Raw genomic sequence first — 57417 nt, forward strand, 5'->3', positions numbered from 1 at the left:
GCGAGCCCATGAGGGTGCCGGGGTTCGGGTTGTCGGGCCAGAAGGTGTGGGCCACGAACAGGTTGGTGGAGTTGACGATCATGAAGTCATAACCGTCGAAGATCATTGCGAATGCGAGGATCACGAAGATGACCCACGTATGAGAGCTGATACCGATAGAGTCAATGACCTCAGAAACGGTAAACTCTTTTTTGTCCATTAATACCCCCTATACGAAAAATAGGTACTTTGCCGCTTATGACTGAGCTAAGGGAATGCGGGCAAAGCGAGTAAAGAAGATCTCATCCCCAACGCAGTAGCAAGACAAAGCTGCGGCATGTCATCAGGAATCGCAAAGAAGCTCGGTTTATAGGGATGGCCGAGCTCCTTTGCGACTACGATTCGCCGTTCCCCAACGGCGGATCGCACCCTGCGCAGGACTGCACAGCAGCGAGAAGAAACGACTGCGCGCACCCTCCTTCCACGATTCTCTCATCGGGACTGTGTTTTGAGGCAGGAGCGCGTCAGAAGTCACCTGTGCGCCCGTACGTCAGAAACATCCAACGCGCAGGGTATGGTATGAGGTTTTTGTGGTCAATGATTCTGGGGGTTGTTTTGCGGGTCAAGCATCAACCCTGAGGGTCGATTTTCCTAATCCTCACTTGCAAAACCCCAGGTCAGAACTTTTCCGCGTTTTCGCGCGCCCCTCGGGCGAAGCAAGGGCCCCAGTCTGATGACTCAGACTGGGGCCCGGGGTGACATGCGCCGTCAGAAGCCTTCTCGCATGCGCTCAGGAAGGCTCAAATCAGCATGCTGAGGTGATGCTAGGCGGCCTTCGGAAGCGCGTTCTCGGTGAGCTCGGCCACCTCTTCGTCGCTCAGGTCGTAGCCGTAGAAGGTGTGGTAGTAGCTCTTCGCCACGTCCTCGATGGAGGTGTCGAACTTGTCGGGGTAGAGCAGGCGCGGCAGCCACTGCATGCCCATGACCTGGTTCACGGTCGGCGGGTTGTTGAGCCAGCAGTAGGGGCTGCCCGGCACCTCGTAGTAGTTGCCGCTGTCGATGGCGGCGATGCCGTCCCACGCGGGGTTATCGCCCACAGTGTCGTAGATGCTGCCCTTCTGGAACACGATGAGCTCGGGGTTCCACAGGGCGATCTGCTCGAGGCTGACCTCCTGGCCCCCGCCGCTGCCCGTGGCCTTCTCGGGCTTGAACAGGTTGTTGGCGCACAGGTCGATGACGCCGCCCTGGTAGGAGTTCGCGGCGATGGCGTTCAGGCCCGCGTCGCCGAGCAGGTAGGCGATGTTGGCGCGCTCGGACTCGGGGATGGTGGCCATGACGGAGGTCGTCTCGTCATAGGCGGCCCTGCAGTAGTCGGACAGCTCGCGCCCGCGCTCCTCCATGCCGAGCAGCTCGCCGAGGTCCTCGTAGGCGGCGCCGTAGTCCTCGAGCTTGGTCTCGATGAACACGCAGGGAATGCCGAGCTGCTCCTGCAGGGTGTCGAGGTCCTCCTTCAGGCCGTCCTTGTACTCGCCGGTGTCGATGATGACCTGCGGGTCGGCAGCGGCCACGGCCTCCTTGTTGATGTCGCCCTTCGCGCCGAACGCCGCGCCGAACACGGGCATGTTGGCCGGGTCGATGTTGAAGTACTTCGCCTGCTCGGGGGTGAGGTCCTGGGAGAGGCCCACCATCTTCTCGGGCGCCATGGTGAGCAGCACCTGGTTGGCGGTGTGGCCCGACGGCGCGATGCGCTCGATGGTCGCCGGCAGCTCGACGGTGCGGCCCGCCGAGTCGGTGAACGTGCGGGTCTGCGCCTCGGCGGCGGCCGAGCCGGCAGCCGAGCTGGCGGATGACGCGGGTGCGGCGCTCGACGCGCATCCGGCGAGGACGAGCGCCAAGCTCGCGGCGAGCGCCGCGGCGGCGCAGGTCGCTATGAGCCTCGTCCTCTTCTTGGTTGTGGTGGTCACGGTTCTTCCTTCCTTTCGTCGGTTTGACGACGGGGGACTTAGCGCCGCCCCCGGCAGGCCGTCCTGCCCGGGTCGGGCTGCCCTCACCGCGCGATCTCCTTCACAGGCACGCAGACGCGCACCTTATCGCCGTAGAGTGAGTTGACTTCGACGTCGACGCCGTACAGCGCGCTCACCAGCTCGCGCGTGATGACGTCACGCGGGTCGCCGTAGGCGCGCACGGTGCCGGCGTCGATGACGAGCGTCTTGTCGGAGTAGAGGAACGCCTGGTCAGGCTGATGCGTTGACTGGACGATGGAGAGCCCCTCGCGCGCGAGCTGGCGCACGCACGAGAGCACGCGCACGGTGTTGCCGTAGTCGAGCGCGCTCGTGGGCTCGTCCATGATGATGGTGCGGGCCTCCTGCGCGATGGCGCGCGCGATGAGCACGAGCTGCTGCTCGCCGCCGGAGATCTGCGTGTAGGTGCGGTGCGCCAGGTGCGCGATCCCGACGCGCTCGAGCGCCGCGTAGGCGCGCTCCACGTGGCGCGGGCCGGGGGAGCGCATCATGCCCAGGTCGGCGCCGGTGCTCATGAGCACCACGTCGAGCACCTCGTAGTCGTAGACCGGCGCGTGGCTCTGGGGGATGTAGGAGATCTCGCGGGCGCGCTGCTTCACGGACAGCGTGCGCATGTCCTTCCCGTTGACGCGTATGACGCCCTCGTAGCGCGCGTTCAGCCCCAGGATGCAGCGGAACAGCGTCGACTTGCCCACGCCGTTGGGCCCGAGCACGTTCACGAGCGTACCGTCGGGGATGCTGACGTTCACGTCGCGCAGCACCTCGCGCTGCCCGTAGGAGAACGACAAGCTGGTGATCTCGATGCTCATGCGCTACACCTTCTTCTTGCGCGTGATGAGGTACAGGAAGAAAGGCGCTCCCACGAACGCCGTGAGGATGCCGATGGGGATCTCGGAGGTGGCCGTGAGGCGCGCGATGTTGTCCACCACGAGCAGGAAGCTCGCGCCGAACAGCATGCTCGCGGGGATGAGGCGGCGGTAGTCGCTGCCCACCATCATGCGGCACAGGTGCGGCACTACGAGTCCCACCCAGCCGATCATGCCCGAGATGGCCACGCTGGAGGCGGTGGCCATGGTGGCGGCCAGGATGATGGCGAGGCGCAGCCGGCGGGCGTCGATGCCCATGGTGGACGCCTCGTCGTCGCCCATGGTGAGGATGTTGATGCGCCAGCGCAGGGCGAACAGCACCGCCATGCCGACCGTCATGGGGATGGCAGCGACGGCGATGTCGGACATCTTCGCGCCGGTGAGGCTTCCCATGAGCCAGTAGGTGATGGCGGGCAGGTCGTCGGTGGGGTCGGCCACGAGCTTGGTGAACGACACGCCCGCCGAGAACAGCGAGCTGATCATGGTGCCGGCGAGCACGGTGACGAGGATGCGGTTGCCCTTCGCGCGGCTTGACACGAGGAGCACGAGCATCACGGTGAGGATGGAGAAGCCGAAGGCCGACACCGACACGCCGAAGGCCGCCTGGCCGGCGAGGATGGCGATGGCGGCGCCGAAGGCGGCACCCTGGGAGGCGCCGAGGATGTCGGGCGAGACGAGCGGGTTCTGGAAGGTGCCCTGGAAGGCTGCGCCCGCGGTGGCCAGGCAGCAGCCCACCATGAGCGCGAGCATGATGCGCGGCAAGCGCACGTTGAAGAACAGCGTCGCCTGCTGCGAGGTCCAGGTGGGCTCGAGCGTGACGCCGGGGATCTGGTTCGCGAGCATGGCGAGCGCCTGGGCGGGCTCGATGGGATAGCGCCCGAGCATGAGCGACACGCCCGCGGCGAGCACCATGAACACGGCGAGCCCCGCGATGATGAGGTGGGCGCGCCGCGCCGAGACGCTGGGCGCCGGGCGCGCGGCGGCGCTTGAGGGGGGCGGGGTGCTTGCTTCGGGCGAGGCGAGCGTGCGAGGTTCGCCGGGGCGGCTCATATAATCTCTCCCTAGAATATTTTCATAAGGGGCTAATATACTGAGCGAGATTATATTCCTATTTGGAGATAAAATAAAGCACGAAAAAGGGGAAGCGCCTGGCGGGCGGGCGCTTCCCCTGTTCGCGTTTCGGTCCGCGTGCTTCGGCGCGTTCTGCCGGGCAGCCAGCGGGCGGTTTGCTTGCGCAGGGCGGCCTGCGCGGGCGGTTTGCTTGCGGCGGGCGGCCTGCGGCGGGCCGCCCGCAGGCCGCGCGGGCGCCTACAGCTTGGCGAGCAGGTCCCTCAGGCGGGCGCTGGCCTTCTCCATCTCCGCCCAGTCGTCGTCCCTCATCTTCTCGGGCTTCTTCAGAAGCAGGCGCCCGAGGGCGGCGTGGGCGGACTTGAGCTCCTTCTTCTCGTCCTTGCCCAGCTCGCGGCCGCGGTCCTTGAGCACCTGCTCCGCCTGGCCGTAGAGCTGCTGGGCCTGCTCGCGCTGCGCGAAGGAGTCGCGGCGGGCCTGGTCCTCGGCGGCGTAGAGCTCGGCGTCGCGGATGGCGGCCTGGATCTCCTCGTCGGACATGCGCTCGGAGTCGGTGATGGTGATCGACTGCTCGTTGCCGGTGCCGAGGTCGCGGGCCGACACGGTGAGGATGCCGTTGGCGTCGATGTCGAAGCTTACGTTGATCTGCGGTACGCCCGCCGGCGCGCGCTTGATGCCCTTGAGCTGGAACTTCCCGATGGTCTTGTTGTCGCGCGCCATGGGGCGCTCGCCCTGTAGCACGTGCACCTCTACCTTCGTCTGGAAGGACGCGGCGGTGGTGAACACCTGCTCGTAGTGGATGGGCAGGGTGGTGTTGCGGTCGATGACGCGCGTGGCCACGCCGCCGACCGTCTCGATGGCGAACGACATGGGCACCACGTCGAGCAGCAGCAGCTCGCCGCCGCGGGGCACGAGGCCGCTCTGCGCGTTCGCGAGCGTGGCGCCTTGGACGGCGGCGCCCTGCGCCACGCACTCGTCGGGGTTCACGCTGCTCGACGGGCGCTTGCCGGTGAGGCGCTGCACGTGCTCCTGCACGGCGGGGATGCGCGTGGAGCCGCCCACCAGAAGCACGCTGCCCAGCTCGCTCGCGGCGATGCCCGCGTCGGCGAGCGCCTGGGTCACAGGCCCTGCGGTGGCCTCCACCAGATCGCGCGTGAGCTGGTCGAACGCGGCGCGCGTGATCGTCTGCTCCAGGTGCAGCGGCCCGGCGGGCCCCTGCGCGAGGAAGGGCAGGCTCACCGTGGTGGACTCCAAAGACGACAGCTCGCGCTTGGCGCTCTGCGCGGCCTCGCGCACGCGCTGGGCGGCCATCGGGTCGCGGCGCACGTCGAAGCCGGTTTGGCGCCGGAAGGCGTCCATCAGGTGCTCGGCGAGGCGCGCGTCGAAGTCGTCGCCGCCGAGGTGGTTGTTGCCGGCGGTGGCGAGCACCTCGATCACGTTGTCACCGATCTCGATGATGGACACGTCGAACGTGCCGCCGCCGAGGTCGTACACCATGACCATCTGCGGGTCGCCGTGGTCGAGCCCGTAGGCGAGCGCGGCGGCCGTGGGCTCGTTGATGATGCGCAGCACGTTGAGGCCCGCGATGGTGCCGGCGTCCTTGGTGGCCTGGCGCTGCATGTCGTTGAAGTAGGCGGGCACGGTGATCACGGCGTCGGTGACGGGCTGCCCCAGGTAGCTTTCGGCGTCCTTGCGCAGCTTGCGCAGGATCATGGCGGAGAGCTCCTGCGGGGAGAACGCCCTGCCGTCGACGTCCGCGCGCCAGTCAGTGCCCATGCGTCGCTTGACCGAGGTGATGGTGCGGTGGGGGTTCATGGCCGCCTGGCGCTGCGCGACCGTGCCCACGAGGCGCTCGCCGTCCTTGGAGAAGGCGATGACGGAGGGCGTGGTGCGCTCGCCTTCGGCGTTCGCGATGACTTCGGGCTGGCCGCCCTGCACCGCCGCGACGCAGCTGTTAGTGGTTCCAAGATCGATTCCGATGACGGCCATGGACGTACTCGCTTTCTCGAAGGTTCGGGTTGGGCTTCAGGGGCAGGCTCAGAGGCAGAACAGGAAGGGTTGGCAGAGGGTGGGGCCGAAGCAGAGGCAGCAGCACAGCATGCTGGGGTCGATGAAGCCCGTGGAGAAGCCGCGCGTGGTGCTCTCCTGCTCGTAGACCTGGGCGCGGCGCGTGAACGTCTGCTCGGCGCGCGCGTAGTCGGCGTTGCCCGGGTCCAGGTTGCGCGCGCGGCGGATGTTCTCGAGCGCGGCCACGGTGTTGCCCGCGCCGTTGTTCGCGAGCGCGCTCAGGTAGTGCCAGCGCGCGTTGCGGTTCGCCGAGGTGATGTTGTTGAGGATGCCGAGCGCCGCGGCGAAGCTGCCCGCGTTGATGTAGCTGACGGCCTGGCGTACCTCGGCGGTGTCGGCGGCGGACGCCTCGGGGTGGATGGTGCCGCCCGCACCCGCCTGCGCCCAGGGGTTCGCGCCGCCGAAGAGGTCCTCCCAGCTGACCTCCACCCAGTCGTAGCCGCCGGCGCCCGGGCCCGCGCCCTGGCCTGCGCCGCCGTAGGGGCCGCCGGAGCCGCCCGCGCCGGTGCCCGCGCCGCCGAAGGGGCTGCCGTAGCCGTAGCCCGGCGCGTAGGGCGCCCCGCCTGAGGCGGCGCGCCGGCGGGCGTCCTCCTTGGCGTACTTCTCGGGGTTGGTGATGCGGTCGTACGCCTCGTTGACCTTGTTCATGCGCGCGGCCGCGTCGGGGTCGCCGGGGTTGAGGTCGGGGTGGTTCTCGCGCGCCTTCTTGCGGTACGCCCTCTTCACCTCGTCCATCGAAGCGTCGCGGGAAACTCCCAGTATGTCGTAGGGGTTCTCAGTCATGGTGCTCTTTCTCGGCTGCGTCCTCATGCGCGCGCATGCCTGCGCTGGCGGCTGCGCTTGCGGCTGTGCTTGCGGCTGCGGCTGCGCTTGCGCCCTCGGTTGTGTCCGCGCCCTCGCTTGTGCCCTCGCCGCCGTAGGTCTCGTTGAACTTCTGCCAGACGCCCGCGTACATGACGCTGCGCATGAGGTGTATGTCCTGCACTAAGGGTAACTTCTCGAAGGTGGCGGCGGCGTTGCCGATGAGCACGGAGAGCAAAGTCTTCATATTTTCCGGCGGCATCCCCAGAAGCACGAGCGGGTTGTACGAGCCGGTGCGCGCGTCGTCGGCGTAGTCGACGGCGGCGTCCATGAGGTAGATGAAGCGGCCGAGCTCGTCGCCGAGCGTGCGCATGGGGTCGGCCCAGGTGCCCTGACCGTGCGCGAAGAGCTCGCCGAGCAGGGCGCCGAACGCAGCGGCGGCCGCGTCGGGCGCGAAGGCGGGAGCGAGGCCCGGCGCGGAGTCCGGCGCGGAGTCCGGCGCGGGGCCCGACGCGAAGGCGGGTGCGAGGCTCGGCGCGGAGTCCGGCATGGCGGCGGCTGCGTCGGGCGAGCTGCCCGCCGCGCCTGCGGCCTCGATGCGCGCGATCTCGGCCATCGAGCGCTCGATGGCCGCGCATTGCGCGGGGATGCGCGCACGCGCCTTCGCGTAGGCGCCCGAGAGCAGCGCGGCGGCGGCGCGGGCGCGGGGCGCGCCCTCGTCGCGCACATCGTCGAGGCACTTGTGGTAGGCGAGGGCCACGGCGAGGTCGGCGGCGTAGTCGGTCCAGGTCGAGCGCGCGTAGGGCATCTTCCTCACGGGGTGCGTGACGCAGTGCTCCTCGCCGCGCTCCTCGGGCGGCTCGTGGAGCGAGTTCGCCAGCAGGATGTAGAAGGTGAGGTCGTAGGTGAGCACGGCGCGGCTTGCCTGCCCGTAGCGCTCCTTGAGCGCGCGGCACAGCCCGCAGTACACCGCGTGGTAGCGGGCCTTCTCCTCCTCGCTCACCTTCGAGAGGTGCGCCGTCACGATGCCGAACATGCGCGGGCCCTACGACGTGGCGGCGGCCTGCGCGAGCGCATCCAGGCCGTCGCGGTCCGGCAGGGGCGCAAGGCGCTTGCGGGCGAGGTTGTCGAGGGGGCTTCCCATGTCGCCGATCCAGCGGCGGGTGGCCTCCACGAACGCGCGCGTGGCGAACGACGCCTTCGCGTAGGCGCGGACGGCGAGCGCTATCGTGCGCGGCGAGGGGAACTCGGGCTCCAGAAGCGCGAGGTCAAAGGGGTTATCCTTCAGGATGAGCTGGGGAAACACGCCGTAGCCGAGGCCTTTCGCCACCATGCCCATCACGGCGAAGTCGTTGTCCATCTCAAGGCGCGTGCGCGGGGTCACGCCGTGGCGCTCGAACAGGGCGTCGATCTCGGTGTAGGAGTCGTTGCGCACCTTGACGTAGGGCTCGCGCGCGAGCGCCTCGGAGGGGAAGCGCCGCTCGCGCGCGAGCGGGTGGCTCGGCGGCACCACGACGTAGAGCGGGTCGAGCATGAGCGGTATCGTGAAGAAGCCGCGCCGCGAGGGCTCGATCAGAAAGCAGCAGTCGTACTCCCCGGCGCGCACGCGGCCCTCCATGTCCTCCTGGTCCTCGAAGCACGCGACCTCCAGCTTGATGCGCGGGTAGCGGGCCATGAACTGCTCGAAGATCCCGGGCAGCCAGTGGATGGACACGCTGGCCGAGGCGGCGATGCGCACGGTTCCCGTCTCGAGGTCGCGCATCTCCCCGAGCTTCGACCGCAGGGCGAGCTCGCTGTTGTAGACGTCCTGGATCCAGGGGAGGAGCGTCTGGCCGTCGACGGTGAGGCGCGCGCCGGCGTGGTCGCGCAGGAACAGGGTCGTCCCCATCTCCTTCTCGAGGGACGAGATCAGGTAGCTGATGCCTGCCTGGGTGTACCCGAGGAGGTCGGCGGCGCCCTTGAAGCTCCCCGTCTCGGCGGCCTTCATGAACGCCTCGTACTTCTGGTCCATCGCGCATCGCCTCGCTTCGCTTCGTCTTGGCTTGCCGTGGCTCGTTGTGGTTCGCGCCGTCGTGCCGCGCGGCACGTCGTGCCGTCGCGTTGCGCGGTGCCGCGCCACGCGGCACGTCGCGCCGTGGTTCGCCGCGCCGTGGCTCGCCGTCGTTCGCGTTGTTGCACCATGCTGTCACAAGATATAGGAAATTCTTGTACATCTATAAAATACTCAAGATTTTATTTTGTTCGAAAGTTTCCTATCATGTGGGGGCCTTGTTGGGAAACTGAAACCGTGCGGAAGGAAAAGGAGGCTGCTCAGGTGCTTGGAGGAAACGGGCGCTACATCGCCCTCGTGGTCGCGGAGGCCGCGATCTACGGGGCGGGGAACGTGGTGATGAAGGTCGCGTACGAGGGGATAACGCCGCTGTGGTGCATGGCGCTTCGGTTCGGCATCGCCCTCGCGGTGCTCATGATCGTGGCCGGGCCGCGCGTCCTGAGGTCGCTGCGCCAGGCGCGCGTCTCGGCGTGGCTCCCGTCGGGCTTGGCCATGGCGGGCACGTACCTCGCCTGCAGCCTCGCGGTCGACCTCACGACCGCGACGAGCGCGGGCTTCTTCGTGTCGCTGCCCATGCTGTTCGCGCCGCTCTTCGCGCTCGTGCTCGCAGGCGAGCGCTACGAGAGGTCGACGGTGCTCCTCCAGGTGGTCGCCGTGGCGGGGCTCTACCTGCTGTGCTGCGGCGGGGGTGGCGCGCGGTTCGGCGCGGGGGAGGTGCTCGGGCTGGTGAGCTCGGCGTCGTTCGCCCTGATGCTGGTGTTCACTCGAAACGGCGCGCGCGAGGTCGACCCCTTGGCGCTGGCGGCTGCGCAGATGGCCGTCACGTTCGCGGCCTCGCTGGCGGCTGCCGCGGCAGCCGAGCCGCTCCCCGCGCTCGCGGAGATGCCCGCGCGCAGCACCGCGGCGATCCTGCTCCTCGCCTGCGTCGGCACCTGCCTTCCCATGGCCCTGCAGAACGTGGCGCTCACGCGCGTGCCGCCGACGATCGTCTCGGCCATCCTGTGCTCCGAGCCGGTGTTCACCGCGGCCGTCTCCGCCGCGGTGCTCGGCGAGACGCTCGGCGGCACGGGCATGCTCGGCGCGGCCGTCGTGGTGGCGGCCACCGTGGCGGCGTCTCTGCAGGGGAGCGAGGGCACCGCGCGCATGCGTCGCCGTGCGGGCAGAAGCGCCCTGCGCATGCGCCGGCGCGTGGCCACCTCGCTCAGGGCGCTGGTGTAGGTCTCAGATCGTTCGCGGGGCTTTAGCTACTCGGCGTTGTACTCGTGCACGAGCGAGCCGCCGCAGCTGCTGCCGAAGCCGGCCGAGCAGCTGTAGCACACGGGGTGCGTGCGCAGCGAGCGCTCGGGCAGCCCGCCTGCCGCCAGGTCCTCCACGCGTGCGTCGCGCGTCGCGCCGTCGGGTGCGCCCGCATCGACGGGCAGCTGGATGGGCAGCCCGAGCACGTGGTTCACCTCGCAGTCGTACAGGCGGCCGTCCACGTCGACGTTCACCTGGCTGCGGCACATCATGCGCTGCACCGCGAGCGCGTTGAAGTTCTCCACCAGGAGCTTGAGGTAGGCGTCGAACAGGTTGGCGTCGAGCAGGTCGTGCGCGAAGCGGCCGAGCGGGTAGTTGTTGAACGCGAACAGGTCGTTGAACGCGATGTCCTCGCGGCGCGCGAGCTCCTCGCGGTACAGGTCGGCCAGCATGTCCTGCGGGGGCGGCAGGAAGGGGCCGCTCACGTTGTACACCAGGTCGAGCGGCAGCCCGCCTTCGGCGGAGCCGTAGCCGCGCTCGTTGAGCTGACGGATCACGCGCATGGCGCGCTCGAACACGCCGCGGCCGCGCTGGGCGTCGGCCGTCTCGGGGCTGTAGTAGGGGATGGAGGCCGTCACGTGCGCGCCCGCGGCGGCGTACTCGTCGATGAAGTGCGCGTATTCGGCCTGGTCGAGCAGCGTGAGGTTCGAGCGCACGATGACGTGCCCGCCCGCGGCCTGCGCGCGCCGGGCCGACTCGGCCAGAAACCAGCTGAAGTCGGGGTGCAGCTCGGGCGAGCCGCCGGTGATGTCCATGATTTGGAAGCCGCCGGCGTCAAACGCGTCGAGGCACGCCTGCAGCGTCTCGCGGCTCATGGCCTCGTCGTTCTTCGGCGAGCATTCCAGGTAGCAGTGGCGGCACGCCAGGTTGCAGGCGTACGTGATGTTGACCTGCATGGTGGTGAGCGCGGGCGCGGCGGGCGCGGTGAGCACCTGCGGGGAGTTGACGCGCTCCTCGAAACTCGGCTCGCCGATGCGCGCGAGCGCCTCGTCCACGTACGCGAGGTCGACGGCCTTCTTGCCGCGCCGCGCGGCCACGGCGTCCTGGGCGCGCTGGAAGTCGAACGCGCCGCGGTGCGCCCCGCGCGGGCGGATGTCGAAGTGCGCCCCGTAGCGCGACTGGGCGATCATCTCGGCCATGTTCCCGCTGATGGCCACGTCGCGCCCCTTGATGAGGCGGATCTCGTCGGTGAGGTCGAAGTAGCGCGGCATCTCGGGGATGGTGCCCTTGTAGCGCGCGGTCTGCCCGTAGCTCTCGTGGGCGTCCTCGAGGCCGGTGGCCTTGATGGCGCGCACGGTGCGCGAGGTGAAGCCCATGAAGCCGAGCTTCGTCTCGAGGGCCAGGTCGCTCACGTGGATGTCGTCGATCACGGTGTAGAGGTAGCTCGCCCAGCCCTGGCGTGCCATCATGCGGCGGAAGTCGTCGAGGTAGATGGCGCCGCCCAGGCACTCGCCGCGCAGGACGGGGTCGTCGCGCAGCTCGGGCGGCATGCGGCGGTCGCAGAACACGTCGGAGAAGTACAGCTCGCCGCCGGGCTTGAGCACGCGGTAGATCTCGGAGAACACCTGCTCCTTGAACGGCGTGAGGTTGATGACGCAGTTGGACACCACCAGGTCGACCGTGCCGTCCTCGATGCCGAGCTCGGCGAGGTCCTCGATGTAGCCGCACTTGAACTCCACGTTGGAGCGCGTGAAGCCGAAGCGCGCGGCCTGCTCGTCTTGGTAGGCGCGCGCCACGTCGAGCTGGGCGGGCGTCATGTCCACGCCGATCACGCGACCCGTCTCGCCCACGAGCTTCGACAGGATGTACACGTCGCGGCCCACGCCGCAGCCCAGGTCGACCACCGTGCAGCCCTCGAGCGCGGGCGGGATGGGGCTGCCGCAGCCGTAGAAGCGCTCCATGATCTCGTCGGCGATCTCGGGCATCACGTCGAGCACGTACTTCGGCGGCGCGTCGGTGGTGCAGCAGCACGCGTTGGTCTTGAGGTCGTCGGAGCCGGCCAGGATGCGCCCGTAGTACTCGCGCACCTGGTCGTGGATGGAGAGCTCCGCGTCGGGGATCTGGGAGGCGTCGAGCGAGGGCACGAGCGACGCATGCGCCACGTCGCGCCCGGCGCCCTGCGCGCCTTCTGCAGCTCGCGCGGTGCCCGTGCCCTGTGCCTCCTCGGCGGGCGACTCTTCGGCGCCCTGCGCGCCTCCTGCGTTCGGTTCTTCGGTCATAGTCAGCTCCAGCTCGTCTCTTACGCCCCGCCGTCGCCCGAGCTGGCGCCAGGCACCTGGGCGGCGGCGGGGATGCTTGCCCTTAACTTCGCGCCCTAGCGCCCCTCGTCGGCCATGCCGAAGCACTCGGTGAAGAACACCTGGCAGTCGAGGTCGTAGCGGTCGCAGATCTCGTCTACGGCGTCGTCGACGATGCGCGCCATCGGGCGCGACTCGCACACGGCGCGCGCGTTGATGATCATGCGCATGTTCTTGTGGTCGCGCAGAAACTCCTGCTCGTACTCGGTGTCGTAGTCCACGCCGATGAGCGACGCCTTGTTGAAGTCGCCGTTGCCCGAGGTGGCGAACGTCTTGAGGTGCGGCACGTTGCGCTTGCGCTCGATGAGCCCCATGCGGATCTCCTCGATGAGGTCGTCCACCACGGCGTTCATGTCGATCTTCCCGCCGGAGTTCGTCTTGAAGAACACGCGGCGGTTGTACCAGGTGAGCTTCGCCTCGGCCTGCTCGAACTCGTGGTTGTTGCGCACGGAGAAGTTCTTGAGCTCGGTGGCGTGCGTGGTGATGTAGCTCGCCAGCTCCTCGATGCCCGTCTTCTCGCGCGCGGAGATGGTGAGCACGGGGATGTCGGGCACGGCGGTTGTGAGGAAGTCCACGTAGCGCGCGATGTCCTCGTCGGTGAGCAGGTCACACTTGTTGAGCACCACGAGGTCGGCTTCCTCCAGCTGGAGCTTCAGCAGGTAGACGAGCTCCTCGGGCAGGTTGATGTCGGCCTTCTCGGGCATGATCATGCGCAGGCGCTCGGGGTCGACGATCACCGTGAACGGCGACAGCACGAACTCGTCGGCATGCGCGTCGGCGAGCGTGTGGTACACGTGGTCGAGCGCGCCCACGCCGCAGCCGGGGATGTCACTCATCACGAACACGGCGCCGTCTTTGTCGCGCAGGCGCCTGATCTGGTCGATGGTGTTGTCCATCTGGTAGCAGATGCAGCCTGACGCGATCTCGGCCACGGTGCAGCCGCTCGTCTGCGTGAGGTTGGTGTCGACCAGGTTCGCGCCCAGGTCGTTGGCGATGATGGCCGTCTCGCCGTAGGTGCGGTTCATGTGCTCGGCCAGGGCGATCATCGTGGTGGTCTTGCCAGCGCCCAGAAATCCGCTGACGACCATGAATCTGATGGGTTCCATTGAGAGTTCAGTCTCCTCGTCGTAAGTTGCTTGGAGCATTATAGCGTTCGAGGCGCCCGCCTGCTCTGGCGGGCGCCTCGAACGCCGGGGGAGGGGCGGGGTGTCGGCTGCTCCTGAGCGCCCTCTTCCGGCGCCCTCTTCCAGGCCCCCCTTCGGCCCTTCCCTTCGGCGCCTTCGCTAGCAGCAGCTGGCCTGGATGGGCTGGTCGTCCTCGTCCACCACGCCGTCGAAGTCGGGCGCGCACTTGATGATGTGGTCGCCGTGGATGTCGCCGTAGTGCACGTCGCGCGAGCCGGTGACGCTGATGACCTTCGCGTAGCGCGTGGCGAGCGGCAGCACCGACACGTTGTCGCACACGTGGCATGCCTTCCCGGCGGGGAACTTGATGTCCTTGTCGTACAGGAAGAACTCAGGATAGCCGGGCAGCGAGCCGTCGTAGGTGATCTCCTCGCCGTAGTCCTCGCAGTGGTCGGACGTGAGCTCGGAGTTGACGAGGCGGCTCGTGATGGTGGCGAACGCGATGCCGGGGTAGACGGCGGCCTCGTCGGGCGAGACGGGCGTCTGCCACGTCATGAGGTAGCGCGGGTCGTGGAAGCCGGCGGCTTGCGCCATGCGGCGGAAGTCCTCGATGAACAGGGCGCCGCCCAGGCGCATGGCGACGTTCTCCACCTGGTCGGACGTCGCCTGCGGGATGCGGCGGTCGCAGAACACGTCGGTGAAGTACCACTCGCCGCCGTCCTTCAGCACGCGCTTGACCTCGGCGATGTAGCGCTCCTTGTCCGGCGACAGGTTGAACGTGCAGTTGGAGATGACCACGTCGACCGACTCGTCGGCGACGAACGACAGGTCCTCGGGAGCGGCGTTGACCAGCTCGACGTTGCACTCGTCGTAGCCGAACTGCTTGATCTCCTGCGCGAGGTACTTCTGCGCGACGGCGAGGCGCGCGGCCACCGGCTCGACGCCGATGACCTTGCCCTGCGGGCCTGCCAGCTGGGCGGCCAGGTAGGTGTCGCGGCCGCTGCCGCAGCACAGGTCGAGCACGGTGCAGCCCTCCAGCAGCGGCGGCAGGGGGGCGCCGTGCTCGTGGAACGTGTTCTTGATCTCGGCGGACACGTTGTAGAGCAGCGGGCGGGCCTCCTCGGGGATGGTGCCGTTCGCGTCGCGCGTGCGGGCGGTCGCCTGCGGGTCGCGCCCCTGGGCCTGGGCGATGGCGGCGTAGTAGGCGGGGTAGTCCCCCTCGGCTTTGCGGTAGTAGGCGGCGTAGTCCATAAGGCTGTCCTTAGTCTCCGATTGGCTTGCTTCAAATAACTAATGGACTAAGTCTAGCATAAACTAGTGGACTGAGTCTAGCATGGAAAGGGTCAGGAAGAGCCGCCCTGCGCCCCGCCTTGCGCCCCCGCCCTGCGCCCTGTTGAGACGCCTCGTGCGGGATTTCTTGTGGCAGGATGTCCTGCGCGACGACGCGTCAGAACTCGACGAGGGAGTAGGCGTCCAGGTCTTGGCGCTGGTGGAGGATGCGGTACACCGTGAGCGTGGATTCGTCGAAGCGATAGAAGACGGTGTAGGGGTTCGCCAGCGCGGTGCGGTACTCGTGCTCGAGGTTGTCGTGGTGGAAGTGCCCGCCTGCGTCGGGGAAGCGGCGCGCCATGTCAAGCGCGGCGTCGATGCTTTGCATGGCGGCGAGGGCGGCCTGCGGCGAGCTGCGCTCGACGGCCAGGAAGATGGCGATGGACTCGCGGTCGAGGTGGGCGCGCGGGCGCCAGGCAAGGTCAAGCATAGTCGATGCCCCACAGCGCGAAGATCTCGCGCATCTTGGCGTCCGACTCCTCCTTGGACATGGTCTGCGGGCGGTAGCGCTCCTCGATCTCCGCTTCGCGCAGGGCGAGGTAGCGGCGGTTGTTGCGCTCGGCGGCCTCGTACGCGGCGCTGTCCATCAGGACGTAGGAGGGCACGCCGTTCTTGGTGAGCACCACGGGCTTCCATGTCTCGGTTGCCTGCTCGCACACGCTGTTGAGCTGCGTGCGCAGGTCGGTGATGGGTCGGATGACGGGCAGCTCGGCAAGGGCAGGGTTCATGGCGCCTCGTTTCCCCAGAGGGTTCGTTTGCAACGAATTATATACGGAATTCCATAGGGAATAAAGCACTAAAGATAAGTTAGCGTGAACTCGCGAATCAATGCGCTCATTCGCGTGAAGGGGCGCACGCAGGCCAGACGTGGGCAGGTGGGTGGCTGCGTGAGGCGCGCGGCGTGTTCGCGAAGGGGGGCGCGCACGCAGACCGGGTGGTTGCGCGAGACGCCCAACCTTCATGCTCAGCGTAGCATTAACCGCAACTTTGCAAGCGGGCGTGGCAGTTGCGCGAGCTGTGCGACACGCGCGTGAAGGAGGGCGCATGCGCATGCACGCGCGGCGCGGCCGTTTTCGCCCTATGACGCAGGAGAGCGGCCGGCAACTGGGGGGTTGCTGCCGACCGCTCTCCTACGTGTTTCAGACCTTCTTCAATATAAGACATAATCTATTAGCGGTCAACCACCGATTTCGTGCGAATGGTTGATCGGTATTCGCGAGACTTTCCGGATTCCTTTGCTCAGCTCAAACTATACAGTCATTTTACAAACAAACGTTTGCTTTTCGTACAAAAGTACGTTATAGTGTACCCACGTTAATGTGAGGGCAGTAACGAGGGGCAGGAGGACCGGATGGAGACGAGGAATCTGACGTTCGCAGACGCGCCCATGTTCGATCGCGTCATGTCCGACGAAGCCGTGTGCCGGGAGGTGGTGGAAGTCGTGCTCGGCGTTGAGGTGGGCAGGGTTGTGTACCACAACGTCGAGCAGGTCATCGAGCCCACGATCGACGGGCGCGGGGTGCGGCTCGACGCCTACCTCGTTGGCGAGGAGGCGGTCTACGACGTCGAGATGCAAGCTTATGGCCGCATGTGCATTGACAAGCGCTTTCGCTACTACCAGTCCGTCATCGACGTGGGGCTTTTGCGCAAGGGGGAGGACTACGACCTCCTGCCTGACAGCTTCATCATATTCATCTGCACCGACGACCCCTACGGAGACGGTCTGCCGCGTTATGACTTCGAGCGCGCGTGCGTGGAACGTCCGTCGCTTCTTTCGGAGTGTGGGTCGCACTGGGTCGTGCTGAACGCGGCGGCCTACCAAGACGTTGAGGACAGCCGCCTGCGGAGCCTGCTAAAATACGTGAGAGAGGGAGCTGTCGGCGCTGATCCTCTGGTTAGGATGATCGACGGCAAGGTAAGCGAGGCCAATCGAGACCGAAGGTGGGTGGAACAGGTGTTCTCAGTCATGACTGTCGAAAAAGACGCCGCCATGCAGGTCCGCATGGCAAAGCGCGTGTACCGCAAAGAGGGTCTGGAGGAGGGTCGCAAGGAGGGCCTTGCGATAGGCATCGAGGAAGGCCTTGCCGAGGGCCGTGCCGAAGGCCGTGCGCTGGGTCTGGAAGAGGGGCGCGCTGAAGGACGTGCCGAAGGACGTGCCGAGGGGCGCACCGAAACGGAGAGGCGCTATGGCGAGATGGTTTCGCGGCTGCTTGCCGACGGTCGCCTGGATGACCTCAAGCGCGTTGCGGAAGACCCTTCCCTGCTTGAAGGACTCTACGAAGAGCTGGGAATCTAGCAAACGGACAGGCGGTGCGACGCAGCTGCGCCGCACCGCCTGCGGGAGATCAGGAACGCCTGCGCGCTTGGCGCGCTTGCCGGCGTTTGGCATGAGGCTCGCCGCAAGTGGCGAGCCTCATGCCAGTGGAGGCGCGAAGGATCGCGCTCGCGCGGCTAGCAGATCTCGACGATCCAGCCTTCGGGGCCCTCGATGGCACCGCTCTGGATGTCGGTCAGGGTGCGGCGCAGCTTGCTCATGACGAGACCGGCGTTCTCGGCGCCGTCGACGAACGTGACGTCGACGCCCTCGGCCTCGATGTGGCCCACCGGCGAGATGACGGCCGCGGTGCCGCACAGGCCGCACTCCACGAAGTCCCCGTTGGTGACCTCCTCGAACCTCACGGGGCGCTCGACGACGTCCATGCCCAAGATGTCCTTGGCGACCGTGACGAGCGAGCGGCGCGTGATGGAGGGCAGGATGGAGTTCGTGTGCGACTGCGGCACCACGAGGCTGCCCTGCTTGTCAACGAAGAGCACGTTCGCGCCGCCGGTCTCCTCCACGTAGGTGCGCGTGGCGGAGTCGAGGTAGAGGTTCTCGGAGTAGCCGCGCTTGTGCGCCTCCTCGTAGGGGTGCAGGCTCATGGCGTAGTTGAGGCCCGCCTTGATGTCGCCGGTGCCGTGCGGCGCGGCGCGGTCGTAGTCGGCCACGGTGATGGTGATGGCCTCCTTGCCGCCCTTGAAGTAGGGGCCCACCGGGGTGACCAGGATGCGGAACTGGTACTCGTCAGCCGGCTTCACGCCGATGACCACGCCGGTCGCGAACATGTAGGGGCGCACGTACAGCGTGGCGCCCGAGCCGAAGGGCGGGACCCACTCCTTGTTCGCCTCGACGACCATCTTCACGGCCTCGACGAACTTGTCCTGCGGGAACTCGGGCATGACCAGGCGCTTGGCGGAGTCGGCCATGCGCGCAGCGTTCAGGTCGGGTCGGAAGCACACGATGCGCCCTTCTTCGGTGGTGTACGCTTTCAAGCCCTCGAAGACCTCCTGGCAGTAGTGCAAGATGCCGGCGCACTCGCTCATGGTGACGCTGTGGTCGGCGGTCAGGCCGCCTTCCTCCCACGCGCCGTCCTTGTAGTTGCACACGTAGCTGTAGCTCGTCTCCAGGTAGCCGAAGCCGAGGTTGCCCCAGTCGATGTCCTTCTTTTCCACGGTTGATCATCTCCCGTACTCATCGGTCAACTCTTTGTAACGGAGTATTCTAACGCGCGCGCGGGCGCATGGCAGGTGCAGGTCGGCCGCGTGTAACAAAAGCTTAACAGGCGGCAGGGGGACGGTGCCCTTCCGCCCCTTGCGAAGCAGGGCGGCACATGGCGAAAATCTGATGATGCTTGACAGAGATTTCCTGCGCTATAGAATTCCTTCTTAGCACTCGAAGGCTGTGACTGCTAAAACGCCTCAGCCACCCGCAAGCGAAAGAAGGACAAAGCCCATGCGCAAGTTCAAAACCGAGAGCAAGAAGCTGCTCGACCTCATGATCAACTCCATCTACACCAACCGCGAGATCTTCCTGCGCGAGCTCATCTCGAACGCGTCCGACGCGGTCGACAAGCTCTACTTCAAGAGCCTCACGGATTCGAGCGTCGAGATCAACCGCGCCGACCTCGCCATCCGCGTGGCGTTCGACGCCGACGCGCGCACCGTCACCGTGTCCGACAACGGCATCGGCATGAGCAAGGACGACCTCGACAAGAACCTCGGCACCATCGCGCACTCCGACTCGCTCGAGTTCAAGGCCGCCAACGCCGAGGAGCCCACGGCCGACGTCGACATCATCGGGCAGTTCGGCGTGGGCTTCTACTCCGCCTTCATGGTGGGCTCGAAGGTGCGCGTCGTCTCGCGCGCCTACGGCAGCGACGAGGCCTGGGCCTGGGAGTCTGACGGCATCGAGGGCTACACCATCGAGGCCGCCGAGCGCGCCGAGCACGGCACCGACGTCATCGTGTCTCTGAAGGAGAACACCGACGACGAGCGCTACGACACCTACTGCAGCGAGTACGGCCTGACTGACCTCATCAAGCGCTACAGCAACTACGTGCGCTACCCCATCCAGATGGAGCTCGAGAAGTCGCGCATGAAGCCGAAGCCGGCTGACGCGCCCGAGGACTACAAGCCCGAGTTCGAGAACTACACGGCGATCGAGACCATCAACTCCATGATCCCCATCTGGAAGCGCAAGAAGGCCGACGTCTCCCAAGACGAGTACAACGAGTTCTACAAGACCGACTTCCACGACTTCGAGGACCCGGCGCGCACCATCTCGCTGCATGCCGAGGGCACGCTGACCTACGACGCGCTCATGTTCGTGCCGAGCCACGCGCCCTACGACATGTACTCCAAGGAGTACAAGAAGGGCCTCGCGTTGTACAGCTCGGGCGTGCTCATTATGGACAAGTGCGAGGAGCTCGTGCCTGACTTCTTCAACTTCATGCGCGGCGTGGTCGACTCGGCTGACCTCACGCTGAACATCTCGCGCGAGACGCTGCAGCACAACGGCCAGCTCAAGGCTATCGCGCGCCGCCTCGAGAAGAAGGTCAAGTCCGACCTGGCCGACATGCGCGACAACGACCGCGAGGCGTACGAGAAGTTCTTCGGCGAGTTCGGCCGCACCATGAAGTACGGCGTGTACTCGAGCTACGGCATGGCCAAGGACGTGCTGGCCGACCTTCTGCTGTTCTACTCGGCGAAGCAGAAGAAGATGATCACGCTCGACGAGTACCTCAGCCAGGCGCCGGCTGACGCCGAGTCCGTCTTCTTCGCCGCGGGCGACTCGCTCGAGCGCCTCGCGCAGATGCCCATCGTGACCACGGTTCTGGCGAAGGGCTACGACGTGCTTCTGTGCGACCAGAACGTCGACGAGTTCTGCATGATGGCGCTGGGCTCCTACTCCAACAAGGACATCGTGTCGATGGACGCCGAGGGCGATGCCGAGGCCGAGCCGAAGGTGTTCACGATCAAGAACGTCGGCGGCGAGGATTTGGGCCTGACCACCGACGAGGAGAAGAAGGAGGCCGAGGAGGCCACCACGGAGAACTCCGAGCTGTTCGACGTGATGAAGAAGGCGCTTGAGGGCAAGGTCGAGAAGGTGGTCGTGTCCACGCGCCTGACCGACGCGCCGGTGGTGCTGACCACCGAGGGCGCGGTCTCGCTCAAGATGGCCCAGATGTTCAAGGAGAACGCCGTGGGCAGCGATGAGGCGCCCGAGCTGCACGTGATCCTCGAGGTGAACGCCAAGCACCCGGTGTTCGGCACCTTGAAGGCCGCGCACGTGGCGGGCGACGACGACAAGGTGAAGACCTACACCGGCATCCTCTACGACCAGGCCATGCTCATGGAGGGCCTCCCCGTGGAGGATCCCATCGCGTTCGCCCAGGCCGTGACCGCGCTCATGAAGTAGCGGGCTCGCCAGGCCGACCGCGCTCATGAAGCAGCGCGCTTGTCAGGCCGTCTTCGCTGACGACGAGGGCCCTGCGACGACGAGTCGCAGGGCCCTCTGCTTGTGGGCTATGCCTCGTGCGAAACCGGCAGCATGCGCGCGGCCGAAGGGCGATAGGCTGACCACAGGTGGCGCTTCCTTCCCAGTTGAGCATAAAAGGTTTGAAAGCCTTGCTATTAGCCTCTATTACAGGAACACGCGCGCCGTGTGGCGCGGCGCGCGTGTTAGCATGGACTCCGCACGAAAACCGAGGCGAGAGACGCGAAGGAGCATGAAGGTGAGAGAGCGAAAGAACGCGTTGCTGCTGTTCAGCAAGGTACCGGAGGCCGGGCTGGTGAAGACGCGCCTGACCACGTTGAAAGACGGCGCCTTCGCGCCCGAGGTGGCGAGCGCCCTGTATCACTGCATGCTCTTCGACGTGGTGGAGATCTGCTGTGCGGCGCTCTCCGTGCTCGAGGAGCGCTCCGAGGCGGCATGCGCGGCGGCCGAGGCGCGCGGCGAGGAGGGCGTGCGCGACGTCTACGAGCTCGTGATCTCCACGACGCCCGCCGGCAACGTGGAGGTGATGCGCAAGCTGTTCGCGGACGCGGGGGAGTGGCCGCGCGAGCTGGTGATGATCGCCGACGAGGGCGCGAGCTTCGACGAGCACTACAACCACGCGTTCGAGCAGGCGTGGGAGCGCGGTGCCGACTGCATCCTGTCGATGGGTGCCGACATGCCCGCGCTCACCGTGAACGACGTGCTCGCCGGGTTCGAGGCCCTGCACAAGCTTGACGGCGTTGACGGCGGCGGCATCGTGCTCGCGCCTGACCAGGAGATGGGCGTGTCGGTGATCGGATGGACGCGCGCGACGGACTTCGACCACTCAGGCGTGTTCTACAACCCCGACGGCCTCACGGTGCTGCCCGCCTACATCCGGAAGGCCCGCGCGCTCGGGCTGCCGGCGCTCTACCTGCCGCCCATCCCCGACGTGGACACCATGGCCGACCTCATGCACAACATCACGCTCGTCGAGGCGCTCAACTACTGCGCGCCCTTCGACGGCAACACGCCGCCGTGGCGCACCGCTGACGCGCTCGCGCAGATGGGCTGGGACGAGGTGCGCGTGATGTCGAACGACCTGCGCGACCCGCGCGAGCACATCGACCAGTAGGGGCGCGCTGGCGGCGGCGTGCCCAGGCGCTTGCGCTCGCGTGCTGGCGGCGCTCCCGCGCCCGCGCCCGGCCTCCCGCCCGCAGCCCCGCGTTCGCGCCCGCCTAGCGCGGAAGCCCCGCCAAGTTCCGGAACTGCCAGAACGCCACGGCGGAGGCGGCCGCCACGTTGAGCGAGTCGACGCCGTGCGCCATGGGGATGCGCACGGTGCAGTCGCACTGCGCGATGGTGGAGGGTGCGAGCCCGTCGCCCTCGGTGCCGAACACGAGCGCCAGCCTCTCGGCGTGCGCGAGCTTCTCGTCGTCGAGCGGCACCGAGTCGTCCTCAAGCGCCATGGCGGCCACCGTGAACCCCAGCCCGCGCAGAAGCGGGATGCCCGCGCTTGCCCAGGCAGCGCTCGGGCGGCCGGGGCGCCCCTTCGCAGGCGTTGCATCGTCGCCGATGCGCGTCCAGGGCACCTGGAACACCGTGCCCATCGACACGCGCACGGCGCGTCGGTACAGCGGGTCGTAGCAGGTGGGGCTCACGAGCACGGCGTCCACGCCGAGCGCCGCCGCCGAGCGGAAGATGGCGCCCACGTTGGTGTGGTTCGTGATGTTCTCGAGCACCGCCACGAGGCGCGCGTCGCGCACCACCTCCTCCACGCTCGGCAGCGCGGGGCGGCGGAACGCGCCGAGCGCGCCGCGCGTGAGCTCGAAGCCCGTGAGCTCCTCGAGCGCCGCGTGCGGCGCCACGAACACGGGCAGATCGGGGCAGGCTGCCTCCATGCGCGCGATGAGGCCGTCGGTCGCGTGCAGCCACTTCTCCTCCATGAGCAGCGACAACGGCTCCATGCCTCCTTCGAAGGCGCGCTCGATTACTTTGGCGCCCTCGGCGATGAACAGCGCGCGCTCGGGCTCGAGGCGGCTGCGCAGCTGCGCCTCGGTGAGCCGCGCGTAGGCGTCGAGCCGCGCGTTGTCGAGCGTGTCAACGTGAATCAGGGGCATAGCGGGACTCCTTGCAGGTTCAGAGGGGGAATTTTGGCAGAAATCTTCAGATATTTGTCATCTGGGGAGTGCTGTTTGGGTCTTTTTGGGTTTCTGCTCTTGGCGTGCTCGGCAAAACACCAGGTCAGTTTTCCTCACCATTATCTTATGCATCCATGCGGAGGAGGTTTCCCCCTCAAATCGACAAATATCTGAAGATTTCTGCCAAAATGGCGGCGAGAAAACGCAAAGGGGCGCGCATCTTATCCGATGCGCGCCCCTTGAGGCGGCTTCCGCCGACGTATGGGCGTCGGATCTAGGAGAGCGCTTCGAGCAGGTTCTTCATCTGGTTGGAGCCGAGGCCCTGGATGCGGCGGTCGGCCGGGATGCCGAGCTCCTCGAGGAGCTTCTCGGTCTTCACCTTGCCGAAGCCGGGGATGGCGCTCACGAATGCCTTGACCTTCATGCGGCCGATCACCGGGTCGTCGACCTTGTCGAGGACCTCCGCCGGGGTCATGATGCCCATGGAGAGCTTCTGGGTGATCTCGGAGCGCTGGGCGCGAACGGCGCGGGCCTTCTCAAGCGCGGCGGCGCGCTGCTCGGGGGTCATGGTAGGTGCAGCCATGTCAACTCTTTCTCTAAGGCTGCCGAGCAGGTGCCCGGCAGCTTCCGACGAGAGCGCATAAAGCCGCGTCACGCGAAGGCGGGGCGGGCGCGCTCTGTAAAACAAACAGAATTGATGGTACTCGAACAGGCGCGGAAATGCACTAGTTTTCTTCGGAACGGCTGCGCGGGGGCGTCCTGCTGCGCTGCGGGGTATAATGAGGGTTCGCACAGGGGGGACAATCGAGGCCGCGGCGCCGCAGGGCGCGCGGCATGGCAGAGACCGAAAGGCTCAGAAACATATGACCAGCAAGAGCGTAGCTGAGGTGACGGCGCAACGCCACCCCGACTTCGACGCGTTCGTGGCCACCATCGAGGCGCTGCGCGCGCCCGACGGCTGCCCGTGGGATCGCGAGCAGACGCATCGTTCCATCGCGCATAACATGATCGAGGAGGCGTACGAGGCCGTCGACGCCATCGAGCGCGGCTCGGTCACGCATCTGCGCGAGGAGCTCGGTGACGTGCTTCTGCAGGTGGTGCTGCAGAGTCAGATCGCCGCCGACGCGGGCGCGTTCACCATCGACGACGTGTGCCGCGACGTCAACGAGAAGATGATCCGCCGCCACCCGCACGTGTTCGGCGAGGAGGCCGCGGCAGACTCCGGCGAGGTGCTGGGGCTGTGGGAGAAGGTGAAGCTCGCCGAGAAGGAGGCGGCCGACGCAGCCGCCGCCGACGCAGGCGACGGCGCGCCCGAGGGGCTGCTCGACGGCGTGCCCGCGAGCTTTCCGGCGCTCATGCAGGCGCAGAAGATCTCGCGCAAGGCGGCGGCCGCGGGGTTCGAGTGGGACACGCTCGACGACATCTGGGGCCAGGTGGCCGAGGAGGTCGGCGAGCTCAAGGAGGCCTACGCCGCAGCTCCCCAGTCGAAGAGCGGCAAGATCGTCAAGAGCGGCGACGCGGGCGCGACGTCCGAGGCCGCCGCGGCGGCCGACGCCGTGGAGCTCGAGTTCGGCGACGTGCTGTTCGCTCTCGTGAACGTGGCGCGGCGCATGGGCGTGAACGCCGAGAACGCGCTGCGCGCCACGTGCGTGAAGTTCCGCCGCCGCTGGGCCTTCATGGAAGGCGCCGCCTGGGGGCAGGGCCGGCGCGTGGAGGACCTGCCGACCGAGGAGCTCGAGGAGCTGTGGCGCATGGCGAAGATGCTGGAAGGGGGCGAGGTGCGATGACGGCAGACGGATCGCTCGAGGCCATCCGCACGAGTGCGGCGGCCGTCTACCACAAGGGGATGGACGACGTGTCGCAGCAGCGCTCGCGCAAGCTCACCCAGAGCCGCATGCTCACGGGCAACGACATCGACGCCCTCGCGGTGCTCGAGTACGCCGCGCAGGACATCCTGCAGAAGTACCACGCCGCCATGCGCCAGATGGAGGTGCGCCTCGAGACGCTCGACCAGGATCTCAAGCTGCGCCAGCGTCGCAACCCCATCCACCACATCGAGTCGCGCATGAAGTCGATCCCGTCCATCTTCGAGAAGCTCGAGCGCTACGGCAAGTCCACCACGCTCGAGTCCATGGAAGAGCACATCATGGACATCGCGGGCCTGCGCGTGATCGTGTCGTACGTGCAGGACGCCTACGACATCCTGAACTACCTCGAGCACCAGGACGACCTCACGGTGGTCACGGTGAAGGACTACATCGCCGCCCCCAAGCCCAACGGCTACCGCAGCCTGCACCTCATCGTGAAGATCCCGGTGTACTTCCTCGACGCGAAGGAGGACATTCCCGTCGAAATCCAGATCCGCACCATCGCCATGGACTTCTGGGCCAGCCTCGAGCACGACCTGAAGTACAAATCGGTGCGCGAGCTGGAGGGGGTCGACATCAGCGGGGAGCTCAAGGAGTGCTCGCGCATCATCCAGAGCGCGGAGGAGCGCATGCAGGTGCTCGCCCAGGCGCTCGAGTCCGACCGGCGCGCGCACCCGAAGCCCAAGGCCGTGGACAGGGCGAAGACGCTCGACCTCAAGGCCGAGATCGAGATTCCCGAAGGCGAGGAACACAAGGTTCCCTCGCCCGCGCGCACGGTGGTTCCCCTGCGCTACCTGGGCCCGCATTGAGGCGGCGCGATGCGGCTGCGGCGCGGGCGCGGAGCGTTGGCCGCAGCTTCGAGCTGCGCTGCGGCGCGGGCGCACGACGGCTTCGCCGCCCGCGATCAGCGGCCTCGTTCGCTCGCAAACCTTACACGAATGCAACGAATGGGCGCGTTTTGCGGGCAAACGTCTTATAATTGCCTTGTCGAGATGAACGATGCGCCACGCCGGAGAGCCCGGGGCAGCGGCGCAGGGAAAGGGGACGAAGAAAGATGAAGATCAAGAAGTGGGGCGCGCTCGTCGCCTGCGGCGCGCTGGTCGCGGCGCTCGGCCTGTTCGGCTGCTCCTCGAACAACGCCGCGAGCTCGGCGAGCTCCTCTGCGGCCGCTGACGGCGACGCGGGCAGCCTCACGCTGCTGAAGGAGGGCACCCTCACGGTGGCCACGTCGCCTGACTACCCGCCGTTCGAGAACCTCGAGGACGGCGAGTACGTGGGCTTCGACATCGACCTCGCGAAGGCTGTCGCCGAGGAGATGGGCCTCGAGTGCGAGTTCGTGAGCCTGCAGTTTGACGGCATCACCCCGGCCATCGCCGCGGGCGGCCAGGCTGACGTGGGCTTCTCCGGCATCTCGGTGGATCCCAAGCGCGCCAAGGAGATCGACTTCACCGACTCCTACTACATTGACGACCAGGCCGTCGCCGCCATGAAGGGCGGTGCCATCACGCCTGACAACGCCGCTGCGGAGCTGAACAAGGAGGGCGTGGTCATCGCCGTCCAGTCCGGCACCACCGGTGAGACGTACGCCCAGGAGAACTTCCCGAACGCCACCGTCAAGGGCTACGGCAACTCCACGGACTGCTTCGCCGCGATGCAGTCGGGCAACGCCACCGCCGTGTGCACCAACCTCGCGGTGGTGAACCGCATGCTGGAGAGCGCCTACGCTGACGCGCAGGTCGTCATCGAGGTCGCCACGGGCGAGGAGTACGCCGCCGTGGTCGCCCAGGACAACCCTGAGCTGACCGAGGCCATCAACGCCGCGCTCAAGACGCTGAAGGACAACGGCACGCTCGACGAGCTGACCAACAAGTGGTTCTAGCGCCACGCAGTTCCTCACGTGGAATTCCGGGCCCTTCCCGCCTCAGTCGGGCGGGAAGGGCCTCCTTTTCTCTCGCACCTGATCGGGGGAGTCGCCATGACTGATCCAACCGCATCTGCAACCGCATCTGCCCGCCGCTCCAACGTTTCCGCCCCGCGCGCGACGGCCCGCGCCGCCCGCCCGCGCGATCCCCGCCGCGCCGCCGCCCGCCGCCTCTTCGTCGGCGCGCTCATGGCGCTCGCGCTTCTGTGCGGCGCCGTGCTGGCGCAGGCCGCCCAGCCCTCAGAGGCGCTGGCGCTCGACACCGCCAAGTGCACCGCGCGCCCCAACGGCGACACGGGCTCGGAGGTCTACGGCGCCACCGAGACGCGCGTCACCTGGGAGGGCCAGGCCGCCCCCGACGAGTCGCTGACCGCCCTCGAGCTCACCATGCCCGAAGGGACCACCTTCGGCCTGGACGACGCGCGCGTGATGCTGCTGTCGGGCGACAACCTCATGACGCGCGACATCCCCGACGTCGAGTTCTCCGCTGACGGCGAGACGCTGCGCGCCGTGTTCGCCGAGCCGACGGTCCCCGGTTCCTACGTGCGCGTCGAGGTGTACGAGGTGTTCTTCCCCGCGGAGGGCGGGGCCATGGGCTTTTCTGGCTCCTACACCACTGCCGAGGGCGACACGCTGCCCATCGACGACGTCACGCCCATCCAGGTGACGGGCAAGAGCGCGTTCGACCAGCTGGTGAGCAACCTCGAGCAGCAGGAATGGGTGAAGCAGTGGAACTCCAACAAGTTCCTGCGCCTGTTCTTCAACCCGCCGCTCATCGTGTCGAGCATCCCCGTGGTGTTCAACGGCTTCCTCATGGCCATCGGCATCGTGGCCGTGGCGTTCCCCGTGGCCATCCCCATCGGCCTCCTCCTGGCGCTCATGCGCATGTCGAAGTGGCGCGTGCTGCGCGGCATCGCCACCACGTACGTGAACGTCGTCCGCGGCACGCCGCTGTTCCTGCAGATCTACATTGCGTTCTTCGGCCTGCCGCTGGCGGGCGTGCAGATCCCGTCGTTCCCGCTCGGCGTGATTGTGCTGTCGATGAACTCGGCGGCGTACCTGTGCGAGATCTTCCGCGCGGGCATCCAGTCCATCCCGAAGGGGCAGTTCGAGGCGTCGCGCAGCCTCGGCATGAACGGCGCGCAGACCATGGTGTTCGTCATCATCCCGCAGACCGTGCGCCGCGTGATCCCCACCATGACCAGCGAGTTCATCCTGCTGTACAAGGACACCTCGATGCTGGCCGCCGTGGGCGTCATGGAGGTGGTCATGTACGCGAAGACCATCGTGGCCTCCACGGGCTCCATTACGCCCTACATTGTGGCCGCGTGCTTCTACCTGATCGTCACGCTGCCGCTGGCGAAGGTGGTCGGGAAGCTCGAGAGCCGCCTGGCGGGCACGGCGGCGCCGAAGAAGCGCAGGAAGAAGGGCGCGGGCGCCGTGGCGAGCGCGGCAGGCGCAGGCGCTGCGGGAGCGGGCGCGTGTGCGGGCGCGGGCGCGAGCGTGGGCGTGACGGGCACCGACTCGGCGGGCGTCACGGGGCTCGCGACCGACGTGCTCACCGCGCAGCCGCTGCTCAAGAACGAGCTCGGCGACGGCTTGGGCGGCTTTGGCGACCACAGCTTCGGCATGAAGAACACGAAGTAGAGGAGCGGTTATGAGCGAGATCAAGACCCCCGGCGTTTTAGCGCCCGACGCCCCGACGTCCGACGCCTTGGCACCCGACGCCCCGACGTCCGACGCTGTGGCACCCGGCGCTGCGCAGCCCGCATCCGCCGCAAGCGCCGTGACGGACGACGCGGCCGGCACCCCGGTCGGCGTCGCAAGCATTTCGGCCGGCGTCCCGGTCGGCGCGGGCGCCCTGGTTGGCGCCGCAAGCATTTCGGCTGGCGTCCCGGCTGGCGTCGCAAGTGCCCCAGCTGCCCCGGCGGGCGCCCCGGCCCGCGCGAGCCACGTGACCGACGAGGTGGTCGTGCGCATCGAGAGCCTGCAGAAGGCGTTCGGCGACAACGTCGTGCTGCGCGACGTGAACCTGGAGGTGCATCGTGGCGAGGTGGTGGTGGTGCTCGGCCCGTCCGGCTCGGGCAAGTCCACCATGCTGCGCTGCATCAACCTGCTCGAGGTCCCTACGGGCGGCAAGATCTTCTTCGAGGACACCGAGATCACGGCGAAGGGCACCGACATCAACAAGGTGCGCGCGAACGTGGGCATGGTGTTCCAGAACTTCAACCTGTTCCCGCACCTCACGGCGAAGCGAAACGTCATGCTGGCCCAGCAGAAGGTGCTCAAGCGCTCCAAGGACGAGGCCGAGCGGATCGCCGTGGAGCGGCTGAGCGAGGTGGGCCTGGCCGATCGCGTGGACTTCAAGCCCGCGCAGCTCTCGGGCGGCCAGCAGCAGCGCGTGGCCATCGCCCGCGCGCTCGCCATGAACCCCCACGTGATGCTCTTCGACGAGGCCACGAGCGCGCTCGACCCCGAGCTCGTGCGCGACGTCCTCGGCGTCATGAAGAACCTTGCGCGCCAGGGCATGACCATGATCGTGGTGACGCACGAGATGGGCTTCGCCCGCGACGTGGCCGACCGCGTGATCTTCATGGACGGCGGCTACATCGTGGAGCAGGGCACGCCCGAGGAGGTCTTCGACCATCCCCAGTCCGACCGCACGAAGGACTTCCTGGGGCACATCTCGTAGCGCGCGGCGTGGCGCGATGCGGCGGGGCAAAGGGTGCGCATGCCCTTGCCCCGCCGTCTCATCCGCCCCGGGCTCTTGAAGCCCGAATCGCCGACAAGCTCTCTTCTGGGCTGGATCCTTAGGGCCCAGAGGATCGTGCGTCGAAATCACCGACAACGCCCCCTTTGCATCCACGGTTCTGAAAAGCTGACTGGAGAACGCCCGTTGTCGGTGCTCTGGGCCCCTAAAACCACCGACAACGCGCATTCTCCAGCCACTTTTCTCAAAAAACCACCGATAACGGCCTCGTTTCATCCAGAATCGCCTGAGGGGTGGATGGAAAAGCACCGTTGTCGGTAACGCCGTCGGCGACCAGCGTGCGGAGCGGGAGGAGCCGGTAAGGCAGCAGGAACCGGTAAGTCAACGCGAGCCGGCAAGGGCCGTTTCGCCTATAATGGCCGAAACGGCTTGCATCCCCTGCGGCAGGTGGCTCCGAAAGGCGGTGACGGCATGGCATTGTCTCGCTACACGCTCATTTCGGCACCTCGCCAAGGGTACACCCTCGGGCAGCGGCTTTGCGCCCCGTCGCTCCCTGTGGGGCGCTTTTTCCCTGTGACGTGGCGGTTTGTTAATGCACTCTACGGCAAAAGGTGGTATAACGTCGGAGGCTAGTAAAATGAAAGGAGATTTTCATGGCGAAAATCGTTAATTCCTGGAATGACTGGGATCCGCTGAAGCACGTGATCGTCGGCCGTTGCGACAACGGCATGATCCCGCCCGAGGAGCCCGCGACTTCCGAGAAGGTTCCGGTCGACTCCGACATGCGCGGCATGTGGGGCCTGCGCCCGCTGCGCACGGTGGAGAAGGGCAACGAGGCCCTCGACCGCCTGGTGAAGATCCTCGAGGACCGCGGCATCAAGGTCGACCGCCCGACGCCGCTGCAGTGGAACCAGAAGATCGCCACGCCCGACTTCACGAACGACTCCATGATGGGCTGCATGCCGCCGCGTGACGTGCTGCTCACCATCGGCAACGAGATCATGGCTGCCGCGCAGTCCTTCCGCTGCCGCTACTTCGAGTACCTGGCGTACTGGCCGCTGATGGAGAAGTACTTCGAGGAGGATCCCGAGTTCAAGTGGACCCAGGCTCCGCGTCCTCGCCTGACTGACAAGTCCTACAAGCACAACTACTACGACGAGTCCATCACGCTCGAGGAGCGCCTGGTGCGCACCGCCAACAAGGACTTCGTGACCACAGAGGTCGAGCCGATGTGGGACGCCGCCGACTGGATGCGCATGGGCAAGGACATCTTCGTCCAGCACGGCCTGACCACCAACCGCGCCGCCATGGACTGGATGCAGCGCTACCATCCCGAGCTGCGCATCCACGCCGTGAACTTCCCCGGCGACCCGTACCCCATCCACATCGACGCCACCTTCGTGCCGCTGCGTCCGGGCCTGATCATCAACAACCCGGTGCGCCCGCTGCCCGAAGAGCAGCGCGCCATCTTCGAGGCGAACGACTGGCAGATCGTCGAGGCGGCCAAGCCGGCTCACACCGAGCCGCCCGAGCTCTGCTACAGCTCCGTGTGGCTGTCCATGAACTGCCTGGTCCTCGACCCGAAGACGGTCGTCGTGGAGGCTTCCGAGGTCTACCAGATGGAGCAGATGGACAAGCTCGGCATGAACGTCATCCCCTGTGACCTGCGCGACGCCTACCCGTTCGGCGGCGGCCTGCACTGCTGCACCGCTGACGTCTACCGCGAGGGCGGCTGCGAGGACTACTTCCCGAACCGCGTCAAGGACACCACGCTCGTGCGTCCGGAGATGTGGAACGACTAGCCTTGTTTCGCTCGCCCTGGCGGGATGAGCGGGTTGCTCGGCGCTGCGGGAGCCCTCGCTGACGTTGCGAGCGGCCTGCGAGCTTGCCGAGGGTTTGCTATGATGAGCTGGCACGCAGCTGAGCTGCGTGCCAGCTTTTTGATGCGCGGGAAGGGGTTTCGTGGGCGGTGACGGCGGCAAGAGCGACGGCGGCAAGGGCAACGACGGCTTTCAGATGGACAAGCGGCGCGGCGTCATCGCGCTGCTCGTGGCCACGACGGGCATGGGCCTGTCGGGGCTGCTCAACCGCGGTTCCACGCGCGTCGACTTCTTCGGCGGCGAGCTCGTGGCGGGCGAGTCCATCGGCGCGTTCATGACGGTCGGCCGCATGGGCATGGGGCTCGTGCTCTTCGCCATTCTGCTCGTGCTCACGCACAAGACGGCCCTCTTCCGCCGCACGCGGATTTCGCCCGCCATCGTGCTCGGCGGGCTCTCCGTGGGCGTGTCGTTCGCGTTCTACCTGGTGAGTGCGCTGCTTACCTCGCTCGCCAACGCGGTGTTCCTCATCTACACGGGGCCTTTGTTCTGTACGCTGCTCGCGCGCGCGTTCCGCAAGGAGCCCATCAGCCGCTTCCAGGGGCTGTGCCTCGGCGCGGTGTTCGCGGGCATGCTGCTCACCTCGGGCGTCGTCTCGGTAGGGTCGGGCGGCGTGAGCGTGGGCTTCTCCCTGGGCGCCTCCACGCCGGAGTTCCCCCAGAAGGGCCTCGGCGACGCGCTCGGCCTCCTGTCAGGCGTGTTCTACGGGCTGTCGCTGTTCTTCAACGGCTACCGCAAGGACTGCGACTCCACGGTGCGCGGCGTGTGGAACTTCCTGTTCGCGACGGTAGGGTCGCTTGCCGTCGCGTGCGCCATGTGCGCGGCGTGGCCGCTCGGCGAGGTGGCGATGACCCCTGCGAACTGGGGGTTCGCCCTGGCGCTCTGGATTATCTGCGGGCCCGTGGGCCTCGGCTTTCTGCTCGTGGCGGGGCGCAACCTGCCGGCCGTGGAGTACTCCACCATCTCGTACTGGGAGTGCGTCGTGTCGCTTCTGACCAGCGTGCTCGTGTTCCACGAGGCCATGACGGCGGGTACCGTGATCGGCGGCGCGCTCATCATGCTCGGCGGCGCGCTGCCCGCCTTCCAGGCGCTGCGCGGCTCGGCGGCCCGCCCCTGACCTGCCGCCCGGGTCCCGCGCGGCCCGCCAGCTGCCGCCCGGGCTCTGCGCAAGCCCTGCCGGATCGACTCTGTCCCTCCCCTGACGTATACGCGGCTCGTCGCTCGCCCGCTGACCTGCCGCTCGCCCGCTGTAAAGCGCCGTTAACCCGTTATTTCCCCCCGCATCCTCCCTCGTGAGGGGCGTGTAAAGCGCTGTTGAAAGGCGGGTATGATACGGTATTCGTGTAGAAGAGTCCGCGCAGGGGGCGGGCTAACAGGTAGTCAGCAGATCGATGTGAGCGCGGCGGAAGGCTCGTCGTGCATTGGGCTGATTCTTCAGCTTGCGGGATCCAGCGATTCGTAGACTGGTTGGTTGGCTTCCTCTTGCCGAAGCTCGAGATGGTGCGTGAGGCGCGCCGCGTGACGCGGCCGCTTGCGCGCGCCGTGAGGCAACAGGGAAGGGAAGCGGTTCATGAGCGAGAGCACCAAGGCTGCCCCAACGGCGGCCTATACTGCCGACGAACAGCAGAAGACCCTCAAGAAGGTGGTCTTCTCCTCGTTCTTGGGAAACTTTATCGAATGGTTCGACTACGCGAGCTACTCATACCTCGCGACGGTCATAGCGTTGGTGTTCTTCCCCGACGCGGACAAGACCGTCGCCGTCATGAGCACGTTCGGCGTGTTCGCGCTGTCGTTTCTGGTGCGCCCCGTCGGCGCCATCTTCTGGGGCAACATGGGCGACAAGAAGGGGCGCAAGTGGGCGCTGTCCATCTCGATCCTGCTCATGAGCGGCGCGACGTTCCTCATCGGGTGCCTGCCGGGCTACGCCGTGCTCGGCGTCGGCGCGCCGCTGCTGCTTCTGCTGCTGCGCATGCTGCAGAGCTTCTCGGCCTCGGGCGAGTACGCTGGCGCGGCCACGTTCATCGCCGAGTACGCGCCGAAGAACCACCGCGGCTTCTACTGCTCCATGGTGCCGGCCTCCACGGCAGCGGGCCTGCTCATCGGCTCGATGTTCGCCACGTTCATGTTCAACACCTGGGGCGCCGACTCGTCGTTCGTGATCGAGTGGGGCTGGCGCATCCCGTTTCTGCTGGCGCTGCCCCTCGGCTACATCACGCACTACATCCGCACGCACCTGGAGGACTCGCCGGTGTACGCCGAGATGCAGCGCAAGCTCGAGTACACGGGCAACCCGCCTGAGAAGCAGCCCATCCGCACGCTGCTCACCAAGCACTTCAAGGTGCTCATCATCTCGTTCGGCGCGTGCGTCCTCAACGCCGTGGGCTTCTACGCCGTGCTCACCTACCTGCCGAACTACCTGGAGACCACGCTCAGCTACGACGCGAGCGCGGCATCGACCATCACCACCATCGTGCTCGTGGTCTACATCGCGTTCATCTTCCTGTCAGGGCGCGTGTCCGACCGCTTCGGCCGCAAGAGGATGCTCATCATCGCGTGCGTGGGCTTCATCGTGTGCACCATCCCGGCGTTCATGCTGCTCGGCACGCTCGACTTCACGGTTATCCTGGTGGTGGAGCTTCTGATGTGCCTCATCCTCACCATCAACGACGGCACGCTGGCGAGCTACCTCACCGAGACGTTCCCCACCGAGGTGCGCTACTCGGGCTTCGCGCTGAGCTTCAACCTGGCCAACGCCATCTTCGGCGGCTCGGCGTCCTACGTCTCGTTCTGGTTGATCTCGATGACGGGCAGCGACATCGCGCCCGCGTTCTACATGGTGTTCATCGCGGCGATCGCGCTGGTGGCCATGGTCGCCTCGCACGAGCACACGAACAAGGACCTCTCCGAGGTGCGGTAGGCGCGCGCTGGCGCCCCGCTGCGCGACTGTGAGGCGCCTGGCGTGGCTGGGGGCTTTCGCGTTCGCTGGCTTCGCTGGGGGCTTTCGCGTGCGTCGCTGGCGTGGCTGGAGGCTTGGCACGTGCGTTGGCGTGGCCGGAGGCTTGGCGCGCGTCGGCTTGCGCGCGGCGTCTCTCGCTTCGCTCCGATGTCCTGCTGTGCGTTTTCCCTGAGCCCTCCCGTCTGAGCCTGCCGGCTTGGGCGGGAGGGCTTTTTGTGCGGCGCGGCTGCTGTTTTTGATCGGCGAGGCTGCGCGGGCCTTCGGCTTCGGGTACTATATATAAGATTAAACGTTCTCGACGAAGGGATAGGTTTCATGTCGAACGAATATAAGTACGATCGCGTGTTGCTCAAGCTGTCCGGCGAGGCCTTGGCGGGTGACCTCGGCTACGGAATCGATCCCAAGGTCGTTGACGACCTGGCCGAGGAGATCGCCGAGATCGTGCACGACGGCGTGCAGCTGGCGGTCGTCGTGGGCGGCGGCAACATCTTCCGCGGCCTGGCGGGCTCGGCGGAGGGCATGGACCGCGCGCAGGCCGACTACATCGGCATGCTGGCCACGGTCATGAACGCGCTCGCGCTGCAGGACTCCTTCGAGCGCCACGGCGTGTTCTCGCGCGTGCAGAGCGCCATCAACATGCAGGAAGTGTCCGAGCCCTACATCCGCCGCCGCGCCATCCGCCACCTCGAGAAGGGCCGCGTGGTCATTCTGGCCGCCGGCACGGGCAACCCGTACTTCACCACCGACACCACGGCGGCGCTGCGCGCGTGCGAGCTCGACGTGGACTGCCTGATGAAGGCGACGAAGGTCGACGGCGTGTACGACTCCGACCCGAAGAAGAACCCCGATGCGAAGCGCTTCGACCGCATCACCTACCTGGAGGTGCTCAACCGCGGCCTGAACGTGATGGACGCCACGGCCACGTCGCTTTGCATGGACAACAACGTCCCCATGATCGTGTTCGACCTCACCAAGCGCGGCAACATCAAGGCGGCGCTCAAGGGCGAGGCCGTGGGGACCACGGTGGAATAGCCGATCATCTGACTGACAGCATGCGCGCCGCAGGGCCTGAAGGCGCGGCGCGCCCTTTGAAGAACAGGGGAAGGTGGCATCATGGCCGACATTGACGAGATCATGCTTCAAGTTGAGGAGCGCATGGAGAAGGCGATCAGCGCGCTGGGCGACAACTTCGCTTCCGTCCGCACGGGCCGCGCGAGCGCCCTTCTGCTCGACCGCATCAAAGTTGACTACTACGGCGTGCCCACGCCCATCAACCAGATGGCCGGCGTCAAGACGCCCGAGGCGCACCTGCTGGTGGTCGAGCCGTGGGACAAGTCGATGCTGCGCGCCATCGAGCACGCCATCCTCGAGAGCGACCTGGGCGTGACGCCCAACAACGACGGCTCGGTCATCCGCCTGCCCTTCCCGGCGCTCACCGAGGAGCGCCGCCGCGAGCTGGTCAAGCAGTGCCGCACCTTCGCGGAGGAGGCGCGCGTGGCCGTGCGCAACGCCCGCCGCGACGCGAACACCGCCATCGACAAGGCGCAGAAGAACGACAACCTGCCCGAGGACGAGGCCAAGCGCGCCGAGGCCGAGGTGCAGAAGACCACCGACAAGTTCGTCGCCGAGGTCGACGTCTTGCTGAAGAAGAAGGAAGCCGAGGTCATGGAGATCTAGGGGGTTCCGCCGTTGCTGCGCAACGGCGGAACCGGCCGACGCTGCGAAGCGCTCGGGCACCCCGCCTTGCCGCTCCAAGCATTCGTCGCGTACCGAGGTACGCTTTCTCATGCTTTCGCGGCAATGCGGGGCACCGGAGCGCTTCTCGCTGACGTTATGGACGACCAGGACTCTCTGGCCTGCTGTGGATGCGCAACGGCGGAACGGGCCGCGATCCCGTCCCCTCTGACACCTTGAGGTGGTGATGGTGCTGTGAACAGGACGCTCGACTACATATTCCCCAACCCGCCTGCCGGGCTTGACCCGGCGGCGCTTGACTGCGCGAACATCCCCGAGCACGTCGCCGTCATCATGGACGGCAACGGGCGCTGGGCGAAGAAGCGCGCGCTCAATCGCCTGCGCGGGCACAAGGCGGGCATCGAGGCGGTGCGCGAGACGATTCGCTGCGCATCTGACCTGGGAGTTCGCTACCTCACCATCTACTCGTTCTCCACGGAGAACTGGAGGCGGCCCCAAGACGAGGTCATCGGCCTCATGGACCTGTTCGCCAAGACCATGCTCGCCGAGGTCGACGGCCTGCACGAGGAGCACGTGCGCGTGATGACCATCGGCGACATGGCGGCGCTGCCCGACGAGACGCGCGCGGCCTTCGACGAGGCGTGGGAGAAGACGAAGGGCGACGACGGCATGACGCTCGTGGTGGCCGTGAACTACGGCTCGCGCCAGGAGATGCTGCACGCCGCGCAGGCGTGCGCCCAGCATGCCGTCGACGTGGCGCGCGAGACGGGCGAGGTGCCCGCCATCACCGAGGAGCTGTTCGAGCGCGGCCTGCACACCGCCGGCATCCCCGACCCCGAGCTGCTCATCCGCACGTCGGGCGAGATGCGCGTGTCGAACTTCCTGCTGTGGCAGATCGCCTACTCCGAGTTCGTGTGCACCGACGTGCTGTGGCCCGACTTCGACCGCTACGAGCTTCTGCGCTGCCTGCTGGAGTACCAGCGGCGCGACCGCCGCTTCGGGGGAGTCAAGTGAGGGACTCCGAGGCGAAAGACCAGCTCACCGAGAAGCAGCGGGAGGCGCGCGCCCGCCTGCGCGCGCGCACGGCGTGCTTGCGCGAGCAGGCGTCGTCCGACCTGCCGCCCTTCTCCACGCGTCCGACCACGAAGGATCTGGTCGAGCTCGACGAAGGCGCGTCCGCGCAGGTCTCCCCCTCTGACGCTCCCGGCGCCGTTCCCGACGGCCCGCCCTGGCGCTACGGCATGACGCCGGAGGAACGCGCCGAGCTGCTCGAGCGCAAGGGGCACCGCGCCGAGAAGCGCCAGAAGATCAAGGAGGCCGCGCTCGAGAAGACGCCCGAGAAGCTGAAGAACCCCTCGGGCTTCCAGGTGCGCTTCCGCACGGGCGCGGTGTACACGGTCGTCACCGTGACCTGCGTGCTGGCGGGCGATCTGCCCATGCTGTGCATGCTCATGGTGATGGCGGGCATCTGCGCGGGCGAGTTCTACTACATGCTGCGCTCCGACGCGAAGCTGCCCAACGAGATGCTCGGCATCATCGCGGCGGTGCTCTACCCGCTGAGCGTGTACTTCTACGGGCTCGCGGGCGCCCTGATCGTGAGCCTCGGGCTGCTTCTGGCGCTTCTGGTCTGGTACGTGTTCTGGATGCGCGCGCGCATCCCCGACGTGGGCGTGAGCTTCTTCGGCGCGGCGTACACGGGCCTTCTGCTGTGCGGGCTGGTCATCATACGCCAGGCGCTCGGCGACCCGTGGGGCGGCGTGGCGGTGCTGCTGCTGTTCGTGAGCGTGTGGGCCAACGACGCGTTCGCCTACCTGGTGGGCAGCAAGATCGGCAAGCACAAGCTGGCGCCGCGCACCAGCCCGAAGAAGAGCTGGGAGGGGTTCATCGCGGGCCTGGTCGGCTCGGTGGCGCTCTGGTGCGCGCTGTCGCTGGTGCCGGGCATCACCATGCCCATTCCCCTGGCCATGGTGTTCGGCCTCGTCTGCGGCCTCATGGAGGTGCTGGGCGATCTGGCTGAGAGCCGCATCAAGCGCAACTCGGGGTTCAAGGACTCGGGGACCATCATGCCGGGGCACGGGGGCCTGCTCGACCGCTGCGACTCCATCTTCCTGGCGTCCATCACCGCATCCATCCTGCTCATCGCGGGCGGGTGCATACCGTATTCGGTGTTCTAGCGTTTCGTCGGCGCCGCGGGCGGGTCATGCCGCCTGCGGCGCGCTGCTTTCGGAGGGATGACATTGGCTAAGAAGCGCGTTGTTGTTTTGGGATCGACGGGGTCCATCGGCACGCAGACGCTCGACGTGGTGCGCCGACATGCCGACAAGCTCGAGGTCGTGGCGCTGGCGGTCGGCGCGCGCGCGGACGAGCTGCTCGCGCAGGCGCGCGCGTTCGGCGTGCGGCATCTGGCCGTGGGGCGCGAGGAGGTGGCGGGCCTGCCCGTGGCCGACGACCTGCGCGCGCAGGCGCACGGCGGCGAAGGCGAAGGCTCGCTTGCGTTCGGGCCCGAGGGCGTGGCGGCGCTCGCGCACCTGCCCGAGGCCGACGTCGTGGTGAACGCGCTGGTGGGAGCTGCCGGCTTGCGCGCGAGCTTCGAGGCGCTCAGCGCGGGCAAGGTGCTCGCGCTCGCCAACAAGGAGTCGCTCGTGGTGGGGGGCGACCTCATCATGCCGCTGGCGGCGCGCGTCGACGAGCAGCGCCGCGCGCGCGGCATGGCCCCGAAGACGGGCCCCGCGGGCGCGCTCATGCCGATCGACTCCGAGCACGGCGCCATCTACCAGTGCCTTCTGGGCGAGGACGAGCGCGAGGTGTCGCGCCTGTGGGTGACGGCCTCGGGCGGTCCCTTCCGCGGGAGGAAGCGCTCTGAGCTCGAGGGCATCACGCCCGCGCAGGCGCTCGCGCATCCCACGTGGAACATGGGAGCCAAGATCTCCATCGACTCCTCGACGCTCATGAACAAGGGCCTCGAGGTCATCGAGGCACACCACCTGTTCGCCATGCCCTACGACAAGATCGAGGTGGTGGTGCAGCCGCAGAGCGCCATCCACTCCATGGTCGAGTACTCGGACGGCAGCGTGAAGGCGCACCTCGGCACCACCGACATGCGCATCCCCATCCAGTTCGCGCTCTCGTATCCCGAGCGCTGGAGCGCGCCGGTGGCCCCGCTCGACTTCCGCACGCTCGGCTCGCTCGAGTTCGCCGCGCCCGACACGGAGACGTTCCGCTGCCTGGCGCTCGCCCGCGAGGCGGGGCGCACGGGGGGCACGCTGCCGTGCGTCATGAACGCTGCGAACGAGGTGGCCGTGGCGGCGTTTCTGGCCGAGGAGGGAACCTACCTCGGCATCGCCGCATGCGTGGAGGCCGTCATGGAGGCCCATGCGGCCGAAGGCGTCCAGCAGGTGGAGAGCCTCGGCCAGCTCGAGGAGGTCGACGCCTGGGCGAGGGCGAAGGCCCGCGCCTGGGTCAAGGCCCGCTAGGCGTCATCGTCGGCGTTCTCGGCCCCCTCGCTCTCGAGGAGGCCGAGCTCATCCTCCACTGCGCAGCGGAGGAACTCAGAACGCGAGCATCCTTGCCCCTTGACGGCTTCGTCAACGCGCTTCAACTGGGATTTTCCGATCTTGAAGGTAACGCTGACGAGCTCGTCGTCTTCAAAGAGGGGAGGCCGACCGTAGCGGACAGTGACGGACTTGGCTTCGGGCCACTCCCCGCGGTCGTAAGCGTCGGCATCGCGCTTGAGCTGCTCGATTTCCTCTCGCGTCATGCCGAGTTTCTCCACGAGGTCCTTGTCGGTCAGTACGACGGCTTCCATCTGAGCCTCCTCTTCCTCTTCTGCAGGTTGAGCGTGCGGAGCGACCGCGTGGTCGGAGGCGTGTTCGCGTGGTAGATCAGGATCCCGAAGTCCTTCGCTCGCCCGGTCATCTCGATTATCCGGCCATTCTGGTCTGGCCCGACAGCCACGTAGTCAACGAGACCGTCTTTTCGCGCGATGCGCGTGCAGACCACCGCGTTTTTCCATGCGTGCGTGATCTGGTTCTCGTCAAGCCCGTGCTTGAGGGCGTGTTCCGCAATGGCAAGGTAAGACAAAATGCTTCCTTAATTCGTCTTACAATAGTATTATAAGACGAAAATAGAAGGCCGTCAACGAGATGATGCCGTCGTGCCGGGGCGGCGGGTTTGCGCGCCGCCCCGGGGTTGCCTGCTAGCGCTGTCGGCGGGACCTTATGCGGGCTGTGATGAGGGCTGCTCCGGCGGCGGCTGCGAGGGCGGCTGCGAGCTGGAGGGGCCGGGAGCTGTCGCTTGTCCGGGGCAGGGAGCCTGAGGGCGGCGGGCTTGCGACGGCGGTTGCGTGCTCCTCCTTTGCGGAGACGGTCTGGCTCTCGTCGGCGGAATCCTCATCGGAGGTCGCCTCGCCTGCCGTTTGGTCGTCGAGGGTTCCCAGGTTGACGCTGTAGCCGTCGCGCGCGATGGTCACGTCGGCGAGCTCGATGAGCTTCAGGTGCTCGTTCGCCGTGACGGGCAGCTCCTCGACGGTGTAGGTGTCGTAGGGCAGCGCGGAAAGGCTGTCGTCAGCCTTGGTCAGCAAGCCGGCTGAGGTGAGCCCGAACCACACGCCCGCCGATGCGTCGAGCTTCGCCTCGTCGACCGTTCCGTCAGCGTTGAGCGCGGCGTCGTTGGCGTTGGTGCGGGCCGTGTGCGCGTTCCACGCTGCGCTCGTCTTGGCCTCGCCGTTCTCGTCGGTCACGATGACGTGCCACTCGCCCGTGGTCTGCGAGGTGATCTTGAAGGGAATGCCCGAAAGGTGCCCTTGGCTGCTCTCGCGCACCTTCACGAACTCCAGATCCCCTCGTATGACCTGTTCAGGCACGGTAGGGACATCATAGGTGCTCACGTTTTCGCCTGCGCCCTCGCTCGTGACGTGGCGGACGATCACCTCGCCTTCGTTCGCGCGGTAGCCTTCGGGCGCCTTCACCTCCTGGATGAGCACGGTTCCCAAGGGGATGGCCGCCTGCCCGCGTGAGTTGCGAAACACGTCTCTGCCCTGCAGCGTGCGCGCGCTGTCGAGAGGCGCGATTCCCCTCTCGTCGGTGCTCACGAGCCAGGTTGCCGTGGGTGGGCCCGACGCCTCGGCTTGGGCGGGCGTGTCGTAGGAGCCGCCGAAGTAGCGGACGGAGAACTGCGCGCCTTCCAGGGTTGCTGCGCCTTGCGGCTGGCCGGCGTTCGTCTCGAGGTCGACTTTGGCGAGCCAGAGGGCGAGGGGGCTGCTCTGCGGGGTCTCCTCCACGTCGATGCGCGCGGTCTGCCCACCCGATATGGGCACCTCGTAGGTCGCGCCGTCAAGCGCGTAGCCTTCGGAGGGCGCCTTCTCCTTGACGTAGCAGGTGCCCACGGCAAGCCCTTCGGCGCGTGTCCAGCCGTCGGCGTTCGTGGTGAGCGTGGCGAGCTCGGACGTGCATGTGCTGTCGCTATACACCCCGTAGGTGGCGCCTGCGAGCGAGTAGCAGTTGTTGTTGCTGGTGAAGGAGAGGTTCGCCGAGGACTTCCACAGCTCGAGGCTGCCTGTCGGCTTGTGGGGGTACGTCACGACGATGTCCTGCGTCTCTCCGGTGCGCAGGGCATAGCAGGAGTCGACGTAGGCGCGGCGCGTCGAGCTCGGCAGAGCCTGCCATGCGGCGAACATGCGCAGGTACGTGCCGTCGGGGTTCGCCGACTCGCCCATGCCCGTGTAGCGGACCCACCACTCCTGCCCTTGGCAAGAGTAGCCGTAGTACTGCCGAAACGCCTGAGAGCAACCGGTGAGGGCGGCGTCGGCGTCCCAGTACATGCGGTCGGCGATGAGGATGTGCGTGATGGCGTAGTAGTGGTCGTCGGTCATGGGAGATCCGTCATACCAGGTGGACGGCCACATGGCTGGATCAAACCCCGGACCGCCGTAGCCGTAGTAGAGGGCCGCCGCAAGGCCTCCTACGTCCGAGTCGACCTTGTAGACGTCACGCAGCGAGAGCCTCGGGTAGGTTCCGGACGCGGGCGTGGGCTTCGAAGGCTGCGCGCAGTAGGCCGTCCAGCCGCTGCCGTCGGAGAAGAAGGTGGTGTTGTAGTTGTCATAGGAGACGTTGCGTCCTACGGAAATCCAGCCGGTGTCTGCGTAGGCTTGCCGCGAGCACGCAAAGCTCGTGAGCGGGATGAGGCCCGCTGCGATCGCGAGGGCCAGAAGGAGCCTCGCCGCCCTTGAGGTTGTCCGCCGTCGTGCTGCTTGCATGGTCGCTCCTTTCTGCGCTGCTGCGCCGAGGGATGTTCGCTTTGCCTCAAGCGTAGCGGGCCCGCCTGGCAGATGCATGGCGGGGGATTGGCGCATCGTCGCGCGGGGTTGGGCCGGGAGTCGACGCGGCAGGGGGAGGGGCTGCCGCTCGTGCGGGACGCGTGCGGGCAAAAAGGCGCGGCGCGGCGGGCGGGCGTCTGGCAAAAGCTCGCTCGCAACCTGGCGCGCTTCTGGCAAAATCGCGCAGCGCTTGTAGGTTTTTCTCGCATGCAGGTTGAGCGCGGCTCTGCTTCCCTATAATGATCAGCGAAAACGCGACGGCGAGCGCGCGCGGGAGCCCTGCGGCCCCCTGCACTGCTCGCCGGGCGCGCCTTCGCGTAAGGCGCGCTGATCGGGAAAGCGAGGCCCATGACCACGTTCGTTATGATCATCTGCGCCGTTCTGGCCCTGTGCTTCCTCGTGTTCATCCACGAGGCGGGGCACTTCCTGGCGTCGCGCGCCTTCGGCGTGCGCGTGACCGAGCTCATGCTGGGCCTGCCGGGTCCGAGCATCGGGTTCACGAAGGGCAGCACGCGCTACGGCGTGACCGCGGTGCTCTTGGGCGGCTACGCGCGCGTGTGCGGCATGGAGGCCGGCGAGATGAGCCCGCATCTGAGAGACGCGTTGGCGGCGCTGTACCGCCGGGGCACGGCCACCATGGAGGACGTCGCCGCCGATTGCGGCATCACCGACGACGAGGCGTACGCGGCGCTCGAGGAGCTCGTCGAGTGGGGCAGCTGCTCGGGCCCCACGAAGGCAGACCAGTTCAACATGTATCGCGCGCCCGAGGCGCGGCCCACGGGAAAGCAGCTCAGGGCTGCGCGCGCCGCGCATCCCGCAGGTGTGGTGGATCCCTCGCTCGCTGTGCGGCCCGCGGCGGCCGCAGCTGGCTCCGCCGCCGCTGACGGCTCCGCCCCTGCGAGCGCTCCTGCCTCTGCTCTCGTGGACGCCCCGAGCCCCGCTCCCGCCGCGGCCAGCTCCGCGCCCGCCCCTGCTCCCGCTCCCGCCCTCGCGTCCTACGCGCTCGGCGAGCCGCGTCCCGTCAACGACCCGCAGGCCCTCTTCGACCGCGAGTACGCCCAGCAGTACCGCTCGCTGCCCTTCTGGAAGCGCTCGATCATCCTGCTCGCGGGCCCGTTCGTGAACCTGCTGTTCACCATGGTCGCGTTCGTCGTGATCTACTCGGTCGTCGGCATCGACCTGCGCTATGCCGACACGGGCGAGGTGTTCCACTTCAACGCCACGCCGCTGCAGTCCATCCAGATGGGCTTCGCCTACATCGGCATGGTGGTGCAGGCGGTCGCGGGGCTGTTCAACCCGGCGACGGCGGCGCAGACGGTCGAGAGCTCGGCGTCCATCGTGGGCATCGTCGCCATGTCGGGCGACTTCTTCGAGAAGGGCTTCGTGGACAGCCTCTTCTTCATGGCGATGATCTCGGTGTCGCTCGGCATCATGAACCTGCTGCCCATCCCGCCGCTCGACGGCGGCCGCTTCGCGGTGGAGGTGTTCCAGAAGCTCACGCGCAAGACGGTGCCGACGAAGGTGATGGGGTACCTGACCATCGCGGGCATGGTCTTGTTCCTGGGCTTCTTCGCTATTATGCTGAGCCAGGACGTGCAGAGGCTCTTCACGGGATTCTACTCATAGGGGGGCGCGGCGAAGCGGCGGGCCACTCGCCTGCGCGAAGCGGCAGGCTGCCGCCTGCGCGCAGCGGTGGAGCTGCCGTGTGCTGTTCGCGCCCTCGCACCGGAAAGGAAGGCTGACAGAGTTGGGAGAGACAAGAGCGGAGAAGCCGCGCTTCTCCACCCGCCGGGTGACGGTGGGGGGCGTGGGCGTCGGCGGCGGCGCGCCGGTGGCGGTGCAGTCGATGCTGAACGCGCCCGCGACCGACGTGGCGGCGAACCTCGCGCAGATCGACGCGCTCGCGCACGCGGGCTGCGAGATCGTGCGCATGGCCATCCCGCACATCGACTGCATCGACGCGTTCGCAGCCGTCTGCAAGGCGTCGCCTTTGCCCGTGGTCGCCGACGTCCACTTCGACGCGCAGATCGCCATCGGCGCGGCGCGGCGCGGCGCGGCCAAGCTGCGCATCAACCCCGGCAACATCGGCGGCCTGTCCAAGACCGACGAGGTCATCGAGGCGGCGCGCGCGGCGGGCATCCCCATCCGCATCGGCGTGAACGCGGGCTCGCTCGACCGTGCGCTCAAGGAGCGGGCTGACCTCACGCTGCCGCAGAAGCTCGCCGTGTCGGCGGCCGACTACGTGCGCTACTTCGAGGAGGAGCGGGGGTTTGCGGACGTGGTGGTGTCGGCCAAGGCGCATGACGTGCAGGCCACCATTGACACGTACCGCCTGCTCGCCGCCGAGATCCCGCACGTTCCGCTGCACATCGGCGTCACCGAGGCGGGCACGGCGTTCCAGGGCGTCATCAAGAGCGCGTGCGGCCTCGGCGTGCTGCTCGAGGAGGGCATCGGCGACACCATGCGCATCTCGCTCACCGACGACCCCGTGCTCGAGGTGCGCGCATGCTGGACGCTGCTCGGCGCCTTGGGCCTGCGCCAGCGCTCGCCGGAGCTCATCAGCTGCCCCACGTGCGGCCGCTGCCAGGTGGACCTCATCAGCCTCGCGCAGCAGGTGGAGGAGCGCGTCGCCGCCATCCCCGCGCCGCTCAAGGTGGCCGTCATGGGATGCGTGGTCAACGGCCCCGGCGAGGCCGCCGATGCTGATATCGGGGTGGCTTGCGGAGACGGCGCGGGAGTGGTGTTCTCCCATGGTAAAATCGTCCGGAAAGTTGACGAGTCGGCAATCGTCGAGGCTCTGATGGAGGAGATAGAGAAGCTATGACCAACGTAATGCGCATGAGCAAGCTGTACGCACCCACGCTCAAGGAGGACCCGACTGATGCGGAGATAGCGAGCCATCGCCTGCTTCTGCGCGCGGGTATGATCCGCAAGACGGCGTCGGGCGTGTACACGTTCCTGCCGCTCGGCCAGCGCGTGCTCTCGAAGGTCGAGAACATCGTGCGCGATGAGATGAACGGCATCGGGAGCCAGGAGATCATGATGCCGGCGCTGCAGCCCTCCGAGCTGTGGCATGAGAGCGGCCGCTGGAACGACTACGGCCCCGAGCTCATGCGCCTGGTCGACCGCCACGACCACGGCTTCTGCCTCGGGCCCACCCACGAGGAGCTCATCACCTCGCTCATCCGCAACGAGCTGCGCTCCTACAAGCAGCTTCCCTGCTCGCTGTACCAGATCCAGGTCAAGTTCCGCGACGAGATCCGCCCGCGCTTCGGGCTCCTGCGCTCGCGCGAGTTCATCATGAAGGACGCCTACAGCTTCCACGCCACCCAGGAGTCGCTGCAGGAGACCTACGACGACATGAGCGGCGCGTACGGGCGCATCTGCGAGCGCTGCGGGCTGGACTACCGCCCCGTCGAGGCCGACTCGGGCCAGATCGGCGGCAAGGTGACCACCGAGTTCATGGCGCTCGCCGAGGCGGGCGAGGCCGAGCTCGTGCACTGCACCTGCGGCTACGCCGCCAACACCGAGGCGGGCGACTGCCTGGCGCGTCCCACGGTGTACGAGGTCGGCAAGATGGAGAAGATCTCCACGCCCGGCATCCACACCATCGAGGACCTCGCGGAGTTCCTGGACATCCCGGCCACGTCCACGGTCAAGGCGCTCTCCGGCAAGGACGCCGAGGGCAAGCTGGTGGTCATGTTCATCCCGGGCGACCACGAGCTCAACGAGATCAAGGCCGAGCGCGCCGTGCCCGGGTTCACGCTGCTGACCGACGAGGAGATGCTCGCGTTCGGCCTGCACAAGGGCTCGATGGGCCCGGTCGGCCTTCCTGCGGGCGCCCGCGTGGTGGCCGCCACCAGCCTGCAGGCCGTGCCCCAGTGGGTCGTCGGCGCGAACGAGGAGGGCTTCCACTTCGTCGGCGCGCGCCTGGGCGAGGACTTCCAGGTTGACGCGTGGGCTGACCTCTGCGTGGTGAAGCCGGGCGACTGCTGCCCCTCCTGCGGCCTGCCGCTCGAGGGCGCGCGCGGCATCGAGGTGTCGCAGGTGTTCCAGCTCGGCACGAAGTACTCCGAGACGATGGGCGCCACCTTCGCCGACGAGGACGGCAACGAGCGCCCGTTCATCATGGGCTGCTACGGCGTGGGCGTGTCGCGCACGCTGGCGGCCGTGGTCGAGCAGCACAACGACGAGCACGGCATCATCTGGCCCATGTCGGTGGCGCCGGCGCACATCTGCGTGGTCCCGCTGACGGTAGGCGACGAGGAGGTGCAGCCCGCCGCCGAGAAGCTCGCGCGCGACCTCGCGGAGGTGGGCTTCGAGGTGGTCATCGACGACCGCAACGAGCGCGCGGGCGTGAAGTTCGCCGACGCCGACCTCATCGGCTGGCCGCTGCAGGTGATCGTGGGCAAGCGCGGCCTGGCCGAGGGCATGGTCGAGGTGAAGCTGCGCCGCACGGGCCAGAAGAAGAACGTGCCGCTCGCCTCCATCGCCGAGCTGATGACCTTCGCGCACCGCAACCTGAAGAACGCGCGCCCCGACGGCGTGGGCAGCTTCAACACGATCTTCTCGTAAACCCGCCTATGACGCGCTTCCGGCGGGCGGCCTGCGACGCGGACGCCGCCCGCCGGGAGGCAGGAGGAAAGCCGCTGCATGTCACATGAGATACAGGGCGTGCTGTTCGACCTGGACGGCACGCTCATCGACACCCATGACCTGATCCTGTCGTCGTTTCGCCACGCCACGCGCGAGGTGCTCGGAAGGGAGCTTCCCGACGAGGTCCTCCTGCAGAAGGTGGGGCAGCCGCTCGTGGTGCAGATGTGGGACTTCACGGACGACGACGCCACCCACGAGCTGCTCGTGCGCACCTACCGCGAGCACAACCACTCCATCCACGACGCCATGGTGCGCATGTTCCCGCAGGTGGGGGAGGTGCTCGAGGCGCTTTTGGCGGAGGGGTACCCCATGGGCGTGGTCACGTCGAAGCGGCACGCGCTCGCGCAGCGCGCGCTCGACGTGCTCGGCATCGCGCCGAGCTTCAAGTTCCTCGTGGGCCCCGACGACTACCCGGCGCACAAGCCCGACCCCGGCCCGGTGGAGCACGGCTGCGACCTGCTCGGCCTGCGCCCCGACGAGTGCCTGTACGTGGGCGACAGCCCGTTCGACATGCAGGCGGGCAACGGCGCGGGGTGCGTGACGGTCGCCGCCACCTGGGGCATGTTCCCGCCCGAGGTGCTCGCCGCCGAGAACCCCGACTTCACGCTCGCCTCCATCTCCGAGCTGCCCGCCCTGCTCGCGCGGCTGTAGGCCGCGCTCGCCCGCGGGCTGCGGGCTGCGGGCGGCTCGGGCTCGTGGGTCCGCGCGCCTCGCGGGCGTTCGCGCCCGCTCGCCCGCGTCCCGGGCTGCATGCCGCTTCGATGACGGCTCGGCAACGGCTCGGCAACGGCCCGCTTCCCGGCGTGGTTTTTCGGCGCCCCATGGGCCTGTGCGGCGCGAGGTGGTAACATGGACGGCGGGGCGCGCACGCGCGACGCCCTCCTCAGACGGCACAACCACGAGGATTCGGAGGCATACCATGTCGAGCATCACCGATGGGTTCAGGGACGCGTTTCTCGCCGGCGTAGGGGCGGTGGCCATGGGCGCCGAGAAGTCGAAGGAGCTGGTCGAGCAGCTGATCGCGAAGGGTGAGATCACGGTTGACCAGGGGCGTCAGCTCAACGAGGAGCTCAAGCACCAGGCCGTCACGGTGACCGCGACCCTGCGCGAGGAGTCGATCGCCGCGCAGCTGTCGGCCATGACGGCGCAGGAGCGCGAGGCGTTCGCCGCCAAGGTGGCCGAGATGGCCGCCGCAGCCAACGCCAAGGACGCGCTCAAGGACGAGCCGGCTGACGCACCCGCGGCGCCCGAGCCCGCCGCCGCTGAGCCCGCGCCCGCCGCGCCCGCGCCCGCCGAGCCCGCGCCGGCCGAGCCCGCCGCCGAGCCCGCGCCCGCCGAGGCCGAAGCCCCGCAAGGGGAGGCGCCTGCCCAGTAGGCAGGCCTCCGCATGGCTGACAACACGCTGCTCAAGTACATATTCAGCGAGCAGGTCGACGTGGACCCCGAGGGGCGCTTCGACCTGTCTCCCAAGACGCGCCGCGCGCGCATGGCCGAGATCCTGAAGATCGTGCGCAAGCACAAGCTCATGAGCTCGGTCACGCCCGAGGAGTTCCGCGCCATGCTCGAGGACCTGGGGCCCTCGTTCGTGAAGATCGGGCAGACGCTCTCCACGCGCTCCGAGATTCTCCCGCAGGCGTACTGCGACGAGCTCTCCAAGCTGCAGGCCGAGTGCGAGCCGCTTCCCTTCGCTGACATGCTCGCCGCACTCGACGCCGAGTACGGCGCGCGCCGCCCGGAGATCTTCGCCGAGATCGACCCCACGCCGCTCGGCAGCGCCAGCCTGGCTCAGGTGTACCGCGCGCGCCTGGCCTCGGGCGACCAGGTGGCGGTGAAGGTCCAGCGCCCGGGCGTGAAGGCCACCATGGCGCTCGACATCGACATCATGCGCATGCTGGCGCGGCGGGCCTCGCACGTGATGAAGGACGACCAGTTCCTCGACTTGCGCGAGGTGGTCGAGGAGATGTGGCAGACGTTTCTGGAGGAGACGGACTTCCGCCGCGAGGCCGAGAACCTCGAGGAGTTCGCGCGCCTCAACGAGAAGTGCGTGTTCATCGGCTCGCCGCACGTGTATTCCGAGCTGTGCACCGAGTACGTGCTCGTCATGGAGTACGTCGAGGGCATCCCCATCAACCAGTCCGCGCGGCTTACCGCCGCAGGCTACGACCTCGAGGAGATCGGCGTCAAGCTGCTCGACAACTACGCCACCCAAGTGCTCGACCACGGCTTCTTCCACGCTGACCCGCATCCGGGCAACCTCATCATCCGCGGCGGGCAGATCGTCTACATCGACCTGGGGATCATGGGGCGCCTGAGCGACCGCGACCGCGCGGGGTTCGCGGGCATCATCAAGGCGGTGGGCAACCATGACGCCGCCGAGCTCAAGGAGGCGCTCATCCGCTTCGCCATCCAGAAGGACAACTCCGCCATCGACCACACGCGCTTCCTCGCCGACCTCGACGGGCTTCTGGCCGACTACGGCTCGGTCGGCATCAGCCAGATCGACGTGGGGAACATGCTCAACGACATCATGGCGCTCACGCGCTCGTGCCGCGTGATGCTGCCGAGCTCGGTGACGAACGTGGCGCGCGGGCTGGTGACGGTGGAGGGCACGGTGGCCGCCTACATCGCCGACCAGAACATCGTGTCCATCATCAACGACCACCTCAAGCGCACGACGGACACCTCCGAGATGCTCGCCTCGGCGCTGCAGGAACTCGCGCTCGCGCTGCGCGCGTCGGGCAAGGGGACGCTCGAGGCGTCGGCCTACGCGGGCGAGACGCTCAAGATGCTCACGCGCGGCCAGCTCAAGGTGAACATGGAGATGACCGGCTCCGACGAGCCCTTCCGCAAGCTGTCGAAGCTGTTCACGCGCGTGACCTTGGCGCTCATCGTGGCGGGGCTGTTCATGGGGTCGTCGATGCTGTCGCTGTCGTCGATGGAGCCGCGCGTGCTCGGCGTGCCCGTGCTCGCCGCCGTCGGCTACGTGAGCGCGTTTCTGCTGTCGGTCTGGATCGTGCTCGACATCTGGCGCCGGAAGTAGGGCGGCGTGTTACACTAACGGCTCACGTTGAGCTCCCGTTCCCGATGTTTCGAAGAGGCAGCCCCATGGCAGACTACATAGAAGGCAAGCGACCGGTCGTCGAGGCGCTGCGCACGCACGTGCCCGTGAAGCGCATCCTCATGGCCGACAACGTCCAACGCGACGGCCTGATCGCCGACATCCTGCGCAAGGCGCGTAACCTCGACGTGCCGGTGAAGAGCGTCCCGCGCAAGAAGCTCGACGAGTTGTCCGACCATGGCAGCCACCAGGGCGTCGTCGCCGAGGCCCAGCCGTTCGAGTACGTGAACGTGACGGCCGTCCTCAAGGCCGCGCAGCGCAGCGCCGAGGAGCACAACGGGCGCGCGCTCGTGGTGGTGCTCGACCACATCACCGACGCGGGGAACCTCGGCGCCATCGCGCGCTCGGCCGAGTCGGTGGGGGCCGCGGGCATCGTCATCCCCAACAAGCGCGCGGCGCGCGTGACGGCCGCCACCTACAAGAGCTCGGCGGGCGCCATCGCGCACATCCCCGTGACGCAGGTGGCCAACATCTCGAGCTGCCTCGAGCGCCTGAAGAAGGAGGGGTTCTGGGTGGCCGCCGCCACCGAGCACGCCGCCGACTACATCTGGGACGCCAACCTCAAGGGCAAGATCGTGCTCGTGCTCGGCAACGAGGGCGAGGGCGTGTCGAACCTGGTCCTGGGCAACTGCGACTTCGGCGTGAAGCTGCCGCAGGTGGGCGACATCTCCTCGCTCAACGTGGCGCAGGCGTCCACCGCCTGCATGTACGAGTGGCTGCGCCAGAACCGCACGGCGGCCGAGGGGCTGCGAGGGTAGCGTGCCGCGCCAACGCAAGAAGCTGCTGATCGTCGACGGCTACAACGTGCTGCGCTCGGGCAGCCGCTACAAGCTGGTCTCCGCGACGCACCCCGACTACACCGACGACACGTTCAACACGGCCCGCGAGCGCCTCATCAACGACGTGGTGAACTACGCGGGGCGCGAGTGGCGCGCCATCATCGTGTTTGACGGCGCGTACAACGAGTTCTCCCAAGGCGAGGTTGAGACGGTCGGCGGCGTGCAGATCATGTTCTCGCCGGCGGGCCAGTCGGCCGACAAGGTGATCGAGAAGCTCGCGCACGATGCGCGCGAGCGCATGATCGAGACGCTCGTGGTCACCTCGGACGCCACCATCCAGGACACCGTGTTCGGCGGCGGGGTCGACCGCATGAGCGCCGAGGGCTTCTCCCACGAGGTGGGCATGTACTACGTCGAGGCGCGCCTCGACGAGGCTCCGAAGGTGGCGCGCAAGAACACGGTCGCCGACCGCATCAGCCCCGAGGCCCTCGCCAAGCTCAAGGCCCTGCGGGACGGAAGGTAGTAATCGAGGAGCGGGCCCTCTCGCCGAGAGGGCCCGCATTTTTATTTCGCGCGTAATGCCTGGTCAGGGGCGATTGCTACCAGAGGTTGCGCAAAATGGCCCAAAATGGATATCAGAGTTGCTGGCAGGTGGCTGGACGCTACCGTAATCTGGGGAAGCGAGATCGACATGACCATCACGAAAAGGAGAGGCTTCCGCATGAACATAGAGATAGCCCCGCGCCTTGCCAGCTTGCGGCGGGAGAAGGGCCTGAGCCAGGAGGAGCTTGCCGCGCAGCTGGGCGTGTCGCGGCAGGCCGTGTCGAAGTGGGAGCGCGGCGAGGCGGCGCCCGACACGGGCAACCTCGTAGCGCTCGCCGACCTCTACGAGGTAACGCTCGACCAGCTCGTGCGCGGGGAGGAGGGGAGAGCGCAGGCGCAGAAGGAGACCGAAGCGCAGGGCCAGGAGGAGGAGGATCAGGCTCAGGTTCAGGCGCAGACGCAGGCTCGGAGGCAGGTCCAGTCGCAGGACCAGGCCCAAGAGGCGCGCGTCTCCGCGCAATCCGACGCGTCGCCCCTTCCCGCCCCGTCCGAGCCGGCGCCCTCTGCGCCTGCGCCTGCGCCGCATGATGAGCTGCAGGATGAGCCGCAGGGCGGGCTGCGAGGGGAGCTGGAGCACGTGGCTCCCGCACCCGTTGCGTCCGCAGCTGCACCGCAGCCTGCCGCTGCGCCTGTGCTGGTACCCGCAGCTGCGCCGCAGCCCGTCCCCGCGCCCGCGCCGCAGCCTGCGCCGATGCCCACGCCGACGCCCGCTCCCGCGCTACATCCTGCGCCGATGCCCGCGCCCGCGCCGCAGCCCGCGCCGACATCGGCCGCTCCCGCTCCCACGCGCTCCTCGCGTGGCGCGTGGCGCTCCTTTCCCTACCCGGTGGCGTGCCTTCTGTTCTACCTGCTGACGGGGTGCCTGTTCGGATGGTGGCACCCGGGGTGGCTCGTGTTCCTCACCATCCCGCTGTACTACTGGATCGCGCGCATCATCGAGGATGACCCGAACTATCGCGCCGAGCACAACGGACAGGGGTAGGAGCCATGACCAAGCTGACGAAGGAATCACGCAACAAGATCGTCGCCATCGTGGCGTGCGGGGTGCTCGTGATCGGCGGGCTGGGCGCCTGCATGACGAGCTGGGCGCATCGGGGGCCGTGGGGCCTGTGGGCCGCGCCTGCGCCGGCGGGCGAGACCGCCGCGAACACGACGGAAGTCTCCACCAGGTACGTCGATGCGAGTGAGGTGCGCTCGCTCGACATCGACTGGGCGGCGGGCTCGGTCATCGTGCGCGTAGCGGACGACGGCGAGACGGACGGCCAGGTCAAGCTCGTGGAGCGGCAGACGGGCGCGATCGCGCGCTCGCAGCAGATGCAGTGGTCGGCCTCGAACGGGCTGCTGAGCGTGCGGTACGGCATGCCGAGGGGCTTCTTCGGCTGCATGGCCGTGAACGGCGTGAGGCACCTGGAGGTGGTCATCCCGCGCAGCGCGGCCGGCGAGCTGGCCACGGTGAAGGTCAACGGCGCGTCGGGCTCCTACGACCTGTCGGGGCTCTCATGCGAGACGCTGCGCCTCAACGTGGGGTCGGGTGGCGTCAAGGTGGCCGACGTGCGAGCCGACGTGCTCGACCTCGGCGTGGCGAGCGGGCAGGTGGACGTCGCCGGCGTCTTCGCGCAGAGCGTGCGCGCCGACGTGGCGAGCGGTCGCGTCAGCGTGGCCTGCGAGCAGGCGATGCCGGGCAGCGCGCGCGTCAGCGTGGCGAGCGGCCAGGTGGACCTGGCGCTTCCCGACGAAGGCGGCTTCACGGCGGTCGTGGAGAAGGTGTCGGGCTCGTTCTCGTGCGCCTTCGACGCGCGGCAGGACGGGAACACCTACGTCTACGGCGATGGGAAGGCGCGCCTCGACTTCAGCGTCATAAGCGGCCGCGTCGCGCTCAACGCCCGCTAGCGCCCTCGTCCCTCGCAAGGCTCAAGGTCCTGCGAGGTTGGAGGACGGGCGCGATGTGCAGAGCGGGCGTGCAGCACGCAGGGCGCCCGCAAGGCGCGACGTGCGGATCGGGCGCGCGGCGCGCAGGGCGCCTGCAAGGCGCGTAGCGCAGAGGGTGCGCGGGGCATGCAGGGCGCCGCTTGCCGCAGGGCGGTCGCGCCCATGGCGCAGGGATCATAAGGCTCTCACGAGCAGGCCGCCGCCGAGGACTCCCCGGCGGCGGCCTGCCGCGTTCGGTGGCGCTGCGTCCGACGCTGCTGCGCTGAGCGACGTCGCGTTCGGCGGCTTCGCGCTAGGCGATCTGGTCGCCGGCGGTGGGGCCGGCCGCCGAGGTGTAGACGGCGTCGACGTGCACGAACACGCCGCCCTTCGCCTTGATGGGCATGCCGATCTGCGCGAACTTCGCGTCAGCCTTCGCCTTCTGCTCCTCGAGCTCGGCTCCCTCGGCGATGCGCGCGGTGCCGTGGATCTGATAGGCGTCGTGTCCCTCCCAGAACACCACCGCCACCTTGGCGTTGTCCAGCACGTTCGCGTGCGTCTTCTTGAAGAACTGGTCGGACAGGTAGATCGTCTCGTCGTCGATGACCCACTTCATGCCCACGATCGACGCGTTGGGCTGCCCGTCGGCGGTCGCGGTGGCGAACGCGACGGCGGGCACCTTCTCGAACAGCTCCTTGACTTCCTGCGGCATAACGGCCATGGCTCGTCCTTTCTCGTTGCGATTGCCTGCCATGCACAATAGTACGCCTTTTCCGCGCCCCTCTTCGCTCAAATGGGAAATCTTGCCGCTGCGCCGAGCTTCAAGGGCTCTCATGGCGTACAATGCCGTTAAATTGTCCTAGGATAATCAGTGTGGCCAAAGGGCAAGGTCCGAAGCGTCGCACGGCGTGACGACGGGATGCTTTGAAGTCGAGAGTTCGCAAGCGGAGGGAGGGCGTGGTGTTCAGCTCGCTGATGACATGCTATCTCTTCCTCGGCGGCACGGGTGCAGGTGCTTGCTTCGTCGCGAGCGTGCTCGCGAAGCTCTCTCCGCGTGAGCTGAGGGAGAGCGCAGGCGCGGCTCAAGCGTATCGGCGCCTGCTCGCGCCGAGTTTCGCCGCAGCATTCGTCCTGCTTGCGCTCAGCGTGCTTTGCCTCATGGCTGACCTGGGGCGCGCTGATCGTCTGTTGCTGCTGGTTACGAGTCCGACGTTCGTGCATATCACGGTGGGCGCGTACGCTCTGCTCGTCACGCTCGCGTTCTCCGCGGCACTCGCTCTCCTGTGGCGCTGCGCGCGCCTGGGCGCGCCGGCGCGCGCGTTGCGCTCGGTGCTCGAGGCAGTATCGCTTGTGACGGCGGGCGTGGTCATGGGATACACGGGCCTTTTGCTCCAGGCGCAGGCGGCGGTCCCGCTGTGGGCGAGCCCGTGGCTGCCTGCGCTGTTCGTGCTGTCCTCGTTGTCGTGCGGTGTGGCCGTGACGCTTGCAACGGCGCAGTTCACTGGCGTTGCTCAGACGTTCTCGCGCGTCTCCGCGCGCATGGCAGCCTTCGATGCGATTCTTATTCTGCTTGAAGTCGCGGTTCTCACGGCTTTGCTCGTGATGGCGAGCCAAGGCGGTGCACTCGATGGCCAGAGCGCGCTTGCCGCGCAGGCGTCAGCGGAGACGCTTACGGGCGGTGCGCTTTCCGAGGTCTTTTGGGGCGTGCTCGTGGTTGCGGGCCTGATCGTGCCTTTCGTGTTCGATGCGGTTGTCGTGCTCAGCCAAGTGCCGGAGTTGACACGATTCTCGGTATTTGATGTCTTGCGTACGAGGCTGCCCGTCATCTCTCTTGTTGCCGCAGCATGCGTTCTCGCGGGTGGCGCAGCGTTGCGCTTCTGCATTGTGGAGGCAGGTATCCATCCCATTATCTCAACTCTAGGAGTGATGTAAGTGTTTCCCTTCGAAGTCGACGAGCAAAGCGATCTGCCCCTGTGGGTGCAGCTACGGCAACGGTTGATCTACTTGATCAATTCGGGCTACTTCAAGCCAGGTGACCAGCTGCCCACGGTGCGCGGGCTGGCATCGGACATATCTATCAACTACAACACGGTGAACAAGGCGTATCTGAGCCTGGTGTCCGACGGCTACTTGGAGTCTGCGCGCGGGCGTGGCGTGTTCGTGCGCGACCTTGCGGCTGAGGTGGGTGAAGAATTCGGGCAAGACGTTGAGGCCGTGATGGATGAGTTCATCAATACATGCCGTGATTTGGGATTGAACTATGACGATATGCTGGCGCGTATCACGCATCGCGTCAAGCAGCGCAAGTTTGAGGAAGCGCATGTGGCGCAGGGCGGCATGCCGGGTGGTCGCGGGCGCATCGTGGAAGTTGAGGTAGGCGTGCGGAAGGGAGGCGACCATGCGGCGTTCGGAGGATAAGGCGGGCATGCCTGCGGGTGGAGGGCGTGCGTCGCGGGGAGCTGATGCGGGCGTTGCGGGCGGCGATGCGAGCAGCGTTGGGCGGACGGCGCGGCGTTCGTGGCGCGTGGTGCCCGACAGCCAAAGCGGCTACGCATATACCGAGGTAACGGGCGAGCGGGCGTCGAGCGCAGGCGTGCTGCTGTTCTCGACGGTGGTCTTCGCGGTGGTTTTTGTCGTGGCGTTGGGCGCGGTATATCTGGTTGCGGGCGGGATCGGTCTCGTGGGTATCGCCGTAGCGGTTGTGGCGGCGGCGCTCATGACGTGCTCGGTGCACATCGCGCAGGAGTGGGAACGCGTGGTGGTGCTGCGATTCGGCAAGTTCAACCGCGTGTCAGGGCCGGGTTTGTTCTGGACGTTTCCCGTGATCGAGCAAAACACCATGCGTGTTGACACGCGCGTGCGCGTGACCACCTTTGGCGCCGAGGAGACGCTTACGAGCGATCTGGTGCCGCTTGACGTGAACGCGGTTCTGTTCTGGCACGTGTGGGATGCGAAGTCGGCATGTCTCGAGGTGGGAGACTTTACGCGTGCTGTTGAGCTGGCGGCGCAGACGGCCCTGCGCGACGCCATAGGGCGCGGCGGAGCTGCTGAGGTGGCCATTCGCCGTCAGCAGCTCGACCGCGAGCTCAAGCACATGCTTGAAGAGAAGGTGGCGCCGTGGGGCGTGACCGTGCTGTCCGTTGAGATTCGCGACATCCTCATGCCGTGCGATCTGCAGGACGTGATGTCGCTCGAGGCCCAGGCTGAGCAGCGCAAGAAGGCGCGCATCATCCTCATGGAAGCCGAGCAGGACATCTGCGAGATGGTGGGCGAGATGGGCGCGGCTTACGCCGAGAATGACGTCGCGCTGCGCCTGCGTGCCATGCACTTGCTTTATGAGAGCATTCGCGAGACCGGTGGCACCGTGGTGGTTCCCTCAAGCTTTAGCGAAGGTTTCGGTGACATCTTGGGAGAGGCTGGAAAGGCTCCCTTCGTGAGGTAGCCCAGGTAGCGTTGGAGTTGGGATGGTAGGGGAAGGCTCCTCTGGGATCATGCCTCGTGCTATAATCGCTTTGCGCTTGGTACCAAGCGATTGGCGAAAGGAGCGTCTATGACGCAATCGACGTTGGCCAACCCCCAAACCGTTCGCATCTCCAGCAAGCGGCAGATCACCATTCCCTCGAAGCTTTACAAGAAGAAGGGCTTCACTGAGTATGCGTGGGTTGAGGAAACCGAAGACGGCCTGCTCATCAAGCCAATCGACGTTGAAGACGAGGATGTCTCGCTGTTTGTGCTGCGCCAGCTGGTTGCGGCGGGCTTTGAGGGCGAGGAGCTCGTCAATCGCTACCAGGAGGCATGTCCGCGCGTGGTGAGCGTGCGGCCTTTGGCAGCGGAAAAGCACCCGGCGTCTTCTGGCGAGTGCGTGCGCGAGGCTGTCGCTCAAGCTGCCGCTGCGTTTCCCGCAATCAGGAAGGCGTATCTGTTCGGCTCGTTCGCGCGGGGAACCTTCGACGACGAGAGTGACGTTGACGTGCGCATCGAGTACGATGCTGGCGGCTCGTTCAGCTTGCGCGAGCTCGCGCAGTTCCAGAAGCGCATTGAGCGGGCTACGGGTCGCGAGGTTGACGTGGTGTCGGCGAGGCGGCTGAAGAACCGAAGTCTCGAGGCGGCGATTGAGAGGGAGAAGGTGCTCGTCTATGAGCGCGAAGAGCAGTGACCTTGCGCGACTGCAGGAGATCTACGA

At 67.2% G+C, this 57417-nt stretch carries 51 protein-coding genes and 1 pseudogene (1 of these 52 only partly in view); 32 read left to right on the top strand and 20 right to left on the bottom strand.

From position 1 onward, the window contains the following. The 8 genes and pseudogenes from G7Y50_RS08790 to G7Y50_RS08825 form a co-directional block, all read right to left on the bottom strand. Window positions 1-199, bottom strand: a pseudogene (locus G7Y50_RS08790) (MFS transporter); the annotation flags it as partial. Window positions 200-803: 604 nt separating this feature from the next. Beyond that, window positions 804-1943: an ABC transporter substrate-binding protein gene (locus G7Y50_RS08795; protein WP_165055807.1), complete on the bottom strand. Its 1140-nt coding sequence runs from the start codon at window positions 1941-1943 to the stop codon at window positions 804-806. Window positions 1944-2026: 83 nt separating this feature from the next. Beyond that, the gene (locus tag G7Y50_RS08800; RefSeq protein WP_165055809.1) at window positions 2027-2809 is read right to left on the bottom strand and encodes an ABC transporter ATP-binding protein; all 783 of its coding nucleotides are present in this window, start codon (window positions 2807-2809) and stop codon (window positions 2027-2029) included. A gap of 3 nt (window positions 2810-2812) precedes the next feature. Continuing rightward, complete coding sequence (locus G7Y50_RS08805; protein ID WP_165055811.1) at window positions 2813-3916, bottom strand: iron ABC transporter permease; 1104 nt, start codon at window positions 3914-3916, stop codon at window positions 2813-2815. 258 nt (window positions 3917-4174) lie between these two features. Further along, on the bottom strand, window positions 4175-5923 hold the full coding sequence (gene dnaK, locus G7Y50_RS08810; RefSeq protein ID WP_165055813.1) for a molecular chaperone DnaK: 1749 nt from the start codon (window positions 5921-5923) through the stop codon (window positions 4175-4177). A 48-nt stretch (window positions 5924-5971) separates the two neighbouring features. Then, window positions 5972-6784 carry a J domain-containing protein gene (locus G7Y50_RS08815; protein ID WP_165055815.1) on the bottom strand — a complete coding sequence of 271 codons (813 nt, stop codon included), beginning with the start codon at window positions 6782-6784 and terminating at the stop codon, window positions 5972-5974. Next, window positions 6777-7838 carry a DUF5685 family protein gene (locus tag G7Y50_RS08820; protein WP_206214816.1) on the bottom strand — a complete coding sequence of 354 codons (1062 nt, stop codon included), beginning with the start codon at window positions 7836-7838 and terminating at the stop codon, window positions 6777-6779. The genes G7Y50_RS08815 and G7Y50_RS08820 overlap by 8 nt, the downstream gene beginning before the upstream one ends. A 9-nt stretch (window positions 7839-7847) precedes the next feature. Next, complete coding sequence (locus G7Y50_RS08825) at window positions 7848-8813, bottom strand: LysR family transcriptional regulator (RefSeq protein WP_165055817.1); 966 nt, start codon at window positions 8811-8813, stop codon at window positions 7848-7850. A gap of 303 nt (window positions 8814-9116) precedes the next feature. On the opposite strand from G7Y50_RS08825, the gene G7Y50_RS08830 reads away from it, so the two are divergent. After that, entirely contained in the window at window positions 9117-10070 is a 954-nt protein-coding gene (locus G7Y50_RS08830) for a DMT family transporter (RefSeq protein WP_241156537.1), read from the top strand. Window positions 10071-10096: 26 nt separating this feature from the next. On the opposite strand, the gene arsS is transcribed toward G7Y50_RS08830, so the two are convergent. The 5 genes from arsS to G7Y50_RS08855 form a co-directional block, all read right to left on the bottom strand. After that, window positions 10097-12367: an arsenosugar biosynthesis radical SAM (seleno)protein ArsS gene (arsS, locus tag G7Y50_RS08835; protein ID WP_165055821.1), complete on the bottom strand. Its 2271-nt coding sequence runs from the start codon at window positions 12365-12367 to the stop codon at window positions 10097-10099. A 95-nt stretch (window positions 12368-12462) separates the two neighbouring features. Beyond that, on the bottom strand, window positions 12463-13551 hold the full coding sequence (locus tag G7Y50_RS08840; RefSeq protein WP_165055823.1) for a GTP-binding protein: 1089 nt from the start codon (window positions 13549-13551) through the stop codon (window positions 12463-12465). 177 nt (window positions 13552-13728) lie between these two features. After that, the gene (locus G7Y50_RS08845) at window positions 13729-14820 is read right to left on the bottom strand and encodes a methyltransferase domain-containing protein (protein ID WP_165055825.1); all 1092 of its coding nucleotides are present in this window, start codon (window positions 14818-14820) and stop codon (window positions 13729-13731) included. A 196-nt stretch (window positions 14821-15016) separates the two neighbouring features. Beyond that, on the bottom strand, window positions 15017-15328 hold the full coding sequence (locus G7Y50_RS08850) for a type II toxin-antitoxin system RelE/ParE family toxin (RefSeq protein ID WP_165055827.1): 312 nt from the start codon (window positions 15326-15328) through the stop codon (window positions 15017-15019). Continuing rightward, window positions 15321-15626 (bottom strand): type II toxin-antitoxin system Phd/YefM family antitoxin, encoded by a 306-nt coding sequence (locus tag G7Y50_RS08855; RefSeq protein ID WP_165055829.1) that lies wholly within the window; start codon window positions 15624-15626, stop codon window positions 15321-15323. The genes G7Y50_RS08850 and G7Y50_RS08855 overlap by 8 nt, the downstream gene beginning before the upstream one ends. Before the next feature lie 623 nt (window positions 15627-16249). Here G7Y50_RS08855 and G7Y50_RS08860 point away from each other — a divergent pair. Beyond that, on the top strand, window positions 16250-17194 hold the full coding sequence (locus G7Y50_RS08860; protein ID WP_165055832.1) for a hypothetical protein: 945 nt from the start codon (window positions 16250-16252) through the stop codon (window positions 17192-17194). A 155-nt stretch (window positions 17195-17349) separates the two neighbouring features. Here G7Y50_RS08860 and G7Y50_RS08865 read toward each other — a convergent pair whose 3' ends face one another. Continuing rightward, window positions 17350-18387 (bottom strand): branched-chain amino acid aminotransferase, encoded by a 1038-nt coding sequence (locus G7Y50_RS08865; protein ID WP_165055836.1) that lies wholly within the window; start codon window positions 18385-18387, stop codon window positions 17350-17352. A 280-nt stretch (window positions 18388-18667) separates the two neighbouring features. On the opposite strand from G7Y50_RS08865, the gene htpG reads away from it, so the two are divergent. Together htpG and G7Y50_RS08875 are read left to right on the top strand one after the other, a co-directional pair. Beyond that, window positions 18668-20632: a molecular chaperone HtpG gene (gene htpG / locus G7Y50_RS08870; protein ID WP_165055839.1), complete on the top strand. Its 1965-nt coding sequence runs from the start codon at window positions 18668-18670 to the stop codon at window positions 20630-20632. Between the two features lie 316 nt (window positions 20633-20948). Next, complete coding sequence (locus G7Y50_RS08875) at window positions 20949-21824, top strand: DUF2064 domain-containing protein (RefSeq protein WP_165055841.1); 876 nt, start codon at window positions 20949-20951, stop codon at window positions 21822-21824. A gap of 103 nt (window positions 21825-21927) precedes the next feature. On the opposite strand, the gene G7Y50_RS08880 is transcribed toward G7Y50_RS08875, so the two are convergent. Both G7Y50_RS08880 and mihF read right to left on the bottom strand, forming a co-directional pair. Then, window positions 21928-22809: an RNA methyltransferase gene (locus G7Y50_RS08880; protein WP_165055845.1), complete on the bottom strand. Its 882-nt coding sequence runs from the start codon at window positions 22807-22809 to the stop codon at window positions 21928-21930. A gap of 295 nt (window positions 22810-23104) precedes the next feature. Further along, on the bottom strand, window positions 23105-23413 hold the full coding sequence (gene mihF, locus G7Y50_RS08885; RefSeq protein ID WP_165055879.1) for an integration host factor, actinobacterial type: 309 nt from the start codon (window positions 23411-23413) through the stop codon (window positions 23105-23107). Window positions 23414-23693: 280 nt separating this feature from the next. Here mihF and mazG point away from each other — a divergent pair, with 280 nt between their 5' ends. The 13 genes from mazG to dxr all read left to right on the top strand — a co-directional run bounded on the left by mazG (window position 23694) and on the right by dxr (window position 39330). Then, complete coding sequence (gene mazG / locus G7Y50_RS08890) at window positions 23694-24617, top strand: nucleoside triphosphate pyrophosphohydrolase (protein ID WP_165055847.1); 924 nt, start codon at window positions 23694-23696, stop codon at window positions 24615-24617. Continuing rightward, window positions 24614-25507: a (p)ppGpp synthetase gene (locus tag G7Y50_RS08895; protein WP_241156545.1), complete on the top strand. Its 894-nt coding sequence runs from the start codon at window positions 24614-24616 to the stop codon at window positions 25505-25507. The genes mazG and G7Y50_RS08895 overlap by 4 nt, the downstream gene beginning before the upstream one ends. Before the next feature lie 245 nt (window positions 25508-25752). After that, window positions 25753-26577 (top strand): ABC transporter substrate-binding protein, encoded by an 825-nt coding sequence (locus G7Y50_RS08900; protein WP_165055849.1) that lies wholly within the window; start codon window positions 25753-25755, stop codon window positions 26575-26577. A 96-nt stretch (window positions 26578-26673) separates the two neighbouring features. Beyond that, entirely contained in the window at window positions 26674-28266 is a 1593-nt protein-coding gene (locus tag G7Y50_RS08905; RefSeq protein WP_241156546.1) for an amino acid ABC transporter permease, read from the top strand. A 307-nt stretch (window positions 28267-28573) separates the two neighbouring features. Beyond that, window positions 28574-29311 carry an amino acid ABC transporter ATP-binding protein gene (locus tag G7Y50_RS08910; protein ID WP_165055883.1) on the top strand — a complete coding sequence of 246 codons (738 nt, stop codon included), beginning with the start codon at window positions 28574-28576 and terminating at the stop codon, window positions 29309-29311. A 671-nt stretch (window positions 29312-29982) separates the two neighbouring features. Next, window positions 29983-31131: a serine/threonine protein kinase gene (locus G7Y50_RS08915; protein WP_165055851.1), complete on the top strand. Its 1149-nt coding sequence runs from the start codon at window positions 29983-29985 to the stop codon at window positions 31129-31131. Window positions 31132-31291: 160 nt separating this feature from the next. After that, window positions 31292-32323: a DMT family transporter gene (locus G7Y50_RS08920; protein ID WP_206214817.1), complete on the top strand. Its 1032-nt coding sequence runs from the start codon at window positions 31292-31294 to the stop codon at window positions 32321-32323. Between the two features lie 453 nt (window positions 32324-32776). Then, window positions 32777-34123, top strand: coding sequence for an MFS transporter (locus G7Y50_RS08925; protein ID WP_165055853.1), 1347 nt, complete (start codon window positions 32777-32779; stop codon window positions 34121-34123). A gap of 354 nt (window positions 34124-34477) precedes the next feature. Next, complete coding sequence (pyrH, locus tag G7Y50_RS08930) at window positions 34478-35194, top strand: UMP kinase (RefSeq protein ID WP_165055856.1); 717 nt, start codon at window positions 34478-34480, stop codon at window positions 35192-35194. Between the two features lie 81 nt (window positions 35195-35275). Further along, the gene (frr, locus tag G7Y50_RS08935; protein ID WP_241156547.1) at window positions 35276-35839 is read left to right on the top strand and encodes a ribosome recycling factor; all 564 of its coding nucleotides are present in this window, start codon (window positions 35276-35278) and stop codon (window positions 35837-35839) included. Between the two features lie 252 nt (window positions 35840-36091). Continuing rightward, the gene (locus G7Y50_RS08940) at window positions 36092-36871 is read left to right on the top strand and encodes an isoprenyl transferase (protein WP_165055859.1); all 780 of its coding nucleotides are present in this window, start codon (window positions 36092-36094) and stop codon (window positions 36869-36871) included. 227 nt (window positions 36872-37098) lie between these two features. Beyond that, window positions 37099-38031 (top strand): phosphatidate cytidylyltransferase, encoded by a 933-nt coding sequence (locus G7Y50_RS08945; protein WP_165055889.1) that lies wholly within the window; start codon window positions 37099-37101, stop codon window positions 38029-38031. Between the two features lie 63 nt (window positions 38032-38094). After that, window positions 38095-39330, top strand: a complete 1236-nt coding sequence (gene dxr, locus G7Y50_RS08950; RefSeq protein WP_241156549.1) for a 1-deoxy-D-xylulose-5-phosphate reductoisomerase — start codon at window positions 38095-38097, stop codon at window positions 39328-39330. On the opposite strand, the gene G7Y50_RS08955 is transcribed toward dxr, so the two are convergent. The 3 genes from G7Y50_RS08955 to G7Y50_RS08965 all read right to left on the bottom strand — a co-directional run bounded on the left by G7Y50_RS08955 (window position 39327) and on the right by G7Y50_RS08965 (window position 42110). Further along, the gene (locus tag G7Y50_RS08955; RefSeq protein ID WP_165055863.1) at window positions 39327-39662 is read right to left on the bottom strand and encodes a ribbon-helix-helix domain-containing protein; all 336 of its coding nucleotides are present in this window, start codon (window positions 39660-39662) and stop codon (window positions 39327-39329) included. The genes dxr and G7Y50_RS08955 overlap by 4 nt on opposite strands. Continuing rightward, window positions 39644-39937, bottom strand: a complete 294-nt coding sequence (locus tag G7Y50_RS08960) for a hypothetical protein (RefSeq protein ID WP_165055865.1) — start codon at window positions 39935-39937, stop codon at window positions 39644-39646. The genes G7Y50_RS08955 and G7Y50_RS08960 overlap by 19 nt, the downstream gene beginning before the upstream one ends. A gap of 115 nt (window positions 39938-40052) precedes the next feature. Continuing rightward, window positions 40053-42110, bottom strand: a complete 2058-nt coding sequence (locus tag G7Y50_RS08965) for a prealbumin-like fold domain-containing protein (protein ID WP_165055867.1) — start codon at window positions 42108-42110, stop codon at window positions 40053-40055. Between the two features lie 408 nt (window positions 42111-42518). Here G7Y50_RS08965 and G7Y50_RS08970 point away from each other — a divergent pair, with 408 nt between their 5' ends. From G7Y50_RS08970 to G7Y50_RS09020, 10 genes are all read left to right on the top strand, one after another. Then, a complete protein-coding gene (locus G7Y50_RS08970; protein ID WP_165055869.1) occupies window positions 42519-43796 on the top strand; it encodes a site-2 protease family protein in 1278 nt (425 codons plus the stop codon). A gap of 121 nt (window positions 43797-43917) precedes the next feature. Beyond that, window positions 43918-44994 carry a flavodoxin-dependent (E)-4-hydroxy-3-methylbut-2-enyl-diphosphate synthase gene (gene ispG / locus G7Y50_RS08975; protein WP_165055871.1) on the top strand — a complete coding sequence of 359 codons (1077 nt, stop codon included), beginning with the start codon at window positions 43918-43920 and terminating at the stop codon, window positions 44992-44994. Then, window positions 44991-46745, top strand: coding sequence for a proline--tRNA ligase (locus G7Y50_RS08980; protein ID WP_165055873.1), 1755 nt, complete (start codon window positions 44991-44993; stop codon window positions 46743-46745). The genes ispG and G7Y50_RS08980 overlap by 4 nt, the downstream gene beginning before the upstream one ends. A gap of 78 nt (window positions 46746-46823) precedes the next feature. Beyond that, a complete protein-coding gene (locus G7Y50_RS08985; RefSeq protein WP_165055875.1) occupies window positions 46824-47477 on the top strand; it encodes an HAD family hydrolase in 654 nt (217 codons plus the stop codon). Window positions 47478-47745: 268 nt separating this feature from the next. Continuing rightward, the gene (locus G7Y50_RS08990) at window positions 47746-48201 is read left to right on the top strand and encodes a hypothetical protein (protein WP_241159512.1); all 456 of its coding nucleotides are present in this window, start codon (window positions 47746-47748) and stop codon (window positions 48199-48201) included. Between the two features lie 12 nt (window positions 48202-48213). Next, the gene (locus G7Y50_RS08995) at window positions 48214-49866 is read left to right on the top strand and encodes an AarF/ABC1/UbiB kinase family protein (protein WP_165056523.1); all 1653 of its coding nucleotides are present in this window, start codon (window positions 48214-48216) and stop codon (window positions 49864-49866) included. A 65-nt stretch (window positions 49867-49931) separates the two neighbouring features. Then, window positions 49932-50702, top strand: a complete 771-nt coding sequence (gene rlmB, locus G7Y50_RS09000) for a 23S rRNA (guanosine(2251)-2'-O)-methyltransferase RlmB (protein ID WP_165056522.1) — start codon at window positions 49932-49934, stop codon at window positions 50700-50702. 1 nt (window position 50703) lies between these two features. Next, window positions 50704-51246 (top strand): NYN domain-containing protein, encoded by a 543-nt coding sequence (locus tag G7Y50_RS09005; protein ID WP_165056521.1) that lies wholly within the window; start codon window positions 50704-50706, stop codon window positions 51244-51246. A gap of 198 nt (window positions 51247-51444) precedes the next feature. Further along, window positions 51445-52308: a helix-turn-helix domain-containing protein gene (locus G7Y50_RS11950; protein WP_241159514.1), complete on the top strand. Its 864-nt coding sequence runs from the start codon at window positions 51445-51447 to the stop codon at window positions 52306-52308. A gap of 5 nt (window positions 52309-52313) precedes the next feature. Next, window positions 52314-53216 (top strand): DUF4097 family beta strand repeat-containing protein, encoded by a 903-nt coding sequence (locus tag G7Y50_RS09020; RefSeq protein ID WP_165056520.1) that lies wholly within the window; start codon window positions 52314-52316, stop codon window positions 53214-53216. A 331-nt stretch (window positions 53217-53547) separates the two neighbouring features. On the opposite strand, the gene G7Y50_RS09025 is transcribed toward G7Y50_RS09020, so the two are convergent. Next, a complete protein-coding gene (locus G7Y50_RS09025; RefSeq protein WP_165056519.1) occupies window positions 53548-53955 on the bottom strand; it encodes a pyridoxamine 5'-phosphate oxidase family protein in 408 nt (135 codons plus the stop codon). Between the two features lie 203 nt (window positions 53956-54158). On the opposite strand from G7Y50_RS09025, the gene nrfD reads away from it, so the two are divergent. From nrfD to G7Y50_RS09050, 5 genes are all read left to right on the top strand, one after another. Next, entirely contained in the window at window positions 54159-55166 is a 1008-nt protein-coding gene (nrfD, locus tag G7Y50_RS09030; RefSeq protein ID WP_255464144.1) for an NrfD/PsrC family molybdoenzyme membrane anchor subunit, read from the top strand. Continuing rightward, entirely contained in the window at window positions 55167-55652 is a 486-nt protein-coding gene (locus G7Y50_RS09035) for a GntR family transcriptional regulator (RefSeq protein WP_165056517.1), read from the top strand. After that, the gene (locus tag G7Y50_RS09040) at window positions 55633-56676 is read left to right on the top strand and encodes a slipin family protein (protein ID WP_241156603.1); all 1044 of its coding nucleotides are present in this window, start codon (window positions 55633-55635) and stop codon (window positions 56674-56676) included. The genes G7Y50_RS09035 and G7Y50_RS09040 overlap by 20 nt, the downstream gene beginning before the upstream one ends. Window positions 56677-56784: 108 nt before the next feature. After that, a complete protein-coding gene (locus tag G7Y50_RS09045; RefSeq protein WP_165056516.1) occupies window positions 56785-57390 on the top strand; it encodes a nucleotidyltransferase domain-containing protein in 606 nt (201 codons plus the stop codon). Further along, a protein-coding gene (locus G7Y50_RS09050; protein ID WP_206214818.1) for a DUF86 domain-containing protein crosses the window boundary here: on the top strand, window positions 57371-57417 show its 5' portion. It continues 331 nt past the right edge of the window; the window shows 47 of its 378 coding nt (coding positions 1-47); the start codon lies at window positions 57371-57373; its stop codon lies beyond the right edge, outside the window. The genes G7Y50_RS09045 and G7Y50_RS09050 overlap by 20 nt, the downstream gene beginning before the upstream one ends.

Source organism: Adlercreutzia sp. ZJ176, from assembly GCF_011038975.1.
GTDB lineage: Bacteria > Actinomycetota > Coriobacteriia > Coriobacteriales > Eggerthellaceae > CAAEEV01.

Coding starts and splice junctions, on each gene's coding strand:
- G7Y50_RS08800 (WP_165055809.1), bottom strand. CDS start 2,809: ATGAGCATCGAGATCACCAGCTTGTCGTTCTCCTACGGGCAGCGCGAG.
- G7Y50_RS08805 (WP_165055811.1), bottom strand. CDS start 3,916: ATGAGCCGCCCCGGCGAACCTCGCACGCTCGCCTCGCCCGAAGCAAGC.
- dnaK (WP_165055813.1), bottom strand. CDS start 5,923: ATGGCCGTCATCGGAATCGATCTTGGAACCACTAACAGCTGCGTCGCG.
- G7Y50_RS08815 (WP_165055815.1), bottom strand. CDS start 6,784: ATGACTGAGAACCCCTACGACATACTGGGAGTTTCCCGCGACGCTTCG.
- G7Y50_RS08820 (WP_206214816.1), bottom strand. CDS start 7,838: ATGTTCGGCATCGTGACGGCGCACCTCTCGAAGGTGAGCGAGGAGGAG.
- G7Y50_RS08825 (WP_165055817.1), bottom strand. CDS start 8,813: ATGGACCAGAAGTACGAGGCGTTCATGAAGGCCGCCGAGACGGGGAGC.
- arsS (WP_165055821.1), bottom strand. CDS start 12,367: ATGACCGAAGAACCGAACGCAGGAGGCGCGCAGGGCGCCGAAGAGTCG.
- G7Y50_RS08840 (WP_165055823.1), bottom strand. CDS start 13,551: ATGGAACCCATCAGATTCATGGTCGTCAGCGGATTTCTGGGCGCTGGC.
- G7Y50_RS08845 (WP_165055825.1), bottom strand. CDS start 14,820: ATGGACTACGCCGCCTACTACCGCAAAGCCGAGGGGGACTACCCCGCC.
- G7Y50_RS08850 (WP_165055827.1), bottom strand. CDS start 15,328: ATGCTTGACCTTGCCTGGCGCCCGCGCGCCCACCTCGACCGCGAGTCC.
- G7Y50_RS08855 (WP_165055829.1), bottom strand. CDS start 15,626: ATGAACCCTGCCCTTGCCGAGCTGCCCGTCATCCGACCCATCACCGAC.
- G7Y50_RS08860 (WP_165055832.1), top strand. CDS start 16,250: ATGGAGACGAGGAATCTGACGTTCGCAGACGCGCCCATGTTCGATCGC.
- htpG (WP_165055839.1), top strand. CDS start 18,668: ATGCGCAAGTTCAAAACCGAGAGCAAGAAGCTGCTCGACCTCATGATC.
- G7Y50_RS08880 (WP_165055845.1), bottom strand. CDS start 22,809: ATGCCCCTGATTCACGTTGACACGCTCGACAACGCGCGGCTCGACGCC.
- mihF (WP_165055879.1), bottom strand. CDS start 23,413: ATGGCTGCACCTACCATGACCCCCGAGCAGCGCGCCGCCGCGCTTGAG.
- mazG (WP_165055847.1), top strand. CDS start 23,694: ATGACCAGCAAGAGCGTAGCTGAGGTGACGGCGCAACGCCACCCCGAC.
- G7Y50_RS08895 (WP_241156545.1), top strand. CDS start 24,614: ATGACGGCAGACGGATCGCTCGAGGCCATCCGCACGAGTGCGGCGGCC.
- G7Y50_RS08900 (WP_165055849.1), top strand. CDS start 25,753: ATGAAGATCAAGAAGTGGGGCGCGCTCGTCGCCTGCGGCGCGCTGGTC.
- G7Y50_RS08905 (WP_241156546.1), top strand. CDS start 26,674: ATGACTGATCCAACCGCATCTGCAACCGCATCTGCCCGCCGCTCCAAC.
- G7Y50_RS08915 (WP_165055851.1), top strand. CDS start 29,983: ATGGCGAAAATCGTTAATTCCTGGAATGACTGGGATCCGCTGAAGCAC.
- G7Y50_RS08925 (WP_165055853.1), top strand. CDS start 32,777: ATGAGCGAGAGCACCAAGGCTGCCCCAACGGCGGCCTATACTGCCGAC.
- pyrH (WP_165055856.1), top strand. CDS start 34,478: ATGTCGAACGAATATAAGTACGATCGCGTGTTGCTCAAGCTGTCCGGC.
- frr (WP_241156547.1), top strand. CDS start 35,276: ATGGCCGACATTGACGAGATCATGCTTCAAGTTGAGGAGCGCATGGAG.
- G7Y50_RS08945 (WP_165055889.1), top strand. CDS start 37,099: ATGACGCCGGAGGAACGCGCCGAGCTGCTCGAGCGCAAGGGGCACCGC.
- G7Y50_RS08955 (WP_165055863.1), bottom strand. CDS start 39,662: ATGGAAGCCGTCGTACTGACCGACAAGGACCTCGTGGAGAAACTCGGC.
- G7Y50_RS08965 (WP_165055867.1), bottom strand. CDS start 42,110: ATGCAAGCAGCACGACGGCGGACAACCTCAAGGGCGGCGAGGCTCCTT.
- G7Y50_RS08970 (WP_165055869.1), top strand. CDS start 42,519: ATGACCACGTTCGTTATGATCATCTGCGCCGTTCTGGCCCTGTGCTTC.
- G7Y50_RS08980 (WP_165055873.1), top strand. CDS start 44,991: ATGACCAACGTAATGCGCATGAGCAAGCTGTACGCACCCACGCTCAAG.
- G7Y50_RS08985 (WP_165055875.1), top strand. CDS start 46,824: ATGTCACATGAGATACAGGGCGTGCTGTTCGACCTGGACGGCACGCTC.
- G7Y50_RS08990 (WP_241159512.1), top strand. CDS start 47,746: ATGTCGAGCATCACCGATGGGTTCAGGGACGCGTTTCTCGCCGGCGTA.
- G7Y50_RS08995 (WP_165056523.1), top strand. CDS start 48,214: ATGGCTGACAACACGCTGCTCAAGTACATATTCAGCGAGCAGGTCGAC.
- rlmB (WP_165056522.1), top strand. CDS start 49,932: ATGGCAGACTACATAGAAGGCAAGCGACCGGTCGTCGAGGCGCTGCGC.
- G7Y50_RS11950 (WP_241159514.1), top strand. CDS start 51,445: ATGAACATAGAGATAGCCCCGCGCCTTGCCAGCTTGCGGCGGGAGAAG.
- G7Y50_RS09020 (WP_165056520.1), top strand. CDS start 52,314: ATGACCAAGCTGACGAAGGAATCACGCAACAAGATCGTCGCCATCGTG.
- G7Y50_RS09025 (WP_165056519.1), bottom strand. CDS start 53,955: ATGGCCGTTATGCCGCAGGAAGTCAAGGAGCTGTTCGAGAAGGTGCCC.
- G7Y50_RS09040 (WP_241156603.1), top strand. CDS start 55,633: ATGCGGCGTTCGGAGGATAAGGCGGGCATGCCTGCGGGTGGAGGGCGT.
- G7Y50_RS09045 (WP_165056516.1), top strand. CDS start 56,785: ATGACGCAATCGACGTTGGCCAACCCCCAAACCGTTCGCATCTCCAGC.